We start from the raw sequence: 57671 nt of genomic DNA, 5'->3' as shown, positions 1-57671 counted from the left end.
GAACGCTGGCATCTCGCATTGCGCTCGGTGGCGAGCGGCGGCGAATCGCTCGGCGAGGAGTTGATCGGCTGGGGCCGCGCGGCGCTCGGCGTGACGATCAACGAGTTCTATGGGCAGACCGAATGCAACGTCGTGGTGTCGTCGTGCGCGGCGCTGTTCGAGCCGCGCTTCGGCGCGATCGGCCGCGCGGTGCCGGGGCATCACGTCGCGATCGTCGATGCGAACGGCGACGAACTGCCGCCGGGCGCAATCGGCGATATCGCGGTGGCCGCGCCCGATCCGGTGATGTTCCTCGGCTACTGGCGCAACGAAGCGGCGACGCACGAGAAATTCCGTGGCAGGTTTCTGCTGACCGGCGACCTCGGCACGCGCGACGAGGATGGCTTCATCCGTTTCGTGGGCCGTGGCGACGACGTGATTACGAGCCGGCGACCTCGGCACGCGCGACGAGGATGGCTTCATCCGTTTCGTGGGCCGTGGCGACGACGTGATTACGAGCGCCGGTTACCGGATCGGCCCGGCGTCGATCGAAGATTCGCTGCTGCGTCATCCTGCGGTGTCGATGGCGGCCGTGATCGGCGCACCGGATCGCGAGCGTACCGAGATCGTGATGGCGTTCGTGGTGCTGAAGCCGGGTTTCGTCGGCGATGCAGCGCTCGTGCGCGAGATTCAGCAGCACGTCAAGACGCGCCTCGCCGCGCATGAATATCCACGCGAAATCCGCTTCGTCGACAGCCTGCCGTTGACCGCAACCGGCAAGGTCATCCGCAAGGCGCTGCGTGCAGGACTCGCGCCGCAAGCGGACGACCCTACTGCAAAAACCTGAAACCCGATGACCACGAACGCACACCGACCCTCCACCCGAACCGCCAGAACATCAAGAACGTCCGCCCCAGAACCGTCCGCCGCCGCACTCGACGATACCGACCGCAAGCTGCTCGCGCTGCTCGCCGAAGACGCCACGCGCACTTACGCGGACCTCGGCAAGCTGCTGTTTTTGTCTGCGCCCGCGGTTCACGAACGCGCCCGGCGTCTGAAGCGCGAAGGCGTGATCAAGGCCACTGTCGCCGCACTCGACGCCGCGAAACTGAACCGCCCGTTGCTCGCGTTCGTGCACGTGGATACGACGAGCTGGGCCGTCACGCGGCAACTGCTCGCGCTGGAAGAGCTATCGGACGTCGAGGAGATTCATACGGTGACGGGCGAGAGCGCGATGCTGCTGAAAGTACGTACGCGCGACACTCAATCGCTCGAACAACTGCTCGCGCGCATTCACGCGATAGAAGGCTTCACCGGCACGCGCAGCTACATTGCGCTGACCACGTATCTGGAGCGCGGGCCGAGCCCGAACCTGTAGCGCGGTGACTGAAGCATGCCGCTCACGCATGCAGCGCAAGACCCTTGACCGCCTTGTCGACCGCCTTCTTCGGCCCCCGCACCGCGATTCCGACGAGATCAGGCGCGTCGGCGGGCTCGGCGCGAAACGCCTCGCGGTTCGCTTCGTCATGTCCGGTTGAGAACATCGCGCGCACATACACGGCGCGCGTCAACTCGCGTTCGATGCCCTGGCGAAACGCGCGCAGCAAACCTGCGTTGTCCGCCTGATAGACCATCATCGGCTGGCCGAGCAGCCGCGCATGCCGGAGGCCGGCCGCGTCCTCGTACGGCTCGCCGAGCGCCTCGGGCGCGGCGCCCGCGATGCCGGTGGCGAGAAACGCGGTCACATTGAGTTTTTGCCACACGGCGAGATCGTCTAGCACGATGATCGCGACTTTCGTATCGAATTCCATTGCGCACTACGCTCCATGTTCAAGAGAGATTCCACAGTCGAATCTTATGGAAAATCGCCGCGTGTGGGGATGAGCGCGCGGCAAAAAAAATGGGCTTCGACGAACTCGCGTTAGCGCGGCGCCGATGTCGGGTTTTGCCTGATGGGGTTCGGCGCAAGCCGGCTTGATCAACGTCGTGTGCTGCAACGCAGCCTGTCGTCGTACTGGACGCGGCCAAGCTGCGGATCAGTCCGGCGCGTGCGTGGTGCAGCGGCAGCATTGCCTGTTGAGTCTGAGTCTTGAGCGGTACAAAGCGCACGTTCGGGCACCGTATCGCCTCGCAGACTGCTTCGGCCTCTGCCGCATCGGTCTTATCGCTCTTTACGTAACGCCGCGCGATCTGCGGGGCGACCGATTCACCGGTGTGTTCGGGCTTTGCAAGCTTCTAGCCTCAGAAGCGGGAGTCGTCCATCACATCGGAACCGTCGTGAGAGCATTGAAATTTGACAATTATCGACAATCGAAGCTTTGCCCCCATGATACTTATGGGTTGTTCTGCCGCATCGTGCGAATTCTTGTGGAGGGGCAAGATGAGTCGTTGGTTGGTGGTGCTCGTATCGTCCATAGCGCTGTGGTCCAGCTCTGCAGTTGCTGCGACAGTGCCGGTTGTTGGCTATATCGCCGAGCCGAAGATCTTCTTCTCTGGGATCTCGGACGACGCAAGCAGCGGAATGTTGACGCTCAAAACCTCGACCGGTGTGATCTGTCGCGGGCAATGGATGTATAGCTCGCCAGTATCAGGTTATGCCCGAGCGACGTGTGGAGACGGTAGAAATGTCGAAGTTCGCTTCAATTCAATTGACTCTCCAAGCGGTACGAGTATCGGGAACGGGTCAACTTCTCTCGGTGAGCGAGTGATCTCTTATGCGGGCCACGATGCGGCTCAATACATGGCGAGTCAATCAAATACGCCGAAGGAAAAGCTGGTTGGTATCGGAAGCGGATTTTTTGTATCGGACGGCGGTGCGCTTCTGACAACCCATCATGTCGTAGCTGGATGCAATCGATTTGCCGTATGGAACGGTGAGCGAACATTCGACGCGGCCTATGTTGCGTCCGATACCAAAGTTGATCTTGCCGTATTGAAGGTGAATAGTTGGCGTGGATTTTCCGCATCGTTCGCTCCGGAATCAGAAGTTGGCGAGACCGTCTATTCCTTGGGATATTCATCAGGAGTTGGGCAACAAGCGCCGCTGGTTATTCAGCAAGGCGTGATTGCATCCATGTCCGGACTCGATGGAAAGAGATTTCTTTTACAACACTCAGCGGTGTTTAACCCTGGCAATAGCGGCGGCCCGCTACTAGATCCATCCGGGAACGTTGCGGGAGTCAACGACTTGACGTTAGGTGCAGGCGAACCAGTCAATCAGCAGTATTACGCGATCAAGCCGGATGTTGCGCGCCAATTTCTGTCGCGTAATGGCGTCAGTGCCTCTGCCGACCTGAAAGGTGGCCCAGCCTCAGCACAAATCGCCTACAAAACCGCAAAAGAATTTACCGTGCGTGTGGAATGCTACGCGCGAATGTAGAGAGAGCGGTTGTTCGTCAATAGGCAAATAGATTGATAAGTGTTATATGGGCAGAATGCTTTATAAAAAAGTCCAATATGGAGTAGTCCTGAATCGGCGAGGAAAAGCAATGGACGGCAAGAAGGCACCGACAAGTTGACGCCAGCTTCAGGCTGATGGCATGGACTCCCGCCCCCTTCGGGGCGACACTTACCTCACCAATTCCCGGGAGAACGTCAATGCCTGCACTTACCATTGGTCTGGATATCGCAAAGAACGTGTTTCAGGTTCATGGCGTCGATCGCCATGGCAAGACCGTTGTGCAGCGGAAACTTCGCCGAGCTGAGGTGTTGAAGTTCTTCGCAAAACTGGAATCCAGTCTGGTTGGTATCGAGGCCTGTCACGGCTCCCATTTCTGGGCCCGTGAGCTAACCGCGTTGGGACACACGGTCCGCCTGCTGCCGACACAATATGTGAAGCCGTTTCTGCTCGGTGGCAAGAACGACGCGAATGACGCGGCGGCGATTTGCGCGGCAGTGACGCGCTCAGGCATTCACTTCGTTGCGATCAAGAGCGCTGAACAGCAGTCGCTGCAGTCGGTTCATCGCATGCGCCAACGGCTCATCCAGGAGCGGACAGCGAAATCGAATCAGATCCGGAGCATGTTTGCTGAAGAGGGGGTGATCTTCGCGGTCGGGCTTCCGCAATTGAGAAAGGGAGTGGTTGAGCTCGTCAACAATCCCGATGCCCGCATTACCGCATTGCTCAGACGGCTTGGCTCGATGTACCTCGAGCAACTGAAGGCACTGCAGCAATGGCTCGACGAACTTGCTGCCGAGATAGCGGAGATCTTCAAGAGCAACGAAGCTTGCCAACGGCTCGCTACCGTTCCAGGAATCGGGCCAGTGATCGCGACCGCGCTCGTCAGCAGTGTCGGTGATCCGTCCCAGTTCAGGAACGGCCGGCAGTTTGCGGCCTGGCTGGGGCTGACGCCGAGGCAAAAATCCAGCGGAGGCAAAACCAGGTTAGGCGGTATCACAAAACGCGGCGACACCTATCTGAGAACCCTGCTTGTACAGGGCGCCCGCGCGGTCATGCACTTCGTGAACCGTCGCGACGATCGGCACAGTCGCTGGATCAAGGCTGTGATGCAACGCCGCCACGTGAGCATTGCTGCGATCGCCCTGGCGAACAAGACGGCGCGCATTGCCTGGGCAATATTGACAGGTAACGGCTGCTTCCGAGTTGCGTAACAGGCAACAGATATTGAGTATTGCTTTATTTCTTTCGCGATTGCGCAAGAAGCAGCAAGCATGGCGAACCGGTCGGACCGGCGCTTGCAGATCCTGATATATCCGGCGGCTGCAGTACGAAGCCAGAAGGCCGATGAGGAGCAAGCGCGCAAATTTCCATGATGGCTCGTGCAGCAGCAAGCACATCAGAAGCCGAATGTACGGACGCAGTCGTGACCCTCAAAATGCAAACCGATCTTGCTCATAGGCGAGAGTCCATGTATGGATATAGGCGGTTTCTACAGTGCTATACGCGGCGGTAATTGAGAGACCCATCAGCCCGTCCGACACAACTCGACGATTACACCTCCACAAGATCCGGAGCGGCTCAACGAGTGCCGCCGTGTTCAATTGGACAGCTGTGAATCCTCGTCTCCCATGGTTTTTAGCTATGCGGCGATCCAACTTTTCTAAAGTTGACATTTTTACCGGCGTAGCTGTGAGACATTTAATTCGGTCTACGAATACACACGCCAGATATCGCTGCCGCCTCGAAGCATTCGAAAGAAAAGTGTGACAGGCGACTGGATACCGGAAAATCTACGTACGTCGGATGTTGTATGTCATTGAAAATGGAAAAAGTAATATGCAGCCGCCGTTCGTTTGTTTCCTCGTGTTTAAGGGGGCGTGGAAGTGGTTAGAGCGTTGATTTTTTGTGCATCCGAAAAAAAAGAAAAAACAGGTATGGCGGAAAAAATTGAACGAGGTGATGTAATGAATAACGGCAACCCGTGCACAGAAGGGCATTCCGATATGACCGGTGGGCATTTCGGTACATTGCTGCGCTCCACGGTGTTGTGCTTGACATTGATATCTGCTGCAGCAGGCACTTATGCAGCGCAAGCCGAGCCGAGTTCTTCCCGGGGAGCATCGAGTCCAGCATCTTCGTCTATTCCGGATATGCAAAGCAACAAGCTGCAGCCAGACGCATCAAGACCTGAATTGACGGGTGTTGATACTCAGTCCGGTTCGACAGGGCAGTCGGCAGACGGGGCAGCACTAGGGCTTAATCAATCGGTTCGACTAGCGCTAAATCATTATCCATCTATTGCCGACGCGATCTCCCAGCTCTCGCAGGCAGGCGTCGGCATCGATGTAGCGCGTGCAGGTTACTTCCCCAAGGTGACGACGGGTTTGGGTGGCGGGAATAGCTCTCCTACGGGTAGGGCAAGCACCACATCGGTTGAGATTACCCAGATGATCTATGACTTCAATAAAGTCAAGAGCGCGGTTGGTCAAGCTAGTGCAACTGTGAAGCGCCAACGTGCGGAAGTCTTGAGGGAGATTCAATCGGTTGAAAGACAGACGGCCGAAGCATATGTCAACGTAAGTCGCTATCAAGCGCTTGTCCGCATCGCGGAGGATCAGGTTAGCGCAATGGAGCGAGTGTACGAGATGGCAGAGTTACGTGCGAGTGCCGGCGTTAGCACGCGTTCGGATCCAATCCAGGCTGGTGCGCGGCTTCATGGTGCGCGAGCCAGCTTGGGAGAAATGCGCGCACAAAGCCAGCGTGCTCGACAGCATTTGCATACGCTAATTGGTAGCGAGCTTTCGGCACAGGTCGCTCCCCTCTCCTTGGAACAGGCGTCCGGAAAGTCATTGAGTGTCGATCCGGATACGAATTTGATGCCCGACGTCATGGTTGCCCAGGCGGAGGCAGAAATCTCCCAGAAGCAGCTTGACGCGGCACGCGCAGATCGATTGCCGACGGTTTCCCTTGATTACACGCTAAACAAAAACCTGACGGGTATAAATCCCACCACCTTCGCACGTAATGGTTCGAACCATACCCTAATGGTTACGCTGACATGGAATGCTTTCCAGGGCGGTGCGCTAAACGCGCAAGTTAACGCGGCCAATTATGCGCTTGATGCCGCGCGTTCACGCATAGAGCGAGCTCAGTTAGACAGTATGGACGCGGCGCTCGATTCTCGCGAACAAGCGCTTGGAGCGAAGAATCGGGTAACTGATCTTGCTGCGAGAAAGGCAAGTCTGGAAAGCGCGCGCGATCTCTACCAGGAGCAATACAAGCTTGGTTCGCGGTCCATTCTCGATTTGCTCAGTACCGAGGAAGAGTTTTTTCAGGCCGCCTCGGATGAAACGCAGGTTCAGCACGATTACTGGATTGGCGTGGTTGATTACGTAGCTGCGACGGGCGCTGGAAACGAATTCTATGGTATCTGCGCGGATGCTGCACCAGGTTTGGAGGGGAATCGATGATGGACACTCGTCTATTACAGCAGCGATGGCTCGACGCCATGCTGGTTGTGGCAAGTCACTATCGACTGGGTGTTTCCGAAGAGACTGTTCGGATAGGCTTGGTGTGGCAGGAGGGAGCCGCAGAAGAAAATCTACTCGTTGGAATGGCTAGACGAGTCGGCCTCTCGCTCAGGTTCTTGCCAACGGAGCAAGCCAAACTGGATGCGTGGAATCTTCCCGCCGTGGTTGAGCTGAACGACGGCATGGTATGCGTTATGACGTCGATCGACGGTAGTGGGCGAGTGACGTCGACTGTCAGTGGCGAAGGAGGCGTTCGCACAATTTTGCATATCGACGCATTGAATGAAAAGGTGCGGCGCGTTGCTATTCTGCGACCTTTGCAGTCGGCGCCGGATATTCGCGTAGATGATTATGTGAAACCGTACCAGAAGAGCTGGTTTTGGGGAATCGCTCTCAAGGAGTGGCCGCGGTATGTTGACGTAATGGTCGCGTCGCTAGTTGCCAATCTCCTCGCGCTCGCCGGTGTCTTATTTTCGACGCAGGTGTACGACCGTGTGATTCCGGCTCAATCGGAAGCAACTCTATGGGTGCTTTTCAGTGGCGTTTTGTTGGCTATTGCATTTGAGTTTGTCTTGCGCCTGGCGCGCGCGCGCATCTCGGATTTGACGGGTAAGCGAGCAGATCTGAAGATCACGGATGTTGTGTTCGGGCACGCCTTGCGTATCCGTAACGAAGCTCGGCCACGTTCCACGGGTTCCTTCATTGCCCAACTACGTGAACTGGAGCAGGTACGCGAGTTGATGACCTCTACGACCGTCGGCGCAGCAGCCGATCTTCCTTTCTTTTTTCTGTTCCTGGTGGTTATGTGGTTAGTGGCGGGACAGTTGGTGTTTGTCACGCTGGCTGCAGTTCCACTGCTGGTTATACCCGGTCTGCTCGTTCAGCGTCCGTTAGCCAGACTCTCCAATGAGGGGACGCGTGAATCTGCATTGCGAAATGCAATGTTGGTGGAGACGGTCCAGGGAATTGAAGATATAAAGCTGCTCCGCGCGGAGGAAAAATTCCAAAGTCAATGGAATGAAGTGAACGCGGTCTCCGCTTCGGTGAGTATGAAGCAGAGATCCATCGTCAATTTGCTAATGACCTGGACGCAGGAGGTTCAGAGTATTGTCTATGCCGTCATGCTGCTGATCGGCAGTTTCATGGTTATGAAAGGCGATATGACGACAGGCACTCTCGTTGGGGCCTCTCTGTTGTCGTCGCGAATGATCTCTCCTCTTGCTCAACTTTCTGGTGTCTTCGCGCGTTGGCAGCAGGCAAAGGTGGCGCGTAAGGGGCTGGATGAACTGATGGAGCGGCCGGTGGATCAAGCGACGCATGAGCGCCTTGTTCATCGCCCGTCCATTGCTGGGAACTACACCCTCGATCGAGTGAGTTTCAAGTATGGAAAGGACGATCGTGCTCCGACCCTCACGGTGCCGCGCCTGGAAATTCGCGCAGGAGAGAAGATTGCCTTGCTGGGGCGCATGGGTGCGGGTAAGTCGACTCTCCTTCAAGTGCTCGCTGGCCTTCGGTCACCACAGGAAGGGGACGTCATTCTGGATGGTACGCAACTCAGGCTTATTGATCCTGCGGATGTGCGTCGTGATATGGCATTGCTTGGCCAACGAGCGCAACTCTTTTACGGAACCATACGTGAGAATTTAAAACTTGGAGCGCCAATGGCCTCGGATGAAATGGTCGCGGCTGCAATGCAGATGGTGGGCGTGTTGCCGTTTGTTCAGTCTCGTCCCAAGGGACTCGATGAGCTTATTCTTGAAGGTGGGGCGAGTCTTTCTGGTGGCCAGCGTCAATCACTTCTACTTGCGCGGACGCTGTTGTGCGACTCGCAAATCGTTTTACTGGATGAGCCAACCTCCAGCTTTGACGAAGGTAGTGAGCGCCATGTTATTCAATCGATGAAAAGTTGGCTTGGATCTCGAACGCTCGTGATTGCAACTCATCGGATGCCGGTTTTGGAACTGGTCGACAGAATCATTGTGCTCGATGGTGGTCGCGTAGTGATGGACGGTTCCAAAGACCAAGTTATTGGAGCGCTATCTCGATGAAATTAGATGACATTGATCTTGGTGCTGCCGAAAAGGCGGGTTCTGGTCGAAGAGGGGGAGTCGCCGGACCAGAGAAATTGCTCGAAGGATCTGTAAAGAGCGATTCGAAAACGTTTTTTAGCAGAACGCCAATTTCATCAACTCCGCCGCGGGAAAGCCGTATTACGTGGATCATTGCTCTGATGGTCGTTGTCTTTCTTGGGTGGGCGGCGATCTTCAGGTTGGACGAAGTCTCGAGTGGTGTCGGGAAGGTCATTCCGAGCTCGAAGGAGCAGGTCATCCAATCGCAGGAGGGTGGAATACTGGTGGAGTTGCACGTTAGAGAGGGAGATATCGTACAGGCGGGACAAGTCATTGCTCAACTCGATCGTACGCGCTACGAGGCGACGGTCGAAGAGAGTGCGTCGAAGCTACGGGCAGCCGCGGCAACCGCTGCGCGACTCACAGCCGAGGTCAACGGAACGGCCCTCGTTTTCCCGCCTGATGTTGCGCTGGATAAGGATCTGGTGCTCAGCGAAACTTCATTGTTCCAATCGCGGCAAAAGGCTTTGAATTCAACGCTGTCGGATTTGAGCCGGTCGATAGATCTGATCAGGCGTGAGCTTGATATGACTCTGCCTCTTGTTACTAAAGGGGCTGCTAGTGATGTAGAGGTACTTCGATTGAAGCGTCAGATTGCGGATCTGGAAGGCAAGCAAAACGATGCGCGCAACGACTACTACGTTAAGGCCCGTGAGGAATTGGCAAGGGCGAACGCCGAGGTCGATGCGCAGCGATCCGTTACTCGAGGCAGAGAGGATAGTCTTACGCATTTAACGTTCAAATCGCCTGTCAGGGGAGTGGTCAAGAATATCGCGGTGACCACTCATGGCGGTGTTGTCGCTCCTGGGGGTGAACTCATGACGATTGTTCCAATGGATGAGAAGCTTCTTGTCGAGGCGCGGATTTCTCCACGTGATGTGGCATTCATTCATCCCGGCCAGGAGGCAATGGTCAAGATAACGGCGTACGACTATTCAATCTACGGTGGTTTGCGCGGGAAGGTGACCGTCATTTCGCCGGATACGATTCAGGACGAGGTGAAGCGCGACGTCTATTACTACCGGGTCTATATACGGACCGACGCCGACCACCTGGTGAACCGGAAGGGAAAGATATTTCCCATCGTGCCTGGCATGGTGGCTACTGTAGACATACGTACAGGAAGCAAGACGGTGCTGGAGTACCTCATAAAGCCGTTGAATCGGGCGCGCGAGGCCCTTCGTGAGAGATAGGCTCTGGCCTGGGAGGCTGGCATTTTGGCCGAGAATATCTCCGAAAGTTTGTGGTGATGTCGCACGATGCGACTGAGCTGAATTCAGTCGGGTTCGGAAGCAGAGATTCTCTTCAGTGAATCAGACTAAATCTGCCCGTCAGTGGTTGATTTATCGTGCTGGCGGAGAGTGATGAAGAGGACGTCACCGTAGCGGTGGTGTCCTACCGTAATAGTAAGGAGTCCATTATGACTCAGGAAGAGAAGGTAATTCATGCCGACGTCGGTCGGTTCGGTCGAGCCGGCCCGACAGGTCGCGATGGCCACAGCCTAACGACATCGTCGGGCGGTTGCGCAAGTTCACGCCCAATGAGTTCTATCGCGTTACGTGCAGTGACCGATTAGGGCGTGAACCCTTATCGTTCAATCGACGTCCGTCGTGTCTTATTGGCAAGCGGAGCGAATTCTCGGATGAGGCGGAGTGTGGGAAGGCACTTTTAGAAGAATTGCGATTTAAGTGTGGCAGTGGTCCGTGCAGAATCGCCGGTAGTGCCTCAAATCTTATGCCGATAGCCGGTAGATCTGCGTTGTTGGTGCCCTGTTACCTTTAGGAAGGTGTGGAACATGTCTGAAAATATCACCATTGTTGACAAAAAGTCACATGCGCAAACGTATCTGACTACGTCCGATGTCAAGCTGGTTTCTCCGTCGGTAGTCGAACTGCCATTGCGGCGCGTCGAGATCAAGTCAATTGCGCGCAGCGGGGATGCTCTCGTCATCAACACCGTGTCTGGCGAAGTGATCGTAATTCACGGGTTTTTTAATACTGTTGGAAATGTTCATAGTGACCTCGTGCTGCAGAGTGACGATGGTCTGTGGCTGCTCGACGAATCGTCGTTGGGTGCAGCGCATCCTGAGGGCGTATTCTCGTCGATCGACACGGTAGAGCCGCTGTTGCTTCACGACGATTCGGGTCTGGGCGCGTTGGCGATGATTCTGGGTGGTCTGGGTATTGCGGGTGGGGCGATTGGCCTCGCTGCCAGTAGTGGTGGTGATTCAGACAAGCCGGCAAGCACCAAGGTAGATTCGCCGACGATGTCGCTCACACAGGGGCACGACGGTTCACTTGTGGCCACGGGTCATGCAATACCTGGTCATACGGTGACGGTCACTTGGCCTGATGGCAGCAAGTCGAATGCAGTGGCGGATGCCTCGGGCAACTACTCGGTGTCGACGGACGTGCCGCAGTCGAGCGGCACGGTGGAGGCGGTCGCGACCGATCCGGCGGGCCATGTGAGTGGTCCGACGGATGTGAACTACACGGACACGAACCCGCCGCAGGCGCCGGTGGTGAACGTGACGCCGAACGCCGATGGTGGCCTGACGGTGGGCGGTACGGCCGAGCCGGGCTCGACCGTGACGGTGACCTATCCGGACGGCAGCACGGTCTCGACCGTGGCGGACGGTTCGGGCAACTACTCGGTGTCGACGGACGAGCCGCAGACGAGCGGCACGGTGGAAGTGGTCGCAACCGATCCGGCGGGCAACGCGAGTGATCCGACGGACGTGAACTACACGGACACGAACCCGCCGCAGGCGCCGGTGGTGAATGTGACGCCGAACGCGGACGGTGGCCTGACGGTTGGGGGCACAGCCGAGCCGGGCTCGACCGTGACGGTGACGTATCCGGACGGCAGCACGGTCTCGACCGTGGCGGACGGCTCGGGTAACTATTCGGTGTCGACAGACGTGCCGCAGACGAGCGGCACGGTGGAAGTGGTCGCCACCGATCCGGCGGGCAACGCGAGTGATCCGACGGACGTGAACTACACGGACACGACCGCGCCGCAGGCGCCGGTGGTCAATGTGACGCCGAACGCCGATGGTGGCGTGACGGTGGGTGGCACGGCCGAGCCGGGCTCGACGGTGACGGTGACCTATCCGGATGGCAGCACGGGCTCGGCCGTGGCCGATGGCTCGGGCAATTACAGTGTGTCGACGGATGTGCCGCAGACGAGCGGCACGGTGGAAGCGGTCGCGACCGATCCGGCAGGCAACGCAAGCGCGCCGACCGATGTGAACTACACGGACACGACCGCGCCGCAGGCGCCGGTGGTGAACGTGACGCCGAACGCCGATGGTGGCGTGACGGTGGGTGGCACGGCCGAGCCGGGCTCGACCGTGACGGTGACCTATCCGGACGGCAGCACGGGCACGACCGTGGCCGATGGCTCGGGCAATTACAGTGTGTCGACGGATGTGCCGCAGACCAGCGGCACGGTGGAAGCGGTCGCGACCGATCCGGCAGGCAACGCAAGCGCGCCGACGGACGTGAACTACGCGGACACCACGGCGCCTGACGCGCCGCTGGTGAATCTCACGCCGAACGCGGAGGGTGGCCTGACGGTGTCGGGCACGGCCGAAGCTGGCTCGACGGTGACGGTGACCTACCCGGACGGCAGCACGGGCACGACCGTGGCCGATGCATCGGGTCACTACTCGGTGACGACGGATGTGCCACAGACGGAAGGCACGGTGGAAGCGGTGGCCACCGACAAGGCGGGCAATACCAGCGCACCGACCGATGTCGATTATGGTGATACGACGCCGCCGCAGGCGCCGGTGGTGAATGTCGCGCCGAACGCGGACGGTGGCCTGACGGTGTCGGGCACGGCCGAAGCTGGCTCGACCGTGACGGTGACGTATCCGGACGGCAGCACGGGCACGGCCGTGGCCGATGGCTCGGGCAATTACTCGGTGTCGACGGATGTGCCGCAGACCAGCGGCACGGTGGAAGCCGTGGCAACGGACCGCTCGGGCAATGAAAGTGCGCCGACGGACGTGGCCTACACGGACACGACCGCGCCGCAGGCGCCGGTGGTGAACGTGACGCCGAACGCCGATGGTGGCCTGACGGTGGGGGGCACGGCCGAGCCGGGCTCGACCGTGACGGTGACCTACCCGGACGGCAGCACGGGCACGGCCGTGGCCGATGGCTCGGGCAATTACTCGGTATCGACGGACGTGCCGCAGACGAGCGGCACGGTGGAAGCGGTCGCGACCGATCCGGCAGGCAACGCAAGCGCGCCGACCGATGTGAACTACACGGACACGACCGCGCCGCAGGCGCCGGTGGTGAACGTGACGCCGAACGCGGAGGGTGGCCTGACGGTGGGTGGCACGGCCGAGCCGGGCTCGACCGTGACGGTGACCTATCCGGATGGCAGCACGGGCACGACCGTGGCCGATGGCTCGGGCAATTACAGTGTGTCGACGGATGTGCCGCAGACGAGCGGCACGGTGGAGGCGGTCGCGACCGATCCGGCAGGCAACGCAAGCGCGCCGACGGACGTGAACTACGCGGACACGACCGCGCCGCAGGCGCCGGTGGTGAACGTGACGCCGAACGCGGACGGTGGCCTGACGGTGTCGGGCACGGCGGAAGCTGGCTCGACGGTGACGGTGACCTACCCGGACGGCAGCACGGGTTCGACCGTGGCGGACGCCTCGGGCAACTACTCGGTGTCGACGGATGTGCCACAGACGGAAGGCACGGTGGAAGCGGTGGCCACCGACAAGGCGGGCAATACCAGCGCACCGACCGATGTCGATTATGGTGATACGACGCCGCCGCAGGCGCCGGTGGTGAATGTCGCGCCGAACGCGGACGGTGGCCTGACGGTGGGTGGTACGGCCGAGCCGGGCTCGACGGTGACGGTGACCTACCCGGACGGCAGCACGGTCTCGACCGTGGCGGACGGCTCGGGCAACTATTCGGTGTCGACGGATGTGCCGCAGACGAGCGGCACGGTGGAAGCCGTGGCAACGGACCGCTCGGGCAATGAAAGTGCGCCGACGGACGTGGCCTACACGGACACGACCGCGCCGCAGGCGCCGGTGGTCAATGTGACGCCGAACGCCGATGGTGGCCTGACGGTGGGTGGCACGGCCGAGCCGGGCTCGACCGTGACGGTGACGTATCCGGACGGCAGCACGGGCACGACCGTGGCCGATGGCTCGGGCAATTACAGTGTGTCGACGGACGTGCCGCAGACGAGCGGCACGGTGGAAGCTGTGGCAACGGACCGCTCGGGCAATGAAAGTGCGCCGACCGATGTGAACTACACGGACACGACCGCGCCGCAGGCGCCGGTGGTGAACGTGACGCCGAACGCCGATGGTGGCCTGACGGTGGGTGGTACGGCCGAGCCGGGCTCGACCGTGACGGTGACGTATCCGGACGGCAGCACGGGCACGACCGTGGCCGATGGCTCGGGCAATTACAGTGTGTCGACGGATGTGCCGCAGACCAGCGGCACGGTGGAGGCGGTCGCGACCGATCCGGCAGGCAACGCAAGCGCGCCGACGGACGTGAACTACGCGGACACCACGGCGCCTGACGCGCCGCTGGTGAATCTCACGCCGAACGCGGAGGGTGGCCTGACGGTGTCGGGCACGGCGGAAGCTGGCTCGACGGTGACGGTGACCTATCCGGACGGCAGCACGGGTTCGACCGTGGCGGACGCCTCGGGCAACTACTCGGTGTCGACGGATGTGCCGCAGACGAGCGGCACGGTGGAAGCGGTCGCGACCGATCCGGCAGGCAACGCAAGCGCGCCGACCGATGTGAACTACACGGACACGACCGCGCCGCAGGCGCCGGTGGTGAACGTGACGCCGAACGCCGATGGTGGCGTGACGGTGGGTGGCACGGCCGAGCCGGGCTCGACCGTGACGGTGACCTATCCGGACGGCAGCACGGGCACGACCGTGGCCGATGGCTCGGGCAATTACAGTGTGTCGACGGATGTGCCGCAGACCAGCGGCACGGTGGAAGCGGTCGCGACCGATCCGGCAGGCAACGCAAGCGCGCCGACGGACGTGGCCTACACGGACACGACCGCGCCGCAGGCGCCGGTGGTGAACGTGACGCCGAACGCGGACGGTGGCCTGACGGTGGGTGGTACGGCCGAGCCGGGCTCGACGGTGACGGTGACCTACCCGGACGGCAGCACGGTCTCGACCGTGGCGGACGGCTCGGGCAACTATTCGGTGTCGACGGATGTGCCGCAGACGAGCGGCACGGTGGAAGCCGTGGCAACGGACCGCTCGGGCAATGAAAGTGCGCCGACGGACGTGGCCTACACGGACACGACCGCGCCGCAGGCGCCGGTGGTCAATGTGACGCCGAACGCCGATGGTGGCCTGACGGTGGGTGGCACGGCCGAGCCGGGCTCGACCGTGACGGTGACGTATCCGGACGGCAGCACGGGCACGACCGTGGCCGATGGCTCGGGCAATTACAGTGTGTCGACGGACGTGCCGCAGACGAGCGGCACGGTGGAGGCGGTCGCGACCGATCCGGCAGGCAACGCAAGCGCGCCGACCGATGTGAACTACACGGACACGACCGCGCCGCAGGCGCCGGTGGTGAACGTGACGCCGAACGCGGACGGTGGCCTGACGGTGGGTGGTACGGCCGAGCCGGGCTCGACGGTGACGGTGACCTATCCGGATGGCAGCACGGGCTCGACCGTGGCGGACGGCTCGGGCAACTATTCGGTGTCGACGGATGTGCCGCAGACGAGCGGCACGGTGGAGGCGGTCGCGACCGATCCGGCAGGCAACGCAAGCGCGCCGACGGACGTGAACTACGCGGACACCACGGCGCCTGACGCGCCGCTGGTGAATCTCACGCCGAACGCCGATGGTGGCCTGACGGTGTCGGGCACGGCGGAAGCTGGCTCGACGGTGACGGTGACCTATCCGGACGGCAGCACGGGTTCGACCGTGGCGGACGCCTCGGGCAACTACTCGGTGTCGACGGACGTGCCGCAGACGGAAGGCACGGTGGAAGCGGTGGCCACCGACAAGGCGGGCAATACCAGCGCACCGACCGATGTCGATTATGGTGATACGACGCCGCCGCAGGCGCCGGTGGTGAATGTCGCGCCGAACGCGGACGGTGGCCTGACGGTGTCGGGCACGGCCGAAGCTGGCTCGACCGTGACGGTGACGTATCCGGACGGCAGCACGGGCACGACCGTGGCCGATGGCTCGGGCAATTACAGTGTATCGACGGATGTGCCGCAGACGAGCGGCACGGTGGAAGCCGTGGCAACGGACCGCTCGGGCAATGAAAGTGCGCCGACGGACGTGGCCTACACGGACACGACCGCGCCGCAGGCGCCGGTGGTGAACGTGACGCCGAACGCCGATGGTGGCCTGACGGTGGGTGGCACGGCCGAGCCGGGCTCGACGGTGACGGTGACCTACCCGGACGGCAGCACGGTCTCGACCGTGGCGGACGGCTCGGGCAACTATTCGGTGTCGACGGATGTGCCGCAGACGAGCGGCACGGTGGAAGCGGTCGCGACCGATCCGGCAGGCAACGCAAGCGCGCCGACGGACGTGAACTACACGGACACGACCGCGCCGCAGGCGCCGGTGGTGAACGTGACGCCGAACGCCGATGGTGGCCTGACGGTGGGTGGCACGGCCGAGCCGGGCTCGACCGTGACGGTGACGTATCCGGACGGCAGCACGGGCTCGACCGTGGCCGATGGCTCGGGCAACTACTCGGTGTCGACGGACGTACCGCAGACGAGTGGCACGGTGGAAGCCGTGGCAAAGGACGCCGCGGGCAATACCAGCGCGCCGACCGATGTGAATTACACGGACACGACCGCGCCGCAGGCGCCGGTGGTCAATGTGACGCCGAACGCCGATGGTGGCCTGACGGTGGGTGGCACGGCCGAGCCGGGCTCGACCGTGACGGTGACCTATCCGGACGGCAGCACGGGCTCGACCGTGGCGGACGCTTCGGGCAACTACTCGGTGTCGACGGATGTGCCGCAGACGAGCGGCACGGTGGAGGCGGTCGCGACCGATCCGGCAGGCAACGCAAGCGCGCCGACGGACGTGAACTACGCGGACACCACGGCGCCTGACGCGCCGCTGGTGAATCTCACGCCGAACGCGGAGGGTGGCCTGACGGTGTCGGGCACGGCCGAAGCTGGCTCGACGGTGACGGTGACCTACCCGGACGGCAGCACGGGTTCGACCGTGGCGGACGCCTCGGGCAACTACTCGGTGTCGACGGATGTGCCGCAGACGGAAGGCACGGTGGAAGCGGTGGCCACCGACAAGGCGGGCAATACCAGCGCACCGACCGATGTCGATTATGGTGATACGACGCCGCCGCAGGCGCCGGTGGTGAATGTCGCGCCGAACGCGGACGGTGGCCTGACGGTGTCGGGCACGGCCGAAGCTGGCTCGACCGTGACGGTGACCTATCCGGACGGCAGCACGGGCACGACCGTGGCCGATGGCTCGGGCAATTACTCGGTGTCGACGGACGTTCCGCAGACGAGCGGCACGGTGGAAGCCGTGGCAACGGACCGCTCGGGCAATGAAAGTGCGCCGACGGACGTGGCCTACACGGACACGACCGCGCCGCAGGCGCCGGTGGTGAACGTGACGCCGAACGCCGATGGTGGCCTGACGGTGGGTGGCACGGCCGAGCCGGGCTCGACGGTGACGGTGACCTACCCGGACGGCAGCACGGTCTCGACCGTGGCGGACGGCTCGGGCAACTATTCGGTGTCGACGGATGTGCCGCAGACGAGCGGCACGGTGGAAGCGGTCGCGACCGATCCGGCAGGCAACGCAAGCGCGCCGACGGACGTGAACTACACGGACACGACCGCGCCGCAGGCGCCGGTGGTGAACGTGACGCCGAACGCCGATGGTGGCCTGACGGTGGGTGGCACGGCCGAGCCGGGCTCGACCGTGACGGTGACGTATCCGGACGGCAGCACGGGCTCGACCGTGGCCGATGGCTCGGGCAACTACTCGGTGTCGACGGACGTACCGCAGACGAGTGGCACGGTGGAAGCCGTGGCAAAGGACGCCGCGGGCAATACCAGCGCGCCGACCGATGTGAATTACACGGACACGACCGCGCCGCAGGCGCCGGTGGTCAATGTGACGCCGAACGCCGATGGTGGCCTGACGGTGGGTGGCACGGCCGAGCCGGGCTCGACCGTGACGGTGACCTATCCGGACGGCAGCACGGGCTCGACCGTGGCGGACGCTTCGGGCAACTACTCGGTGTCGACGGATGTGCCGCAGACGAGCGGCACGGTGGAGGCGGTCGCGACCGATCCGGCAGGCAACGCAAGCGCGCCGACGGACGTGAACTACGCGGACACCACGGCGCCTGACGCGCCGCTGGTGAATCTCACGCCGAACGCGGAGGGTGGCCTGACGGTGTCGGGCACGGCCGAAGCTGGCTCGACGGTGACGGTGACCTACCCGGACGGCAGCACGGGTTCGACCGTGGCGGACGCCTCGGGCAACTACTCGGTGTCGACGGATGTGCCGCAGACGGAAGGCACGGTGGAAGCGGTGGCCACCGACAAGGCGGGCAATACCAGCGCACCGACCGATGTCGATTATGGTGATACGACGCCGCCGCAGGCGCCGGTGGTGAATGTCGCGCCGAACGCGGACGGTGGCCTGACGGTGTCGGGCACGGCCGAAGCTGGCTCGACCGTGACGGTGACCTATCCGGACGGCAGCACGGGCACGACCGTGGCCGATGGCTCGGGCAATTACTCGGTGTCGACGGACGTTCCGCAGACGAGCGGCACGGTGGAAGCCGTGGCAACGGACCGCTCGGGCAATGAAAGTGCGCCGACGGACGTGGCCTACACGGACACGACCGCGCCGCAGGCGCCGGTGGTGAACGTGACGCCGAACGCGGACGGTGGCCTGACGGTGGGTGGCACGGCCGAGCCGGGCTCGACGGTGACGGTGACGTATCCGGATGGCAGCACGGGCACGACCGTGGCCGACGGCTCGGGCAATTACAGTGTGTCGACGGATGTGCCGCAGACCAGCGGCACGGTGGAGGCGGTCGCGACCGATCCGGCAGGCAACGCAAGCGCGCCGACGGACGTGAACTACGCGGACACCACTGCGCCTGACGCGCCGCTGGTGAATCTCACGCCGAACGCGGAGGGTGGCCTGACGGTGTCGGGCACGGCGGAAGCTGGCTCGACGGTGACGGTGACCTACCCGGACGGCAGCACGGGCTCGACCGTGGCGGACGCCTCGGGCAATTATTCGGTGTCGACGGATGTGCCGCAGACGAGCGGCACGGTGGAAGCGGTCGCGACCGATCCGGCAGGCAACGCAAGCGCGCCGACGGACGTGGCCTACACGGACACGACCGCGCCGCAGGCGCCGGTGGTGAACGTGACGCCGAACGCCGATGGTGGCCTGACGGTGGGTGGCACGGCCGAGCCGGGCTCGACGGTGACGGTGACCTACCCGGATGGCAGCACGGGCTCGACCGTGGCGGACGGCTCGGGCAACTATTCGGTGTCGACGGATGTGCCGCAGACGAGCGGCACGGTGGAGGCGGTCGCGACCGATCCGGCAGGCAACGCAAGCGCGCCGACGGACGTGAACTACGCGGACACCACTGCGCCTGACGCGCCGCTGGTGAATCTCACGCCGAACGCGGAGGGTGGCCCGACGGTGTCGGGCACGGCCGAAGCTGGCTCGACGGTGACGGTGACCTACCCGGACGGCAGCACGGGCTCGACCGTGGCCGATGGCTCGGGCAATTACAGTGTGTCGACGGATGTGCCGCAAACGAGCGGCACGGTGGAAGCGGTCGCGACCGATCCGGCAGGCAACGCAAGCGCGCCGACGGACGTGGCCTACACGGACACGACCGCGCCGCAGGCGCCGGTGGTGAATGTCGCGCCGAACGCGGATGGTGGCCTGACGGTGTCGGGCACGGCCGAAGCTGGCTCGACCGTGACGGTGACCTATCCGGACGGCAGCACGGGCACGACCGTGGCCGATGGCTCGGGCAATTACAGTGTGTCGACGGATGTGCCGCAGACGAGCGGCACGGTGGAAGCGGTCGCGACCGATCCGGCAGGCAACGCAAGCGCGCCGACGGACGTGAACTACGCGGACACCACGGCGCCTGACGCGCCGCTGGTGAATCTCACGCCGAACGCGGATGGTGGCCTGACGGTGTCGGGCACGGCCGAAGCTGGCTCGACCGTGACGGTGACGTATCCGGACGGCAGCACGGGCACGACCGTGGCCGATGGCTCGGGCAATTACAGTGTGTCGACGGATGTGCCGCAGACGAGCGGCACGGTGGAAGCGGTCGCGACCGATGCGGCAGGCAATTCCAGCCAGCCGACGGACGTGGACTACGCGGACACGACGCCGCCGACTTTCCAGACGTTCTCGATCGACCTGATCACAGCGAGCGACAACGGTGTGAGTTCTACCGACAACATTACGAGTGTTGTTACACCGACCTTTACCGGTACGGTGACGGGGTTGTCGGCTACGGATGCGACGCAGGCGGCCGCAGGGAAGATCACCGTCATGTTGTTTGACGACAAGAACAACGACGGTGTGTTTGATACGGGCGACGTTGCCTATGCGACCGACGTTGCGCTCACGATGAACGGCACCACGGGTACCTTCAACGTGACACTGCCGTCCATGTTCGACGGCACGTACAACATGAAGGCCGTACTGGTCGATGCGTCGGGCAATATGTCGGCCGTCGGTTTGCTGGATAACAATGCGAATGCCGCATTGGTGATCGATACAGTTGGTACGCCTTCTACCTCGGCCACTTTGCAGTCCAATGACGGCCTCGGTTATGCTGTATCGTCAGCGGGCGATGTCAACGGTGACGGCTACGAGGACTTCATTGTCTCGGCGCCACATTTGCAAATCGGTACTCACGCGACCTGGAGCTCGGACATTTACGTGCTGTACGGCAGTTCGAACGGCGTGCCGAGCCTGTCGTCGATCGACAATCTCACCGCAGACCAGGGAATGCATATTATCCTTACGTCAGCCAATGGGGGAACGACCTATGATCAGGGCGACCAGGGCTATACCGTCGTGAATCTCGGCGATATCAATGGCGACGGATACGATGACATTGGCCTCGCAAATACGCTTAACGACCGCGTCTATATCGTATTTGGACGTGGAGGCGATTCGACGGCTACCATCGATCTTGCTTCGTTTGAGACGAACGGGTCACCCGACGGCTTTTTCATCAAAAACGGCAACGACGGCGGATGGTTCGGCAACGCCATGTCCGGCGGCGACATTAATGGCGACGGTTACAGCGATGTGATCATCGGCTCGCTCGACGGCCTGGGCAACGGCAACTATTACGTCCTGTACGGTCATGCTGGAGATCCGGGCTCGTCGAGTTGGAGCAACCTGGTTGCGTACACCGATGGTCTGTATTTGGCCACCGGCCCCAACAGCAATGGCAAGGGTGCGGAGATAACCAACCAGACGATCGTGAACAGCACAGCACCGGGCTATGCCGATTCGGACCTGGGATCGGTGGTGGCCGTGATCGGCGACGTCAACGGCGATGGTTACAACGACTACATCGTTAGTCAACCGCTTGCCGATCCGGCGACGGGCGGTACGAACTCCGGGCAGGTCTGGCTGATGTTCGGTAGCGCAAATGGCCTCGGGACCGACTTCGATTTGAAGAACCTGACGCCTTCGCAAGGCATCCAGCTCACCGGTACCCAGGTTGGCGAATGGTTGGGCGGGTCTACCCGTTCGGGCGGCGCAGCTGGATGGTATGGCGACGCGTGGTATGGCCAGTCGCAGACGATGAACAGTGTTGGCGACATTAACGGCGATGGTATTGAAGACTTTGCGATCGGTTCGCCCGGTTGGAACGGGGCTGGCGCTGGATATAACGCCCCGGGTCGTGTGTACGTGATCTATGGCAAGGCTGACGGCGATACCTGGTCGAATGTGGACCTGAGCCAGCTGGATGGCTCGAATGGTTTCATTCTCTATAGCAGCAGCAATACCACGACGACCAACAACCAGATGGGCTTTAGCATCGCCTCGGCTGGCGACGTCAACGGCGACGGTATTGACGACTTCCTGATTGGCGCACCGGGCGCGGATAGTCCCGGGGCGACGAACAGCGGAGCCGTGTATCTCGTGTACGGTGAGGCTGGTGGGGCAGGCTTTCTGGCGAACACCGATATCGACGCCCTGGTCGCGAGCGGTCAGGCGGTCAAATACACGGGAGCGAACGCGAACGACTTTGCAGGTACGGGCGTGGCAGGTGGTGACTGGAACGGTGACGGTATTTCCGACTATGCCTACGGGATTTGGGAAAGCGATACCGGCGCAGTGAATGGCGGTGCGTACAACGTCTATACCGGCTCGATTGCCAAGCTGACGCAAAGCTTCACGGTAGGCGACGACGAACTGTACGCAGGTAACACTAGTCCGAATGCGGCCGCGATCGTGAACGGCGTGGACATCATCAGCGGCGGCCAGGGTAACGATGTGATTCACGGCATCGGCACCGACACGACAGGCACGACCGCGCTGAATGTCCAGCACGACGTGGCCATGGGCGGAGCAGGTAACGACACGATCGGTATCGTCGGCACCAACTTCACCCGTGTCGATGGCGGTCTCGGCATCGATACGATGAAGTTCGAGGCGTCCGGTCTGTCGCTTAACCTGGCCGACTACGGTACGCGGGTCAAGGGTATCGAGAACTTCGACCTGGGTAACTCCGGGCAAGGTACGGGTGGCAATGCGCTCAGCCTGAAGCTCACGGACGTATTGAACATGCCCGATTCGCTCAGCTCGACGGTGCACATGACGATCAGCGGCGATAGCAGCTCGTCGGTGACGCTGGCTGAAGGTACTGGTACGGGTTCGGCGCAATGGCAGGTTACTGGCACGACGACGGTGAACAATGTCGCCTACGACGTGTATCACAATACCTCCATGGGCTCGAACACCGTGGCTGACCTGCTGATCCAGCACGGCATCCAGGTGCACTGACGCCAGGCGCGGACAGTCGGATGGGCGAGAGCCCTGACGACTGTCCATAGTCTGGAAAATCAAGGCGATGCAGCGTTCGCGCGCATCGCCTTTTTCACATTTGAGTCGACGTACCCTGGAAATTCGAAAAGCTGTGGGGAGAAATATGATGCTCTACCATCACCTGGACGCCTCGATCGATACGCTTCGGGTCGCGGTGGTGACGCCAACACGAAATCGCGAGTTACTTATCGGGCAGACAATCCGGTATTTTCATGCGCAGAGAAATCCGTTTCGAGCGCTGCGCTGGTTTGTACTTGATGATAGTGATGAAGCCAGCCGCCACGAATACTTTTGTACAGGTGATAGAGACGTAAGTTATTCATGGGTGAGTAACGTCCAACCGTTGGGTGCCAAACGCAATTGGCTCAACGATTCGGCAAAAGAGTGGGGTGCGGATATCATCTGTAGCATGGATGACGATGACTGGTACGGCCCGGACTACCTTTATGACATGGCTACCTTGCTATTGCAGAATGAAGCCTGTTTTGCGGGCTCAGGAGCGGACTGGTATTTCGAACCACGTGGACAACGCGTGTTGTTCGTACCGGCAGTGCGTGAGCATATGAGCTGCAACGCGGTCCTTTGCTACAAGGCGCATGTGCTCGATTCGCGACGTTACGACGAGCACGCACGTTTCGGTGAGGAGCCTGCATTTATTTGCCAGGATCGTATTCTTCAGCACCCTGACATTAAAAATGTACACCTTGCTTTGATGGGGCCGCACAACACGGTGACCAAGCGAGGTTATTTGAAGGCCCCCGACCTCCACACCTCGTTCAGTTTGGAAGACTTTCCAATGGAAGAACAGGATCGCAATTTTTATCGTTCGTTGATGCACAAAAGTGCGTCAAGTTCGCTGCGTCCAGAATAGTTTCCGTTTTGGCGTAGGCCGACGTGTGACATTGCCGGAGGCGAGCAGCTCTGTGATCGGGATACCCTCGTCGATGACATGGGCGGGTACCGGCGCCTGCATCAGTGTTCGCAGTTCTTACCTCTCGTTGGCCACGTGATACGCCGCTCTACCATAAGCCCGGCGTGCAGTCCCGGCCGATCATCCCACAATGCGGGATGATCGGCCGCCTGCTCCTCTCGCACCGTAGGGCAGCTTCTGCCGACATCGCCCTCTACGGCGCGCCTTAACATTCATCTCAAAATACTGTATAAATATACAGTAGCGTCGATTGCCTTATGCCTTGCTCAATGCCGGGCAGGGCGGAGCATTCCCTATTCAAAGAGCGTGTCTATGGCAGCAGCGATTCAGCTTGCGACGACCACGCTGTCGTCGCAATTGCGGCGTCAGGTGTGGCAGGGCAACGAGCTTGCCGAATCGGCCTCGCGCGTGATTTCCAGCGGCTATGCCACCCTGGATCGGTTGTTGCCGGGACAAGGCTGGTCGGCAGGGGGGCTGACGGAATTACTGATCGAGCATTGTGGTGTAGGAGAAATACGCTTGCTGGCCCATTCACTTCGCCAGCTTACGATGCAGACCGAACGGCATGTCCTGTTCGTGTCGCCTCCCTATCAGCCGTGTGCCGGGGCATTGAGGGCTTGGGGTATCGATGTCGGGCGCGTCTTATGGGTACGCTCGAATGAAGATCAGGCGCTGTGGGCCGCCACTCAGGCATTGAAGCAGGACGGCATCGGCGCGGTTCTGGTGTGGCTGCCGAATGCGCGTGCCGATAAGGTCCGGCGCCTGCAAGTGGCGGCTCAGGAGTCCACATCGCTGGCATTTTTGGTCCGGCCTGTCGAGGCGGCCGCGCAATCTTCACCCGCGCCATTGCGAATGATCTGCGCGCCGCTCCTGCCGGCCAATGCGCAGACGATCAACCGTCGCCAATGGCTGCAGGAGATTGGCCTGTCGATCGATATCTTCAAGCGTCGCGGACCTCCGCTAGCCGAACCTCTCCGTCTCGTTCTGCCTTTACAAAGCGCCTTGTTGCCGGAAAAAGGAATCGGCCGCCCTCAAGGAGCAGAGGTCAAATATGTTATGGATCGCAGTCACATTGCCACTCTTGTCGCTGGAAGCGGTGAAGCCTCTCGCGCCGCTTCCGGATGGTTTTCCCGCGAAACCGAATCGGTGTGAACCGTGCGACGGCGAGGCAAGCCAGCCGCAAGCCGCGGCAGGTGTCGCCGAGCGCCGCTGTTATGCATTGGCCGATCACGCGCACGTTCTGATGCCGGACCTGGATGCATTGCGTGCCGGGGTGCATGCGGGCCATTCGCGCTCGTACGCATTGGCGCTGGCGCCAGGACTCAAGCTGCTGGCCGTCGACGCTACCCGCGAAACTCAGGCATTCGAAGCCATGGCACTTGCGTTGCTGACCTACACGCCGAAAGTATCGCTCGCCGACGCGCACACGCTGTTGCTGGAAGTCGGTTCCGGCTTGAGGTTGTTCGGCGGCTTGCGCACGTTGTTGTCGCGCGTGCTGGCCACGGTGAAGGAGTTCGGCTATACGGCGCGCATCGCCTGTGCGCCGACCGCGTGGGGCGCGTGGCTATTGGCGCAGGCACGTTGCGCCCGGCAGGGGCGTCGCTGGCATGTGATCAAGGAGACGTCGCTCGCGCATGTGCTCGATGGTTTGTCCGTGTCGCTGCTGCCGGTGGCGCCGGCGCATCGCGATGCGTTCGCGCACGTCGGCTGCGCGACGCTGGCCGATTTGCGTCGTTTGCCGCGCTCGGGCGTCGTGCGGCGTTTCGGCAGCGGGATTTTAGACCTGCTCGCGCAGGCGTACGGCACGCGCGCCGACCCGCGTGAAGCGTTTCGTGCGCCGGCGTCGTTTCATGCACAACTGGAGTTGCCGTCGCGAGTCGATAACGCCGATGCGTTGTTATTCGCCGCGCGTCGACTGATCGTGCAATTGGCCGGCTGGTTGAGCGCGCATCATGCGGCGCTCAGCGGTTACACGTTGCTGCTCGAGCATGAATTGGCCTCCCGTCATGCCCCGAAGACATCGAGTCTGAAGGTCGCGTGGGCGATTCCGTCGCGCGATGCCGAGCATCTGATCTGGCTGTTGCGGGAAAAATTGAATCAGACCGTTCTGGTGGCGCCCGTCATCGAGTTGAAGCTGGTCGCTGATCAGATCGGCGAATATGCCGGGAAGTCGGACACGTTATTCCCCATGCCCGAATCGGATGGCGATTCGATTGCGCGTCTGCTCGAGCGCTTGAGCGCGAGGTTGGGACCGGAGAACGTGTTGCAGATGTCGGTGCAGGACGACCATCGCCCTGAGCGGGCAATGCGCGTCGATGCGTACGAGGCGCAGGCGTTTTCACGCAAGAAGCGCTCGCCCGTGAAGGGACGGACAAAAGTCAAAGCGGATAAGACCTGGCTAACCGATGAGTTGCGGCACGCTGCCGGAGAGGCGGGGCGCGCAGACGGTGAAGCGTCGGGGCAAGCAACCCAGGCAACCCCAGGCACATCCGAATCGAAGCATCCTGAAATCGCGCTTTCATCCATGGGCCAACCAGACGACGCTCAGTCATCGCTCGATCTGCCCGATAGCGCGTTGCCTGCGCAGCCTCGTCCGCTCTGGATGCTCGACAAGCCGCTACGCCTGATGATGCGCGACCAGCGGCCGATCTATCGCCGGCCGCTGACAATGCTCACACGTACCGAGAGGATTGAAGCGGGGTGGTGGGACGGCAATATCGTCGAGCGTGATTACTACGTCGCGGCCGACGATCGTGGCCAGATGTTCTGGGTGTATCGCGAGCGGATCAAGGGCGAGTGGTATTTGCAGGGTTTGTTCGGCTGAGCATCATGACCCCTTCCGAGCTCCAGCCATCCTGCCTTGCGCAGCAGGCCTCCGCGGCCCACTTGCCGGCGTATGCAGAGTTGCACTGCCTGACCAATTTCTCCTTCCTGCGTGGCGCCTCGCATCCGCAGGAACTCGTCGAGCAGGCCATGTCGCGCGGCTACAGCGCACTCGCTATCACCGACGAATGCTCGCTCGCGGGCGTCGTGCGTGCCCACACGAGGCTGAGGGAAATCAGACAGGAACGGGAGCGCCAGCAGACGGAGCGTGAGGAGAAGGCCCGGGCGGCGCAAGCGGAAGCACCTTCAGACGACGCGGCAACGGCCTCGGCCTCGCCAGAGAAACCCCCAGAAAACGAGCCATTAAAACCCATTCCCCACCTGATCATCGGCAGCGAACTCAACCTGAGCGACGATACCGGCGAGCCTTTCTGTACGCTGGTCGCACTAGCCATCGACCGCAACGGTTACGGCAACCTGTCCGAACTGATCACGTTGGCGCGCTCGCGCGCGGACAAAGGCAGCTACCGCCTCGGTCCTTCCGACTTCACCGATTCGTTGCCTCATCTGACGCATCTGAAGGGTCTGCCCGATTGCGTGCTGATACTCGTGCCGCAGCGGAGGGCGACGCTGTCGCACACACTGCGTTGCGCGCACTGGCTCGCATCGTTCGCGGCTGATCGCGCGTGGATCGCACTCGAACTGTGGCAAACCGGCAGCGACGACCTTCAGATCGACGCGTTGCGAATGATTTCAAAGGCGAGCGGCTTGCCACTGGTCGCGGCAGGTGGCGTGCTGATGCATACCCGCTCGCGCAAGCCGCTCCAGGACACGATGACCGCCATCGGCCTCGTCAAACCGCTCTCGGCCTGCGGCCACGCGCTCGAGGCGAATGCGGAGCGGCACATGCGCACGCGCCAGCGGCTCGGCAAACTGTATCCGCGCGATACGCTCGAAGAAACGCTGCATATCGCCGCGCTATGCCATTTTTCGCTCGACGATCTCGCCTACGAGTACCCTCAGGAACTGGTTCCCGCCGGCGAGTTGCCGTCGAGCCATCTGCGCAAGCTGGTAATGGCCGGTGCAATGGAGCGCTGGCCGGGCGGCATGGACCTGAAGCGCATCCAGCAGATCGAGACCGAGCTGGCATTGATCGCCGATCTGAAATACGAGAAGTATTTTCTGACGGTGCACGATATCGTGAGTTTTGCCCGCTCCCGAAACATCCTATGCCAGGGGCGAGGGTCGGCGGCGAACTCGATCGTCTGCTACTGCCTGCATGTGACCGAGATCGATCCGGTGCGGATGAACATGCTGATCGAGCGATTCATCTCGCGCGCCCGCAAGGAGCCGCCCGATATCGACGTCGACTTCGAGCATCAGCGCCGCGAAGAGGTGATTCAATATATCTACACGAAATACGGACGTCATCGGGCCGCGCTGACGGCATCGCTGATCACGTATCACGCGCGCAGCGCATTGAAGGACGTCGGCAAGGCGCTGGGTCTCGAGGTGTCGTTGATCGAGCGGATCAGCAAGTCGCAGCAATGGTGGGACGGTCCGGATGCGGTCGCCCGATATCTGGCCGAAGCGGGCTTCGACGCCCACTCGCACATCACGCAGCGTCTGATTCAACTGACTCAGGAGTTGCGCAGTTTTCCGCGTCACCTGTCGCAACATGTCGGCGGCTTCGTGATCGCGAAAGACAAGCTGTCGCGGCTCGTGCCGATCGAAAACGCGACGATGAAAGACCGCAGCGTGATCGAATGGGACAAGGACGATATCGATGCGCTCAAGCTGCTGAAAGTCGACGTGCTCGCGCTCGGCATGTTGTCGGCGATTCGGCGCGCGCTGGAATTCGTCGCGTTAAGACGCGGCTTTCCGACATTCAGGGTGCAAGATATTCCGCGCGAGGATCGCGCCGTCTACGAGATGTGCGGCCATGCCGACACGATCGGCGTGTTCCAGATCGAATCGCGCGCTCAGCAAAGCATGCTGCCGCGCCTGAAACCGGACAAGTACTACGATCTCGTGATCGAAGTGGCGATCGTGCGGCCGGGGCCGATTCAGGGCGGCATGGTGCATCCTTATCTGCGTCGCAAGCAGGGCCTCGAACCGATCGACTACGCGAAGGACGAGTTGCGGCCCGTGCTCGAACGCACGCTCGGCGTGCCGATTTTCCAGGAACAGGTCATGCACCTGGCGATGGTTGCGGCGGAATACACCGGTGAGCAGGCCGATCAGTTGCGGCGCGCGATGGCCGCATGGCGGCGCAGCGGCAACCTCGCGAAGTATCAGAAGGATTTGAGCGACCGCATGCTCAAGCGCGGCTACGAGCAGGAATTTATCGAGCGCATCTGCAACCAGATCGAAGGTTTCGGCGAGTATGGTTTTCCGGAGAGTCATGCGGCGAGCTTCGCGTTGCTCGTCTATCTCAGCGCGTGGTTGAAGCGCTATGAGCCGGCTGCTTTCCTGGCCGGTTTGCTGAACAGCCAGCCGTTGGGATTTTATTCGCCGTCGCAACTCGTGCAGGATGCGAAGCGCCACGGCGTCAAGGTATTGCCGCCCGACGTGACGCTGAGCGACTGGGAGTCGACCTTCGAGCGGCCCGATGAGCAAGGGCGGCGGATTTCCCCGGACGAGACCTGCTTGCATCGTCAGTACGCCGTACTGTCCGGGCAGCAGTTGCGCGATCTGTCTTTGCGGCGCCTGACGGTGAGCCGGACGATCCGGCGCGCGGCAAAGCGCTTGACCGCTCGCGTGTTTCAACCGTCGAACACATATGGCGCGCGCGGCCCGGCGGTGCGCATCGGCATGCAGCTGATCAAGGGACTCGCGCAAGGGGCCGCCGAGCGCATCATGGCCGCCCGCCACGACGCGCCGTTTACCGACGTCGACGATCTGGCGCGGCGCGCGGCCTTGACGCGGCGCGATCTCGAAGCGCTGGCGGCGGCCAATGCGCTCGTCAGTATCGCGGGCCATCGGCGCGAAGCGTGGTGGGCCGTGACCGCGCAGCACACGGTACCGAAGCTGCTGCGCGATGCGCCGATCGCCGAAGCGCCGCTGGCGTTGCCGCGCGCAACGGAAAGCCGCGAGATCGTCGACGATTACGGGAGCCTCGGACTCACGCTCAATCGTCATCCGCTCGCGCTGCTGCGTGCGCGCCTCGCGCAGCAGCGCTTTCGCACGGCGGCCGAACTTGCCGCATGCCGGCACGGCACGCTGGCGCGAGCGTGCGGCATCGTCACCGTGCGGCAGCGGCCGGGCACGGCAAACGGCACGGTGTTCGTTTCTCTCGAAGACGAGACCGGTTCGATCAACGTGATCGTCTGGCCGTCGCTGGTGGAAAAGCAGCGCAAGGCGTTGCTGGGCTCATCGCTGCTGGCGGTCTACGGCGTCTTGCAACGCGACGACGGCGTCCTCACGGGCGGGGCCAATGCCGCCAACGTGGGCAGTGATGGCAATGTGATGAGCGCCAACCGCACCGGACAGGCGAAAAAGAACAACCGCGGAGAAGTGGTCCATCTCGTCGCCCATCGTCTGGAGGATTACAGCGAGTGGCTTGGCGAGCTGGCCACGACGAGCCGCGATTTTCATTGAGGGCCGTGGTCAGGGCGCCCATATCCGCCCGCATCCTGACTTGCGTGTTGACCCGATATCAGACGAGTGCCTCGCCGCGCCAAGGAAACGCGGCCAGCACATGCCGAATCGCCGTATCGAACGGGGTGCGGCGGCCGATCCCGAGCGCCTCCAGGCGGTCCGACGCCAGATGGCAATTATGCGGACGAGGCGTCGCATCGGTCGGGGTGGATTGCGGCGTCAGGTGCGCATCGAGCCGCAATGCTTCGGCGAGGCGCACGGCGATCTCATACTTGGTCATCGGTTCGTCGCCCGACCATTGCACGATGCCATTGATCGCTGCGCCGTGCGCATATCGTTCGAGCATTTGCCGGATCACGTACGCGACGTCCGGCGTGAAGGTGGGATAGCGGATCGCCCACGCGTCCATCATGGCGGGCTTGTCGTCCGATGCCGCCGATGCGGCAATCGCCGGCACGAGACTCGTCACCGCCGATTCCGCCCAGCTGACGATCGGGCCATACAGCAGCGGCAAACGCAGCACGCAGCCGAGGTCGGTGGTCTCGGTCAGCGCGCGCTCGCCTTCGAGCTTGCTCCATCCGTACGCGTTGAGCGGCGCGGGCGCGGAGTCGTGCCGATAGGGCGGATGGGTGCCGTCGAACACGTAGTCGGTGGAGATCGACAGGGTCCACGCGCCGCGCCGGTGCGCCGCCGCGGCCAGCGTGCGCACCGCATCGACATTCAGCGCGCGCGCGAGCGCCGGATTGTGCTCGCACACATCCGGCCGGCGCTCGGCCGCGGCTATCACGAGCGCGTCCGGGGCTTCGTGCTCGACGAACTGCTCGACCGCCTGTGCGTCGCGAATATCCAGTGCGACGGTATTCGGAGCCGGCCGGCTGAACGCCGTGGCAACGACCTGCCAGCCGGCTTGCTGCGCCAGTTCGTCGACGAGCGCGCGGCCAACCAGCCCGGAGGCGCCAATAACGGCAACTTTGAACATGATGTGAATCCGCCTAGCGGGCTGCGCCGCCGGTTGCCGTCACGGTCGAGACGGCGGTGACCGTGTAGCCGGCTTCGTCGATGGCGGCCTTCATCGCGTCGACCGGTTGCGCCGAGTCGACCACCACGCGGCCGGACGCCAGATCCACCTGAACCTGCGCGGCTGCATCGTGTGCACGAATGGCGTTCGTGACCGCCGTGACGCAGTGCTGGCAGCTCATGCCTTCTACCTTGAATTCGATTGTCATCGGGATTGCCTCGGGAAAAATCAAATAGGAGTAACTGGATTATGCCTGCCGATTCGTACTCGAGTGGCTGGACCTTCCCATTATGGGAAGGTGTACGATCGACTCATACCTTGGAGAAAACGGTCATGAATATCGGTGAAGCCGCCCGCACGTCGGGCGTCACGGCGAAGATGATTCGCTATTACGAAAGCGTGGGCTTGTTGACGGCGAAGTCGCGCACGAGCGCCGGTTATCGCGTATATGGTCCGCAGGAAGTTCATTCGCTGCGCTTCATCCGCCAGGCGCGGCGCCTCGGCTTTCTGGTTGAAGACATTCGCCGGCTGCTGGCGCTGTGGCACGATCGCTCGCGCGCCAGCGCCGAAGTGAAGCAGATCGCGCTGGAGCACGTCGCGGAACTCGACCGCCGGATCGCCGAACTCACCGATATGAGAGACACCCTCGCGCATCTCGCCGACCATTGCCACGGCGACGAACGGCCCGACTGTCCCATCATCGAACGCCTTGCCGACACCGATCTGGTGTCGGGGAAAGGATGTCACCCGATCTAAGGCAGTTGATGCAAGCGGTGCAACCCGGGACGCAAAATTGTCGCAACCGGAGGCCACTTGCACTACGCTGGTGCTTTAAAATGTGGGGCGGCATCCAATCTAATTCGAAATTCGCGCTGAATCGAACTAAATCAACAGTTTAGCTGCACCGCAAGCGTGCACCATTCCAAAACGGAATGCACGTCATGCGGGCATTTCACTAGCGCGGTTGCACCATCCGGCTATAATTCGGGTTAACCCTTTTACGGGAAATCCCTGATGTCAAACTTCACCGGGGATTCAATCTGATCCTTGGAGAACATCATGTTTGCATACATTCTTGAAAAGCTGAGCACCTGGTTTGAAACCGCCGAACGCAACCGTCGCGAAGCCTACCTGGCATCATCGTCGGACATCGTTCAGCTCGAACAGCGTATCCGTTCGCTCGAAACCAGCGGCTATTCGCTGTAAGTTTCATCCGCTTCGAGTTGGACCCGCCGGCGCACATTGCGCGGCGATTGCAGCACAACGTTGAGCCCCGTCGATTCGGGGCTTTGTCACATCTGGGCCTGAGAATTTCCTCGCGGCAGGCGTTTGCGCACTATGCGTGGCGAATAACAACTAGCTTCACGACTGCCACCGAGGTAAGGTAAAGCGTGCTCCGCGCAATCCGGCATTCCCAAACCAAACCGGTCCGCCCATGTCTTCTCTCCGCTCGCTTCAGTCCATCCTGTCCGTCGCCGCCGCGGCTTTGCTGACGACGATTTGCGCCGTGTCGAACGCATTCGCCACGCCGGACAGCGCGCGCAGGCCCGTCATCCTCGACTCGCAGGGCGGCATCAACGACGGGCAGAGCGGCACGGTGATGCGCACCGGACCGGCATCGTGGCAGCCGATCGTTGGCGCGCAGCCAATGGCCACGCCGGCCGAATTGGCGCCGCCGGATCCGTCCACACCGATCATCGTCGCGCCGTATATTCAATTGCCTGCGGGCGGCGGCTCGCGGCCGCCGCTGCCTCGTCCGGTGCCGCGTCCGCAATAGGCGTCTTCGGCGCGTTTTCTTCCTGCGCTTGCGTCTCATCCCGTTGATGTTTTCACGCCCGGTAAACGCTTTGCCGGGCTCTCGCGCATCCACGCGTAGCAGGCTCGCCGGGGTGCGCATGCGCGGCGATTGGCGTGCGGCGCGGCATTGGGGTTTGGGCGCATGGCGTGCGCCACACGGTCCGACGACAATCGTTTCGCAGTGTCTGGCCGCGGCCCTGGCGATGTGTATCGCGCAGCGACCCTGCTTTGAACGCAACAGAACGAGGAGACATCAAATGACCACTCACTGGCTTCGCCGTGGCGCGAGCGCCTGCGTGACGTTGCTCGCGCTTGCCGTGCCGCCGGGCGTCGCGTTCGCCAAAGACACGCCTGAAATGCCCGCGCTGACGATGGCCGTCGGCGGTTTACCCGGCCTTTACTATCTGCCGGTGCTTGCCGCACGTCAGTTGGGGTACTTCAAGGACGAAGGCCTCGATGTCACGCTCGAGGATTTTGCGGGTGGATCGAAAGCTCTGGAGGCAGTGGTGGGCGGCAGCGCCGACGTGGGCGCGGGGGCGTTCGAGCACACGCTGTTCATGCAGGCCAAGGGACAGCACTACCGGGCATTCGTGCTGATGGGCCGCGCCCCGCAGATCGTCGTCGCGGTGGTGAAGTCGAAGGCTAATCAGCTCAAGTCGCTGGCGGACTTCAAGGGCGCGAAAGTCGGCGTGAGCGCGCCGGGTTCATCGACGGATCTCGTGCTGACCGTGGCGTTGCGCAAAGCCGGCGTGAAACGCAGCGACATTTCAGCGATCGGAGTGGGCAGCGGCGCCACGGTGCTGGCGGCGGTCAGCGGCGGCCAGATCGATGCGCTCTCGAACGTCGATCCGATGATGACCAAGCTGACGCGCAGCGGGGCGATCAAGGTGCTGGTCGATACGCGCACCGTGAAGGGTACGCAAGAGGTGTTCGGCGGGACGATGCCCGCGGCCACGCTCTATGCATCGGAGAGTTTCATCCAGAAGAATCCGAAGACGACCCAGGCGCTCACCAACGCGATCGTGCGAGCAAACCACTGGTTGCAGACCGCGAGCGACGCCGATCTGCTGAAGATGGTGCCGCCGGCTTATCTGCTCAACGACCCGGCGCTATATGTCGAAGCCTTTCACAACGTGCGCGACGCGTATTCGCCGGATGGCTTGATGCCGGCCGACGGCCCGGCGACCTCGCTGCGCGCGCTGGCGTCGTTCGATGACCGGCTGGATCCGAAGAAGATCGATCTGAGCGCTACCTATACGAACGACTTCGCGCGTAGGGCAGCGGCACAATTGAAGTAAGTGCGAATCGGGATGCGCGTGCCGGTTGCCCGGAGGCCGTGCGCGACAAACCTCAATCGCCGCGATACTCGACCTTGAACCCGGCAGCCTTGTCCTCGCCGAGCGCCTCGACGAGCCAGGGCATCTGGTCCTTCAGCATTTTCGCCAGCGTATACGGCGGGTTCAGAATGAACATGCCGCTGCCGAAAAGTCCAAAGCCGTCCTCGGGCGGATTGCTGACCGTCAGGCTGACGTGGAGCCAGTTGCGCTCCTGCAGCTTCTTCAACTGATCGGGAAAGCGCTGCGATTCCGGGCGCCTTACCTGCGGATACCAGAGCGCATAGGTGCCGGTCGGAAAGCGCTTCAGGCTCTCTTCGACACAGCGCAGCGTGCGCGTGTAGTCGCGCTTGTCCTCGTACGACGGATCGAGCAGCACCAGCGCGCGGCGCGGCGCCGGCGGCAGCAACGCGAGAATGCCGTCGAAGCCGTCGCCCGCGTAGAGCATCGCCCGGCGGCCCGCATCCCGGAAATTGTGGCGCAGCACGTCGATCTCGGTGGTGTGCAGTTCGAACAGACGCATGCGGTCCTGTTCGCGCAACTGCCGCCACGCGATATACGGCGAGCCCGGATAGAAGCGCAACTGCCCATCAGGATTGAGCGCGCTGACTTCTTCGACGTAGTCGGCGAAGAGCGGCGGCAGATCGTTGCGCTCCCACAGCCTGGCGATGCCGGTCTGGAATTCGCCGGTCTTGGTCGCGTAGCCTTCCTTCAGCGAATAGACACCGGCGCCCGCATGCGTGTCGATATACCAGTAGGCTTTGTCCTTCTGGCCGAGGTAGCGCAATAGCTGCAACACGACGGCATGTTTCAGAACGTCGGCGTGATTGCCTGCATGAAAGGCGTGGCGGTAGCTGAGCATGATGAGGAAACGCTGAAAGAGGGCATGCCGGTCGAGGGCGGATTCGGCGGTGCGGGGTGCAATGCGGCGGCACAGCGGGCAAACGGCGCCGGTGTGCAGGGCGGTCGCGTATTGTACGCGACGCCGCGCTGCGGGCCGGGTAAGTTCCGCGTGGCATGGCCCCGCTGCCGCCGGGCCACGTCACGCGCTTCGGCGAGAATCCGTTCAGTCGTAGGCGTCGCCGACGATTTCCTCGATCCGCTGCCTGAGTTCCGGCGTGATTCGCGCGGCCACCTCGGCGGACTTCATGTTCTCGCCGATCTGTTCGACCCGCGACGCGCCCGTGATTACCGTGCTGACGTTCGGATTCTTCAGAATCCAGGCAATCGCGAGTTGCCCGATCGTGCAGTCCAACTCGTCGGCCACCGCGCCGAGTTTGCCGACCACGGAGTTCTTGCCCGCGTCGGTGACCTGTTTGCGCAGCCAGTCGTAGCCTTGCAGCTGCGCGCGGCTATCCGGCGGGACGCCGTCGCGGTACTTGCCGGTGAGCAGGCCGGACGCGAGCGGGCTCCAGGTGGTCAGTCCGAGGCCGATATCCTCGTAAAGCCGCTTGTACTCCTGCTCGACGCGTTTGCGGTGGAACAGGTTGTACTGCGGCTGCTCCATGACCGGCTTGTGCAAATGGTGCCGCTCCGCGATCTCGTAAGCGGCGCGGATCTCGTCGGCGCTCCATTCGGAGGTGCCCCAGTACAGCGCCTTGCCGCGCGTGATCATGTCGCTCATCGCCCAGACGGTTTCCTCGATGGGCGTGTTCGGATCGGGGCGATGGCAGAACACCAGATCCACATAGTCGAGTTGCAGACGCTTGAGCGACGCGTCGACCGCGTTCAGCAGATATTTACGGTTCAGCGTGTGGTACTGGTTCGGTGCTTCCGTGAGCCCCCAGAAGAATTTCGTGGACACCACATAGCTCACGCGCGGCCATGCCAGTTCCTTGAGCGCCTGGCCCATGATTTCCTCGGATTGGCCGCCCGCGTAGACCTCGGCATTATCGAAGAAGTTGACTCCCGCGTCGCGCGCGGCCGCCAGCGATTCGCGCGCCGCGCGATGATCCACCTGGTTGCCGTAAGTGACCCATGAGCCAATGGACAGCTCGCTGACTTGCAGGCCGGAGCGGCCCAGACGTCGATAATTCATGCATGCCTCCTCGTGGGTGATGCTGCCAGAACTGCGCCGAAAACATCCAGTTTAAAGAGATACAGCGCGATGTGCGTTTTACCTATGGAGTTCACAGGTTCATGCACAATAGCAGCATTGGCCGCAATGCAGCATTCGGCCGAACGGCCTATGTCGTTCGGCTGACTGCACGCCGCTTGCGGCTTGTGGTCTCATTGCTCATCAACTGCATGGAGGTTCTGGATGTCGTCTCTGAACACGAATCTGAACGGCAAGGTCGCCGTGGTTACTGGCGCGGCAAGCGGCATCGGCAAGCAGATCGCGCTGACTCTTTCCGCGGCGGGCGCGGCCGTCGCGATCGCCGACCTGAACCAGGATGGCGCAAACGCCGTCGCGGAAGAAATCACGAAAGGCGGTGGTAAGGCAGTCGGCGTGGCGATGGACGTCACGAGCGAGGAGGCCGTCAATCAGGGCATCGACAAGATCGCGGCGGAACTCGGCTCGATCGACATTCTCATTTCCAACGCCGGCATTCAGATCGTCAATCCGATCGAAAACTATTCGTTCTCGGACTGGAAGAAGATGCAGGCGATTCACGTGGACGGCGCCTTCCTTACCACGAAGGCCGCGCTCAAACACATGTACAAGGACGATCGCGGCGGCATCGTGATCTACATGGGGTCGGTCCACTCGCATGAAGCGTCGCCGCTGAAATCCGCCTATGTGACAGCCAAGCATGCGCTGCTGGGGCTCGCGCGCGTGCTGGCCAAGGAAGGCGCGAAGCACAATGTGCGCTCGCACGTGGTGTGTCCGGGTTTCGTGCGCACGCCGCTCGTCGACAAGCAGATTCCCGAGCAGTCCAAGGAACTCGGCATCAGCGAGGAAGAAGTCGTCAAGCGCGTGATGCTGGGCGGCACGGTCGACGGCATCTTCACCACGGTGGAAGACGTCGCGCAGACAGTGCTGTTCCTGTCCACCTTCCCGACGGCGGCGCTGACCGGCCAGTCCTTTATTGTGAGCCACGGCTGGTATATGCAATAAGGAGGCGCCCATGGCGCAACGCAATCTCAAGCGGGCGCGCGTGGGTGCGCCCGGCGACGGGGAGGGCGACGGCGCCGGTTCGGCCGCCGCAGCCCACCCCGACCGACGCATCCATTTGCCCAACTACGAAACCGTCGCGCTGATGCTGCAGGGCGGTGGCGCGTTGGGCGCGTATCAGGCAGGTGTCTTTCAGGGGCTTGACGAGGCCGGCATCGAACCCAACTGGCTGGCGGGCATTTCGATTGGCGCGTTGAATACGGCCATCATTGCCGGCAATCCGCGGGAGAAGCGGGTCGAGCGGCTGTTGCAGTTCTGGGAAACCATCTGCCAACCGGCGTTCGGGCCGCCATTGCCGGCTTTCATCGAGCGTGCGCTCTTCAATTCGAGCGAGGCGGTGCGCAAGGCCTTTACGGCGACCCAGGCGCTAGGCGCGCTCGTCGAAGGGCAAAAGGGCTTTTTCGTGCCGCGGTTTCCGCCGCCGTTGCCCACGGTGTCCGGGCCGCCGCAAACGGCCAGCTACTACGATACCGCACCGTTGAAGGCGACACTCGAGGCGCTCTGCGATTTCGACCGGATCAATTCGCGCGAAATGCGCGTGTCGGTGGGCGCGGTCAATTGCGGCACGGGCAACTTCGCGTACTTCGACAACACGCACACCACACTGCGGCCCGAGCATTTCATGGCGTCAGGCGCATTGCCGCCGGGCTTCGCGGCGGTCGAAATCGACGGCCAGTTTTACTGGGACGGCGGCCTGATGTCGAATACGCCGCTCTACGAAGTGATCCAGACCACGCCGCGTCGCGACACGCTCGCGTTCCAGGTCGATCTGTGGAGCGCGATCGGACCGGTGCCGGATAACCTCACGGATGTTCAGGGGCGCATGAAAGACATCCAGTATTCGAGCCGTACGCGTCTCGTGACCGACATGCTGCAGCGCTCGCAGCGTTTCCGGCACGTGCTGCGCGAGGTGCTGGAGCGCGTGCCGTCCGGGCAGCGTGACGACCCGTGGTGCAAGCTGGCCGAAGAGCTCGCGTGCTCGAAGCGCTACAACGTGATCCATCTCATCTACCGGCACAAGGAATACGAGGGGCACTACAAGGACTTCCAGTTCGGCCTCTCGACCATGCGCGAGCACTGGCAAAGCGGTCTGGACGACATTCGCCATTCGCTCGAGCATCCCGACTGGCTCGACATGCCGGATAACGACGCGGGTTTCGTCACGCACGATATCCATCGTGATTCGCGTTGACAGGACTACAACGAAACGTTCAGGCAATAAAAAACGGCGCCCTTTCAGAAAGGGCGCCGTTTCTCTCAGCAGTTCCAGCAGTGCGCGCGACCAGGACGCGCGCTTCGGCTTACTTTACTTCAACACATGAGCAATCGCGTTGGCCACCGCGTCGAGGTTGCGCGTGTTCAGCGCAGCCACGCAGATGCGGCCCGTGCTCACCGCGTAGATGCCGAACTCTTCGCGCAGACGGTCCACTTGCGGCGCCGTCAGACCCGAGTACGAGAACATGCCGCGCTGTGCGTTCACGAAGCTGAAGTCGCGATCCACGCCGCTTGCCTTCAGGCGTTCGACCAGACCGTTGCGCATCGCGCGAATACGGTCGCGCATTTCTGCCAGTTCCGTTTCCCACGTGGCGCGCAGTTCGGGCGAGGCGAGCACTGCCGCGACCACCGAGCCGCCGTGCGTCGGCGGGTTCGAGTAGTTCGTGCGGATCACGCGCTTCAGTTGCGACAGCACGCGTGCTGACTCTTCCTTGCTTGCCGTGATGATCGACAGCGCGCCGATACGCTCGCCGTACAGCGAGAACGACTTCGAGAACGACGACGACACGAACACGTTCAGTTCCGAGGCCGCGAACAGACGCACCGCTGAGGCGTCCGCTTCGATGTTGTCGCCGAAACCCTGGTAGGCGATGTCGAGGAACGGCACCAGATTGCGCGCCTTCACGACTTCGACCACCTGCTTCCATTGATCGACGGTGAGGTCGACGCCGGTCGGGTTGTGGCAGCAGGCGTGCAGCACGACGACGGTGCCCGCGGCATAGCTGTTCAGCGCGCTCAGCATGCCCTCGAAGTTCACGCCATGCGTGTGCGCGTCATAGTACGGATACGACATGACTTCGAAGCCTGCGCCTTCGAACAGCGCACGGTGGTTTTCCCAGCTCGGATCGCTGATTGCGACCTTGGCTGCAGGGTTCACGCGCTTCAGGAAGTCCGCGCCGATCTTCAGCGCGCCCGTGCCGCCCAGTGCCTGCGCCGTGACGACGCGGCCCGCCGCGATCAGCGACGAGTCGTTGCCGAGCAGCAGCTTCTGCACGGCCGCATCGTAAGCCGCGATGCCTTCGATCGGCAGGTAGCCGCGCGGCAGCGCCGCGTCGACGCGGGCTTTTTCGGCCTCGCGCACGGCGCGCAGCAGCGGAATCTTGCCTTCTTCGTTGAAGTACACGCCCACGCCAAGGTTGACCTTGGTGGCACGCGTATCGGCGTTGAAGGCTTCGTTCAGGCCCAGAATCGGGTCGCGGGGAGCAAGTTCGACGGCGGAGAACAGAGACATGATGGGTGGGCAGCAGTAGTGAAAAGAGGGCGGCTCTGAGCGCGAACGGCCCGACCTGAGGCGTCTGATGCAAAACGCGAACAGGCGGCGGACAGCGGCAAGCGAGCGCAACTTCGCATTGTAACGAATCCGCGCGCGTTTTTCGGGCGACCAGGCTGGCGGGAGGGAATTATTTGCTTGAAAAACAGGCACTCCGGCGCCATGTGACATCAACGGATCTGCCGGAGTGCCGCCCGGCGAGGGCCGCTAGGCGGCCATCCGCTCACGGCGCGAACCCTCTTCATAGCCGCCCACATGTGACTGGAAGGCGACGAATCTTTCAGGTGGAGGATCGTCACATGAGGTACCGCCGAAGGTACCGCCGAACGCCCGCAAACCCGCCCGCGGCGTTCCGAACCCTACGCAGACCCGCTCGATCCGCGTTTCCCGCAACCCGTTAGAATGGTCCTTTGCCCAAGGCCCGGTGCCGTCCCCATGTCCGAACAACATCTGACTGAAGCCGAAGATACGCTCGACGAATCCAAATTCGTCACGTTCGAGGGCTCGCCGTTTCAGCTCTACCAGCCGTACCCGCCCGCCGGCGACCAGCCCACGGCGATCGACACGCTCGTCGAAGGCGTCGAGGACGGCCTCGCGTTCCAGACGCTGCTCGGCGTGACCGGCTCCGGCAAAACCTTCACGATGGCCAACACGATCGCGCGGCTCGGCCGCCCGGCGATCGTGTTTGCGCCGAACAAGACGCTCGCCGCGCAGCTTTACTCGGAGTTCCGCGAGTTCTTTCCGCGCAATGCGGTCGAGTACTTCGTCTCGTACTACGACTACTACCAGCCCGAAGCGTACGTGCCGCAGCGCGACCTGTTCATCGAGAAAGACTCCTCGATCAACGAGCACATCGAGCAGATGCGGCTGTCGGCTACCAAGAGCCTGATGGAGCGGCGCGACGTGGTGATCGTCGGCACGGTGTCGGCCATTTACGGTATCGGCAATCCGTCCGAATATCACAAGATGATTCTGACGCTGCGCACGGGCGACAAGCTCGGCCAGCGCGACATCATCGCGCGGCTGATCGCGATGCAGTACAACCGCAACGAAGCCGATTTCCAGCGCGGCTCGTTCCGCGTGCGCGGCGACACGATCGATATCTTCCCGGCCGAACATGCCGAAATGGCGGTGCGCATCGAATTGTTCGACGACGAAATCGAAACGCTGCAACTGTTCGATCCGCTCACCGGCCGCGTGCGGCAGAAGATTCCTCGCTTCACCGTGTATCCGTCGTCGCACTATGTGACGCCGCGCGACACTGTCGTGCGTGCGGTCGAAACGATCAAGAGCGAATTGCGCGAGCGGCTCGAATTCTTCTATAGCGACGGCAAGCTCGTCGAAGCGCAGCGGCTCGAACAGCGCACCCGCTTCGATCTGGAAATGTTGCAGGAACTGGGTTTCTGCAAGGGCATCGAGAACTACTCGCGGCACTTTTCCGGCGCCGCACCGGGCGAGCCGCCGCCAACCCTGGTCGATTACCTGCCGCCGGACGCCATCATGATGCTCGACGAGTCGCACGTGCTGATCGGGCAGTTGAACGGCATGTACAACGGCGACCGGGCGCGCAAGGAAAATCTGGTCGACTACGGTTTCCGCCTGCCCTCGGCGCTGGATAACCGGCCGCTCAAGTTCAACGAGTTCGAGCGCAAGATGCGCCAGGTCGTGTTCGTGTCGGCCACGCCGGCGGATTACGAGAAGAAAACGGCCGGACAGGTCGCCGAGCAGCTGGTGCGTCCGACCGGCCTCGTCGATCCGGAAATCGAGGTGCGTCCGGCGCGCAGCCAGGTCGACGACGTGCTCGGCGAGATCAACGAGCGCGTCAAGGTGGGCGACCGGGTGCTGGTCACGGTGCTGACCAAGCGGATGGCCGAGCAGTTGACCGAGTTTCTGGCCGACCACGGCGTCAAGGTGCGCTATCTGCATAGTGACATCGACACGGTGGAGCGGGTCGAGATCATTCGCGATCTGCGGCTGGGCACCTTCGACGTGCTGGTCGGGATCAACCTGCTGCGCGAAGGGCTGGATATTCCGGAGGTGTCGCTCGTCGCGATTCTCGACGCTGACAAGGAAGGTTTTCTGCGCGCCGAGCGCTCGCTGATCCAGACCATCGGCCGGGCAGCGCGCAATGTGAACGGCAAGGCGATCCTGTACGCGGACAAGGTGACGGACTCGATGCGCCGCGCGATCGACGAAACCGAGCGGCGGCGCGCCAAGCAGATTGCCTTCAACCTCGCGAACGGCATTACGCCGCGCGGGGTGGTCAAGCGTATTCGCGACATCATCGACGGTGTGTACAACGTCGACGACGCGCGCGCCGAACTGAAGGAGCAGCAAACGCGCGCGAAATTCGAGGACATGTCCGAGAAGCAACTCGCCAAGGAACTGAAGCGTCTCGAAAAACAGATGATGGAGCACGCCAAGAACCTCGAGTTCGAAAAGGCCGCGCAGACTCGCGACCAGTTGGCGCTGTTGCGCCAGCGTGTGTTCGGCGCGAATGTCGGCGATCACGTCTCGGGCGTCGAATAAGGCCTCTTTCCACCTTAGGGCGCGGCAACCTGTCGCGCCCTGTCAAGTTGCAGCGACCCACCCCTCCCAGCTCACTGCGCCGTTCCCCGCTACGCGCTTTCTTAAAGCAGCCTTAAGGCCCTTTTGCGACAAGGCTTTGCGAACGTCGATATTTGTTCTCCCTGGCGATCAATGATAAACTCGCCCAATATTGAGAATGGTTCGCATTTAATGTTTTTGTAGGCGATTGCACTGGCCGGTCGATCGCCTGCCGAAAGGCGAGGGCCATCGCATCAGGCTCGCCGACGCGCTGTTCCAATGGATTCGATTCCAGTCTGATAAAAACAAGGAGTTTCAATGCGGATTTGTTCATTTGTGCGCGGCGGCGCAGCCGCGGTCGCCGCAGTGGCGGCTTTGTCGGCGACGGCTGCGGAATACCCGATCGGCAAGCAACAGATTCAGGGTGGCATGGAAATCGGCGCGGTGTACCTGCAGCCAATCACCATGGAACCGGAAGGCATGATGCGCAAGGCGTCGGATTCGGACATCCACCTCGAAGCGGATGTCCACGCCGTCAAGAACAATCCGACCGGTTTCGCCGAAGGCGACTGGATGCCGTATCTGCAAATTCGCTACGAGCTGACGAAAGCCGGTTCGAATCAGACGCAGAAGGGCGACCTGATGGCGATGGTCGCCAACGACGGCCCGCACTACGGCGACAACGTCAAGCTGCAAGGCCCGGGCAAGTATCACCTGAAGCTGATCGTCGAACCGCCGATGCAGACTGGCCACATGGCTTTCGGCCGCCACGTCGACAAGGAAACCGGCGTGGGCCCGTGGTTCAAGCCGTTCACGCTCGACTATGACTTCACCTTCGCCGGTATCGGCAAGAAGGGCGGTTACTGATCCGCCGATCGTGGTGGATTGCCCGCCGGTCACGCCGTCAGGCCCCGCTCGAGCGCATGGCCGGGCGGCGACGATTGGGCGAATGAGTGAATGCAGCACAGACGGGGCGCCGATGATCGACGTCGGCGCGCCGCGATTTCTGGAAAGGCTAATGAGAATCGACCGAAAGATCGCGCTGCTCGCCGCTACGGCGTTGCTCGCGGGCGCGGCCCACGCAGCCGACCTGCCGACCTTCAAGCTGGAAATGAACGACGGCAAGCTCACCCCGGCGCGCATCGAAGTGCCGGCGGGGCAGCGCATCAAGATCGAAGTGCGCAACACCGGCAAAGGCGCTGCCGAATTCGAAAGCGTGCAGTTGCGTAAAGAGAAGGTGTTGGCGCCGGGCGCGGATTCGTTCGTCGTGATTGCTCCGCTGGAGCCGGGCGAATACAAGTTTTTCGACGATTTCCACCAGCAGGCGCAGGGTGTGATCGTCGCGAAGTAATGGCCTGGAATGCAGGCGCGCGACTACGGGGCGCCGCATTCTTTTTCAGGCAGTGAGCGGTAGAAGGAACGAAGGGAGAGCTTGGATGGGGCAGATTCTGTTCATCGTATGGCGGGAAAGCGTCGAGGCCTTGCTGGTCGTCGGCATCCTGTACGCGTGGTTGAAAAACGGCGACGACGATGCGCGCCGCGGCTTGCCGTACCTGTGGGGTGGCGTCGCGGCCGGTGTGATCGCGGCGGTCGCCCTCGGCGCGGCGCTGGTGGGCTTCACCGAAGTGCTCTCGGGTGACGCGCAGGATTATTTTCAGACCGCGATGGTGCTGGTCGCCTGCGTGCTGATCGTGCAGATGGTGCTGTGGATGAAGCAGCACGGCCGGACCTTGAAGCGCGACATGGAACAGTCGCTGCAAAAGAGTCAGCGCGATTCGAACTGGTGGGGTGTCGCGTTGCTGGTCGCACTGGCGATCGCGCGTGAAGGCAGCGAAACGGTGATCTTCCTGTACGGCCTCGGCTTCGGCCAGTCGGGCCACGTGGACGGCAGCCAGATGCTCGCGGTCGTGATCGGCCTCGGTCTCGCGTTCCTCACGTTCTACCTGCTGCAGCTGGGCGGCAAGATCTTCTCGTGGCGGCTCTTTTTCCGCGTCACCGAAATCATGCTGCTGTTCCTTGGCGCCGGTCTGTTCCAGACCGGTGTCGACAAGCTGATCGACAAGGAAATCCTGCCGACGCTCGTCAACCAGATGTGGAATTCCTCGGCGATCCTCGACGACTCGAGCACCTTCGGTTCGCTGGTTTCGACGCTGACTGGCTATCGCGCTCATCCGGCGCTGATGAATCTGCTGGCGTACGCGGTGTACTGGGCGGTCGTCTATCTGCTGCTGCGCCGGGCGAATCGCAAGCCGGTGCAGCGGACAGCGGGACGCGCGGCATGAGCACCGTCATGACCCGCCCCGGGCGCCTCGCGGCGGCGGGACAATGGATGCAGCGTCACGGCGCAGTCATCCGCGGCATTCAGTGGATCGTGGTGGCGCTCTACGCGTTCCTGATCATCGTGCCGGCGGTGATGCCGCTGCCGGACGACACTGCGCATCTCTGGAACAACCTGACGCTTGCCGCGCAGTTCGTGTTCTGGGGCATCTGGTGGCCGTTCGTGTTGCTGTCGATGGTGATGCTCGGCCGGGTCTGGTGCGGCGTGCTCTGTCCGGAAGGCGCGCTCGCCGAATTCGCCAGCAAGTTCGGCCGCGGCTGGGCCATTCCGCGCTGGATGCGCTGGGGCGGCTGGCCATTCGTCGCGTTCGGCATCACGACCATCTACGGTCAGATGGTGAGCGTGTACCAGTATCCGAAGGCCGTGCTGCTGGTGCTCGGCGGCTCGACCTTCGCGGCGATCATCATCGGCTTGCTATACGGGCGGGAGAAGCGTGTCTGGTGCAAGTATCTGTGCCCCGTCAACGGGGTTTTCTCCCTTCTGGCGCGCCTCGCGCCGTTCCACTACAAGGTCGACGAAGACGCGTGGCGCCGTTCTTACAAGAACGGCGAGCATGGCCATCGCGTGATTCCGATCAATTGCGCACCGCTCGTGCCGTTGCGCAATATGAAGGGCGCGTCGGACTGTCATATGTGCGGCCGGTGCAGCGGACACCGTGACGCGATTGCGCTGACGTGGCGCGCGCCGTCGTCGGAAGTCGTGCAACTCGGCGACAAGCAGGCGAACCCGTGGGACACCGCGTTGATCCTGTACGGCCTGCTCGGCATCGCGATCGGCGCATTCCACTGGACCGCCTCGCGCTGGTTCATCGACCTGAAGATGTTCTTCGCGACGTGGCTGATCGATCACGACATCACCTGGCCGCTCGACACCAACGCGCCGTGGTTCCTGTTCACGCATTACCCCGAGCAGAACGACGTGTTTTCGTGGCTCGACGGCACGATGGTGATCGGTTACATCCTTGCGACGGCGCTGGTGTACGGCACCGCGCTGCTGCTGTTGCTAACGGGCGCGACGCGCATGCTCGGACGCTTCAGCGCGGTGCGTCTGCATCATCTGACGCAGGCGCTGATTCCGATCGCCGGCGCGGGCGTGTTTCTTGGGCTGTCGGCTACCACGCTGTCGCTGCTGCGCGCGGAGCATGTGTCGCTGTGGTGGGCGTCGGATCTGCGCATCACGATTCTGGCGATCGCCAATCTGTGGAGCGCATGGCTTGCCTGGCTCGTCACGCGCCGCTATAGCGAGCGCTTCGTGCAGCGCGGCCTCGCGATGCTGTGGTTCGTCGCGGCGCTGGCCGTGGTCGATAGCGCGTGGTGGCTGATGTTCTGGGGCTGGGCTTCGAAGTAGGCTGGAACAACGTCGGGTTCCGGGCTGCCGCAAGGCCGCGGTTGCAGGAACACCGCCGCCGCGGCACGAACAAAAAGCCGTGGGATGACATTCATCCCACGGCTTTTTCATTTTCTGCTGAGCGACACACGGCGTTTTCGTGCATCCGCGCTGGGCGAGAACCAAAAAAGCGGCCTGGCTGGCTGCGACGGCTGGCTTGGTGTCTGCACGAAGGGGTCTAGTTCTCACGTGCAAGCCGTCGTGGCTGGCTAATGCCCAACACCTCTCGAGGAGGTGGTCCCCACAATACCCGGTACTTACCTCTGTTTCGTTCCTACTTGGTCAGGATCAGCTTGCCTAAGCGCGTGGCACGCAGCTGGTAGGTTTCGCCGTTATGCACGATGCTGATGTGACTATGTCCCTGCAGCAATGCGTCGCTGCGCACGACCCGTTCCGATGTCTCGCTCGAGCCGTTTGCACGCTCCGCAGCAGGCTTGGCGGCGCAAGTGCTCGCCGTCGACGATTTCGGGCGGCTGGTCAGCGCGGCCGCCGGGCGGCGCAGGCTGAGCGTGGAAGGGCGGTTGAGATCGTTCATTCGTTTTGGCTTGTTCGTCGATTCGATGGATTTATTCTAAATGATAACTATTCCTATTTACAAGCGAGAGAAATTCATCGGATTTTCGTTTTGATAGCCACGTGAACGAGCAGAGAAAAGGGGCGAGAGGCCGCCTTCAGCGGGCGGCTCGCAAGACAAGCGCGGCGGCGGCCCGGGCAGGCGCCCGCGCGCAATTCAATGCAGCGAACCGGGCTCCTGCTTGGTCTGCACATACTGACGGATCAGCCGTACGGTATCGATGTCGTTCTCCCGATACGCCGATTTCACGATTTCCTGCGTCTGCACGGCGTCCTGGTCGGTGGAGACGGGCAGCGTGGTCGCGTACTCGAAACGCAGGAACAGTTGCAGTTCGTCCGGCTGTTCGATGGTCATCGTCAGCGAGCCGCCTACGTAGTCTTTAGTCGGCAGGATGTCGTAGCGCACGCTCTGGCTCGCCTGCAGCGTGACGCGATCGCGCACGGTGGCCTGGCCGTAATGCAATTCCCGTTCGAGGACATTCCCTTCGCGCGACAGAATCGTACAGCTGTCGAGCCCAATCACGAATAGTTGCGGCTGCTCGGCGCGCAGCACGAGCCCCTCCCACAACTGCTCGCGGGTCATCGAGTCGACAAAGGGATTCAACGGATCGTTGATCTGGATAAGGTGTTCGAAATTCAAGTCGACAGCTTCCTATGAAAGCGCTGCGTTGCGTCAGATTGCATGCTGCCCTGTCAGTGCGGGGTGCCTTTCGGACCACCACCGCGTTACGCGACGGCGAGCCCCGAGCGGATCGTGATCGAATGCGTAAGGATTTTGTGGACTGGGCACGCATTGGCGATTTGCAAGAGCCGTTCCCGCTGCTCCTCGGACAGATCGCCTTCGAGCACGATCTTACGGTCGATGGCCGTGCCCGCGTCGCCGGTTTCGAGCGACAGGGTCACGCGCACATCCGTCAGCGGCCACTCCTTGCGCTGAGCGTACATCTTCAGCGTGATCGACGTGCAGGCGCCGAGGCTCGATAGCAGTAGCGAAACGGGCGTCGGCCCGCGATCGCCGCCGCCGAGCGACTCGGGTTCGTCGGCGAGCCACGTGTGCTTGCCGTCGTCGAAAATGACCTGGAAATTCGTCGAACCGATATGGGCGGTGACGGTAGGCTCTGCCATGCGTGCGGCTCCTGAACAGGACGGAAAATCGCCGCGCGCCGAGCCTCATTCGATGAAGCGCCGTGGCGCGCAGCATGAGACGCTATTGTGACCGAAATTGCCCGCCTTCGCGCCTTGGGATGAGGTGTGTGCGGGGCGGATGCAACCGGCGCGGGGCCGCGCGGGAGGCTTTCCGCGCCGCGCTCGTGTTGCTGGTGGCAGCACTCATCGCTAGGGCGGCGGCAAGCTATGGCCGCCACGTGATCGCTGCGGGCCGCCGCCGCCGCCCACTCAGTGCGTGATCTCGCCCATGCGTCCGGCCTGATAGTCGATGACGGCCTGGCGGATCTCGTCCTCGGTATTCATGACGAACGGGCCATAGCGCACCACCGGCTCCTTCAGCGGGACGCCACCCAGCAGCAGCACTTCAAGCGGCTCTTCGCCGGCGCTCAGCGTGACCGTGTCGCCATCGTTCTGGAACACGACCATCTGCTGGGCGTCGATCAACTGGCGTGCTTCACCCTCGCCATAGAAGCCCTTGCCGGACAAGCCATACGCGAACACGCGATAATCGGCTGGCACCGGTTGCCGGATCGTCGCGCCGGGCTGCAGAGAGAAATGCTGATACAGGATCGGCGTGCGAGTTTCGATTGCGGCCTTCATGCCGAGCGCTTCACCGGCGATCACCTTGACGCGCACCTTGCCGTCCGCGGACGTCGCGACCGGAATGCTCGCCGACGGTATTTCCTGGTAGCGCGGCGCGATCATCTTGTCGCGACGCGGCAGATTCACCCACAGCTGCAGGCCGTGCACGCGGCCGCCCGTGCGCACGAACGACGGGTCCGGCATCTCGCTGTGCACGACGCCCGCGCCGGCGGTCATCCATTGCACGTCGCCGGCATGCAACGTGCCCGAATGTCCCGCCGAATCCTTGTGGCCGAACTGCCCCTCCAGCACGTAAGTGACCGTTTCGAAGCCGCGGTGCGGATGATCGGGTGCGCCTTTGGCCTCGCCCGGCGCGTAGTCGATCGGACCCATTTCATCGAGCAGCAGGAACGGATCGAAGTCCATCAGCAAGCGAGTGGGAAACGGGCGGTGGACGATAAAGCCGCCGCCCTCGGTCGTGCGAACGGCGGGAAACGTGCGTTCGATCGTGCGTGTCGTGCTCATCAATATCACCTCTAAAAATGGGGAATAGCGTCATTTTTGAAACATGGGGCTATTATAGGGACCGTTTTCAGAGGTGCCAGCCACCATCGCACAATGGATTGTTCTATTACTGGAACGATGAGATGAAGATCGATTCACACAACCTGAATGACCTGATGTACTTTTCGCAGGTCGTCGAACATGGCGGTTTTTCCGCCGCCGAGCGGGTGCTGGGGATCTCGAAGTCGCGCCTGTCGCGCCGTTTGACGGAACTCGAAGCGTCGTTGGGGGTACGCCTGCTGCAGCGTTCCACCCGCAAGCTCGCGCTGACCGAGGCCGGTCACCTGTTTTATCAGCACTGTCAGGCGATGCTGAGCGAGGCGGCGGCGGCGGTCAACGTCGTACAGCAACTGCGCTCGTCGCCGCGCGGCACCGTGCGTGTCAGCGTGCCGGTCACGGTCTCGCAGACGATCCTGTCGACGATCCTGCCGGAATTCATGCACCGCTATCCCGAAGTGAAAGTGGTGATGCGGGTGACGAACCGCGTGGTCGACCTGTTCGAGGACTCGATCGACGTCGCGCTGCGTGTGCGTTCCGATCCGCCGGAAAACGCCAACATCGTGGTGCGGCCACTGTGGCGCACCCAGCAGATGCTGGTCGGTGCACCGAGTCTGCTGCAGCAGAATGCGCCGCCGCTCACGCCCACCGAACTGAACCGCTTCGAAACGCTAGACGTGCCGACCGGCGACGGCCGCCACGTCTACAACCTGATCTCGCCCGACGGCACGCGTCACGCGCACGAACATGAGCCGCGTCTCGTGACCGCCGATCTGATGACGATTCGTGAAGCAGCACTCGCCGGCGTCGGCATCGCCGCGCTGCCGGAGATGATGTATGGCGCAGCATTGCGCGCGGGGCAGTTGTCGCCAGTGATGCCGGGCTGGACCTTTCCGACGCCGCAGTTGTACGCCGTATTCGTGTCACGCCAGGGGATGGTGCCGGCCGTGCGCGCATTCGTCGATTATCTGGTCGAAATGCTCGACCCGGACGACGGCAAGCACATCATGGGCGAGTGTCCTGTACGCGAAGAGACGGCCACGGCGCAGGCATCGCTCGCGGTCGTGTCGTAGGGCGTTGCGATATCGCTTTTAGCATTTAAGCGTGGGCTGTCATGAGTACTTTCAATGGCCGTTTGCTTGAATGCGCGCGCTCGCAGGCCTATAGTGAAATCCCTTCGCTAAGGAGTCTCTTATGCGGAAACTCATGGCCGCTATCATAGCGAGCCTGATAGGGCTGAGCGCGCTGTCCGTGTCGATCACGGCTGTCGCATGCGGTGACCCAGGAAGCCGTCAATCTGCGACCGACGGCAAATGAGCCCGCCGCCCGAAGGCGCCGAGTGCGCACAAAAAAAGGCCTTCATCTGACGATGAGGGCCTTTTACTTTTTGGCCCCTGTTTCAGGGGCTTTTGCGCGTTTTTTTGCAGTTGCCGCGTAACGCGCCGCGGGTTTCAGGGCAGCGTTACTTACCAGGTTTATCTGGCTTTGGGCTGCGTGACGAAACCGATCTTCGTGAGGCCGCCGGACTGAGCCGCCGACATCACCTGTGCCACTTTCTCGTACGGGACCTTGCGGTCCGCGTCCAGATGCAGTTCCGGTTGCGGGCTTGCCTGCGCGGCCTCTGCAATCTTCGCGCTCAAGGCTGCTTCGTCGACCTTCTGGTCGTTCCACAGGACGTTGCCGTGCGCGTCGATCGCGACCGTCACCTGCGCGGGCTTGGTATCTTCTTTCTGACTGCTTGCATGCGGCAGATCGATTTTGACCGCGTGACGAATCACCGGAATCGTCACCATGAAGACGATCAGGAGAACCAACATCACGTCGACGAGCGGCGTCATGTTGATCTCGTTCATCAGGCCGTCGTCATCGTCGCCGGCGAAGGGGCTCATTGCCATGGGAGTGCCTCGTCGATCAGTTCGCGCGGGTCGCGAGACGCAGGCCATCGCCGCGCTTGGACGACGACAGGCGTGCGCCCGTCACGAAGAACGCGTGCAAGCCATGCGCAAAGCGGCTCAGTTTGGCGACGATGGCCTTGTTGGCGCGCGTCAGTGCGTTGTAGCCGAGCACAGCGGGAATCGCGACGAACAGGCCGAACGCGGTCATGATCAGCGCTTCGCCGACCGGGCCGGCGACCTGGTCGATCGACGACTGGCCGCTCGCACCGATAGCCAGCAGCGCGTGGTAGATGCCCCACACGGTGCCGAACAGACCGACGAACGGCGCCGTGCTGCCGATCGACGCGAGAATCGCGAGACCGCTCTGCATGCGCGCGACGCTTTCATCCATCGTGTCCTTGAGGCAACGCGTGACCCAGTCCGACACGTCCATGCGATCGTGCAGATGCGGCTGCGTTTGATGATGGTGATCGGCCGCTTCCTGGCCCGACAGCGCCAGCGCGAGGAACGGGTTGTCCTGCGGTGTCGACGAACCGGCGCCGAGTTTCTTCACGCCGTCGGCGAGATCGTCCGAATGCCAGAAGGCTTGTTCGGCATTCTTCGTGAGGCGATTCAGGCGCATCACATTCCAGCCTTTGATGACGATCACGCTCCACGACATCACCGACATGATCAGCAGCGCGAGCGCGATGCCGCGCGTCACGAAATCCCCTTGCGCCCACACGTGCGCCAAACCGTAGTTTTGCATTGCAATTCCTTTTTTAAAATCTGCTTCAATCGTTCAGATTGAAGTCGTAAGGCTGGGTGTACGCGGCTCGAATCGGCTGACCGTTCTCAAGATACGGTTTGCAGGCGCTCGCGCGCACGGCGGCGAGCGCAGCATCGTCGAGACGGCTGAAGCCGCTGCTCTTCTTCAACTCGATGTTTTCGAGCCTGCCCGTCAGGCCGACCACGAACTTCACATACGCGGTGCCGGTTTCGCCGCGCCGCTTCGAGAGCGTCGGGTACTCCGGTTTGGCGATGCTGCAGTCGAGGTGCGAGACGTTCTTGGGCGCGCTGATTTCCATCGTCTGACGGCCGATTGCCGGTGCGGCCTCAGCCGGAGGCGTCGCCGGTGCGGCGGGCGCGGGCGGCGTCGGATCGGGCGCCGCGACAGGCGTCGGGGACGGTGCGGCTGCCTGAGGCAAGGGCGTCGGCGTCGGTTTGGGCGTCGGAGTCGGCTTCGGCTGCACCTTGGGCTTCGTACGAACCGGTGGCGCCGGCTTCGGCGGTGGCGGCGCGACGGATTCCATCGCGACCGGCGCGGCGAGCGGCGCGGGCGGCAACAACTGCGCGGTCATCACGTGCGATTCGAGCGTGGGCTGCACGGGCTCGTGACGCAGCGTCATGATCACAGCAAGCAAGCTAACGTGGATCACCGCCACGACGGCGGTCGCAGTCAACGCACGGGAGTTCATACGAGCGGACGAAGCCGGCTTCGCGCCGGCTGGGACAGTAGGCAAGACCTGCATGTTAGCGCGGCAGCGCGCTGTGGGAGCAACACGTCAGACAAGACATCGTCATATTCGGAAGATCAGCAGCGAAATAAATAAAGTAGTCACGAAACCAATCAGCAATTCCACCTCGAACTCCTTTTGATGGGTGAGCGGGTAGCTGGCTGGTACGAATACGGATACTGGCTTGCTGACGGCAGTGGGGATAACGCGTGATGCAGCGCTTGAAACGGCGCCTGAAACGGCGGGATGCCGGGCGTTCCTTGGGCAACGGTTCGCGCCGCGCCCGAAAGCAGCCTTCAGGCGGCTTTGCGTTCGTAAAATGTCAGCGGGACAGCCTGCGGATGAAGCTCGGTGCCGACGCCGCAGCGGCTGGCGCACACGCCGCTTTGCAGCATGACGTCGCGCACGGACGCTTCGCATTTGCCGCAGCAGGAAGCGACGCCCAGCTCGAACTGAAGCTCGTCGAACGAGTCGACGCCATCCGCGATCGAGGAACGGATGGTGCGGTCAGAAACGGATTTGCAGACACAGACAATCATGGCAGGACGTCATAGCTAACGTTAATGCGAATTATTATCATTTTGTTTGGGCCGTTTGGCAAGAGCCCTGCCTGATTTTTTGTAACAAAACCAGACTCTTAGAAGGGTTTCATCTATGGGTTGACGGTGGACGACTATCGGCGGATAGGGCCCAAAAAATGCCCGAAACGTGTGCAGTAACGCCTCGGGTGGACGTCATAACGCACTGGCCATGCGGTTTTCACGCGGCTTGGGAGTCCGGCGCCGCCGTACGGCGCGAAGGAATCTGCACCTGTTCAACCGCTGCGTCGATATGCAGGAGGGTGGCCGCGAGCTGCTGCTGATGCGTGCCGTCGCCGGTCGAATAAAAACGGGGCAGCGCGGCGCCTGCCTTTTCCGTGGCGGCGCGCAGACCGTGTTGGTCCAGCACGCGTGCCAGTTGACGCGCGATGGCGACGCTCGTGTCGATCAGCGTGAGCCGATCGCCAACGATGTCACGAATCGCCGCATCCAGAAACGGGTAATGGGTGCAGCCGAGCACCAGGGTGTCGGCGCCGGCATCGAGCATCGGCTGAAGATAGCCGCGCAGCAGCGTGCGCAACTCGGCCGAGCCGACGTCGCAGCGCTCGACTGCCTGCACGAGTCCATGGCCCGGTTGGCACAGGAAACGGCAGTCGGCGGCATAGCGCTCGAGCAGTCCCTGAAAGCGGACGCTGCGCAAGGTTACCTGGGTGGCGAGCACGCCGGCGACGCGGGTTCTGGACTGCAGCGCAGCCGGCTTGATGCCGGGTTCGACGCCCACTAGTGGAATGGGCAGTTTTTCGCGCACCAGGGCGATGGATTGCGCGGTCGCCGTGTTGCAGGCGACCACCAGCGCTTTCGCACCTTGCTTGACCAGCCATTCGCCGATCGCGAGCGTGCGGTCGGCGATGAAGTCGTCGTCGCGCTCGCCATACGGCGCGTAGAACGAATCGGCGACATACAGGATGGCTTCGTCAGGCAGTTGCGCCCGAACCGCCCTCAACACCGACAAACCGCCGAGGCCCGAATCGAAAATGCCGACCGGCGCGCTCGAAGCAGCGCCCGAGGTAAATGTCGGGACAGTCGGGGACGGCGATTGTGCAGGCATAGGCGAAGAGCGCGCGCATGGCGCGACGGTCAAGGGATGGTCGGAAAAACGGGAAGGTGCGCAAGTATATCGCCCGCGCGGACCCGGTCATGGCGAATGCCGGGACAAGTGACTTGGCTCATGAGCTGGCCCTGAGTCGCGCGGGCTGTTTTCAGCGCGGGTCGATCAGGATTCGACCGTGCCCATTGCGCTTTGCTGGTAGTTCTGGATGCCGACCTTGTCGATCAGATCGAGTTGGGTTTCGAGCCAGTCGATGTGTTCTTCCGTGTCGTCGAGAATCTTCGTGAAGATTTCGCGCGAGATGAAATCGCGGACGGATTCGCAATACACGATTGCTTCCTTGCAGGTGCTCTGCGAAATCTGTTCGAGCTTCAGATCGCATTCGAGGATTTCTTTGGTTTCCTCACCGATCAGCAGCTTATGGAGATCCTGCAGATTCGGCAGACCGTCGAGCATGAAAATGCGTTCGATGAGCCAGTCGGCGTGCTTCATCTCACCGATCGACTCGTCGTATTCGTGCTTGCCGAGTTTTTCCAGACCCCAGTGACGATACATGCGTGCATGCAGGAAGTACTGGTTGATGGCGGTCAGCTCGTTTTTCAATTGAGCGTTGAGATATTCGATGACCTTCTTATCGCCTTGCATGATGTGTCCTTAATGGGGTTCAATTTCCCAGAACGATAAACGCCGACGCCCGAAAAGCCAAGGCCAAAATTCAGTTTTACGCTTGATTTTGAAGGTTTTTCGCGTGTTGCTTATTGTTCTCATCGGGTTGTAAAAAAAAACCGAGACACGAGGCCCCGGTTTCTGGTTTTGTCAATTGATCCTGGTCTCGATCAAACCGTCGCAACCGGAATCTTGCCGATCTTCGCCTGCCATTCCTTCGGCCCGGTCTGATGGACCGATGTGCCGTTCGAATCGACTGCGACCGTCACCGGCATGTCCTGCACGTCGAACTCGTAGATCGCTTCCATACCCAGGTCTTCGAACGCAAGCACCTTTGCGCTGCGAATCGCTTTCGACACGAGATACGCCGCGCCGCCCACGGCCATCAGATACGCGGCCTTGTGCTTCTTGATCGCCTCGATCGCAACCGGTCCGCGCTCGGCCTTGCCGATCATCGAAATGAGGCCCGTTTGCGAGAGCATCGTTTCGGTGAACTTGTCCATGCGCGTGGCCGTGGTCGGGCCTGCCGGGCCGACTGCTTCGTCGCGCACCGGATCGACCGGGCCGACGTAGTAGATCACGCGGTTCGTGAAATCGACCGGCAGCTTTTCGCCCTTCGCCAGCATGTCGGCGATGCGCTTGTGCGCGGCATCGCGGCCCGTCAACATCTTGCCTGACAGCAGCAGCGTTTGGCCCGGCGTCCAACCGGCAACTTCTTCCGGCGTCAGCGTATTCAGGTCGACACGCTTACTGGTTTCCGTGTTCGGTTCCCACTGCACTTTCGGCCATGCGTCGAGCGACGGCGCTTCGAGCTTCGCGACGCCGGAGCCGTCGAGCGTGAAGTGTGCGTGTCGCGTGGCGGCGCAGTTCGGGATGATCGCGATCGGCTTGGACGCGGCGTGCGTCGGCGCGGCCATGATCTTCACATCGAGCACGGTGGCGAGGCCACCAAGTCCCTGTGCACCGATACCGAGCGCATTGACCTTCTCATGCAGTTCCACGCGCAGCTCTTCGATCCAGTCCTTCGGGCCGCGTGCGATCACGTCCTGAATGTCGATCGGGTCCATCAGCGATTCCTTGGCCATCACCATCGCTTTTTCAGCCGTACCGCCGATGCCGATGCCGAGCATGCCCGGCGGGCACCAGCCCGCGCCCATGGTCGGCACGGTCTTGAGAATCCAGTCGACGATCGAATCCGACGGATTGAGCATCGCGAACTTCGACTTGTTTTCCGAACCGCCGCCCTTGGCCGCGACCTGCACGTCGACGGTGTTGCCCGGCACGATCTCGTAGTGGATCACGGCCGGCGTGTTGTCCTTCGTGTTCTTGCGTGCGCCTTCGGGCGGACTCACGATCGACGCGCGCAGCACGTTGTCCGGGTTCAGATAACCACGGCGCACGCCTTCGTTGATCATGTCGGTGACGCCCATCGTCGCGCCGTCCCAACGCACGTCCATGCCGACCTTCACGAACACCGTGACGATACCGGTGTCCTGACAGATCGGGCGCTTGCCTTCCGCGCACATACGGCTGTTGGTGAGAATCTGCGCGATGGCGTCTTTCGCCGCCGGACTCTGTTCGAGCTCGTAAGCGCGGCCCAAGGCCTGGATGTAGTCGAGCGGGTGGTAATAGCTGATGTACTGAAGCGAATCAGCAATGCTCTGAATCAGATCTTCCTGTTTGATGACGGTCATGGCTTGGCTCAGTGGGGACAACGGCGCTTGTTTTCCGATCGCAGCGCGGTGCGGTCAGTCGTGCGCCTTCAGGGGAGTGGAACCTTTTGCGGAACCCACGGCATGCAGCACCGCGGGCTCTTCGAAATGCTTGGGATGCGTATGCGTGGTGAGGCGGTCGACCAGCGCCATCACCAGCGCGGACACGAGGAACGCCACGTGGATGATGACCTGCCACATGATCGTGTGAGTCGTGTTCTGGTCGGGGCTGATGAAGGTCTTCAGCAGATGGATCGACGAGATGCTGATCAGCGCCATCGACAATTTGACTTTGAGCACGCCGGCGTTCACGTGGTCGAGCCATTCCGGTTCGTCCGGATGACCCTCGACGCCCAGGCGCGAGACGAAGGTTTCATACCCGCCGATGATCACCATGATCAGCAGGTTCGAGATCATCACCACATCGATCAGGCCGAGCACGACCAGCATGATGTTGGTTTCGTCGAGCGTCATCGATGCCGTGACCAGATGCCAGACTTCCTTGAGGAACAGCACCACGTAGACAGCTTGCGCGATGATCAGGCCCAGGTAGAGCGGCACCTGCAGCCAGCGGCTCATGAAGATGATGACGGGCAGCGGACGCATCGGGCGGCGCTGACGGGCGGAGGCGGGTCGCGTAGCGGACATAGGCAAGAGTCAGATGAAACGCAGGTGACGGAACACGGACCAAATGCGCGGACCCGGTGTGCGATGACGCACGTGGATCGGACACGCAAACCATGCGCAGACGGCGCGGCGCACGGCGTGAGAGCGCCGGGTAAGCTTG

Annotated in this window: 42 protein-coding genes and 1 pseudogene (1 of these 43 running past the window's edge); 24 read left to right on the top strand and 19 right to left on the bottom strand. The window is 62.1% G+C overall.

Translation table 11 applies throughout. The annotated features are described in order from the left end of the window. Together B0G69_RS00210 and B0G69_RS00205 are read left to right on the top strand one after the other, a co-directional pair. Positions 1-826: pseudogene (locus tag B0G69_RS00210) on the top strand (acyl-CoA synthetase) (it extends 909 nt beyond the left edge of the window). 6 nt (positions 827-832) lie between these two features. After that, positions 833-1357, top strand: coding sequence for an Lrp/AsnC family transcriptional regulator (locus B0G69_RS00205; protein ID WP_121315141.1), 525 nt, complete (start codon positions 833-835; stop codon positions 1355-1357). Between the two features lie 22 nt (positions 1358-1379). Here the strand turns inward: B0G69_RS00205 and B0G69_RS00200 are convergent, their stop codons facing one another. Then, positions 1380-1790, bottom strand: a complete 411-nt coding sequence (locus B0G69_RS00200) for a DUF2000 domain-containing protein (protein WP_121315140.1) — start codon at positions 1788-1790, stop codon at positions 1380-1382. 569 nt (positions 1791-2359) lie between these two features. Between B0G69_RS00200 and B0G69_RS00195 the strand changes: the two genes are divergently transcribed. The 10 genes from B0G69_RS00195 (at position 2360) to B0G69_RS00150 (ending at position 30505) form a co-directional block, all read left to right on the top strand. Beyond that, positions 2360-3358: a serine protease gene (locus B0G69_RS00195; RefSeq protein WP_158608913.1), complete on the top strand. Its 999-nt coding sequence runs from the start codon at positions 2360-2362 to the stop codon at positions 3356-3358. A gap of 218 nt (positions 3359-3576) precedes the next feature. Beyond that, positions 3577-4590: an IS110 family transposase gene (locus tag B0G69_RS00190; RefSeq protein WP_121315138.1), complete on the top strand. Its 1014-nt coding sequence runs from the start codon at positions 3577-3579 to the stop codon at positions 4588-4590. Between the two features lie 666 nt (positions 4591-5256). After that, entirely contained in the window at positions 5257-6849 is a 1593-nt protein-coding gene (locus tag B0G69_RS00185; RefSeq protein ID WP_147440677.1) for a TolC family outer membrane protein, read from the top strand. Next, positions 6846-8957: a type I secretion system permease/ATPase gene (locus tag B0G69_RS00180; RefSeq protein WP_241991240.1), complete on the top strand. Its 2112-nt coding sequence runs from the start codon at positions 6846-6848 to the stop codon at positions 8955-8957. Before B0G69_RS00185 ends, B0G69_RS00180 begins: the two co-directional genes overlap by 4 nt. Then, positions 8954-10231: an HlyD family type I secretion periplasmic adaptor subunit gene (locus B0G69_RS00175; protein WP_121315136.1), complete on the top strand. Its 1278-nt coding sequence runs from the start codon at positions 8954-8956 to the stop codon at positions 10229-10231. Before B0G69_RS00180 ends, B0G69_RS00175 begins: the two co-directional genes overlap by 4 nt. Positions 10232-10833: 602 nt before the next feature. Next, positions 10834-23109, top strand: coding sequence for an Ig-like domain-containing protein (locus B0G69_RS00170; RefSeq protein WP_121315135.1), 12276 nt, complete (start codon positions 10834-10836; stop codon positions 23107-23109). A 145-nt stretch (positions 23110-23254) separates the two neighbouring features. Further along, positions 23255-24022 (top strand): glycosyltransferase family A protein, encoded by a 768-nt coding sequence (locus tag B0G69_RS00165; protein WP_158608912.1) that lies wholly within the window; start codon positions 23255-23257, stop codon positions 24020-24022. 372 nt (positions 24023-24394) lie between these two features. Further along, on the top strand, positions 24395-25234 hold the full coding sequence (gene imuA / locus B0G69_RS00160; RefSeq protein WP_121315133.1) for a translesion DNA synthesis-associated protein ImuA: 840 nt from the start codon (positions 24395-24397) through the stop codon (positions 25232-25234). Further along, complete coding sequence (locus tag B0G69_RS00155) at positions 25134-26906, top strand: DNA polymerase Y family protein (RefSeq protein WP_121315132.1); 1773 nt, start codon at positions 25134-25136, stop codon at positions 26904-26906. The genes imuA and B0G69_RS00155 overlap by 101 nt, the downstream gene beginning before the upstream one ends. A 5-nt stretch (positions 26907-26911) precedes the next feature. Next, a complete protein-coding gene (locus B0G69_RS00150; protein ID WP_121315131.1) occupies positions 26912-30505 on the top strand; it encodes an error-prone DNA polymerase in 3594 nt (1197 codons plus the stop codon). Positions 30506-30563: 58 nt separating this feature from the next. Here the strand turns inward: B0G69_RS00150 and B0G69_RS00145 are convergent, their stop codons facing one another. After that, positions 30564-31484, bottom strand: a complete 921-nt coding sequence (locus B0G69_RS00145; RefSeq protein ID WP_121315130.1) for an SDR family oxidoreductase — start codon at positions 31482-31484, stop codon at positions 30564-30566. Positions 31485-31497: 13 nt separating this feature from the next. After that, a complete protein-coding gene (locus tag B0G69_RS00140; RefSeq protein ID WP_121315129.1) occupies positions 31498-31731 on the bottom strand; it encodes a cation transporter in 234 nt (77 codons plus the stop codon). 125 nt (positions 31732-31856) lie between these two features. Here B0G69_RS00140 and cueR point away from each other — a divergent pair, with 125 nt between their 5' ends. The 4 genes from cueR to B0G69_RS00120 all read left to right on the top strand — a co-directional run bounded on the left by cueR (position 31857) and on the right by B0G69_RS00120 (position 34618). After that, entirely contained in the window at positions 31857-32279 is a 423-nt protein-coding gene (gene cueR, locus B0G69_RS00135) for a Cu(I)-responsive transcriptional regulator (protein ID WP_121315128.1), read from the top strand. Between the two features lie 303 nt (positions 32280-32582). Further along, a complete protein-coding gene (locus tag B0G69_RS00130) occupies positions 32583-32729 on the top strand; it encodes a DUF3563 family protein (RefSeq protein WP_121315127.1) in 147 nt (48 codons plus the stop codon). Positions 32730-32958: 229 nt separating this feature from the next. Then, the gene (locus tag B0G69_RS00125; protein WP_121315126.1) at positions 32959-33300 is read left to right on the top strand and encodes a hypothetical protein; all 342 of its coding nucleotides are present in this window, start codon (positions 32959-32961) and stop codon (positions 33298-33300) included. Positions 33301-33577: 277 nt separating this feature from the next. Then, positions 33578-34618, top strand: a complete 1041-nt coding sequence (locus B0G69_RS00120) for an ABC transporter substrate-binding protein (protein ID WP_121315125.1) — start codon at positions 33578-33580, stop codon at positions 34616-34618. A 52-nt stretch (positions 34619-34670) separates the two neighbouring features. Here B0G69_RS00120 and rlmJ read toward each other — a convergent pair whose 3' ends face one another. Together rlmJ and B0G69_RS00110 are read right to left on the bottom strand one after the other, a co-directional pair. Further along, entirely contained in the window at positions 34671-35516 is an 846-nt protein-coding gene (gene rlmJ, locus B0G69_RS00115) for a 23S rRNA (adenine(2030)-N(6))-methyltransferase RlmJ (RefSeq protein ID WP_121315124.1), read from the bottom strand. Between the two features lie 204 nt (positions 35517-35720). Next, complete coding sequence (locus B0G69_RS00110) at positions 35721-36692, bottom strand: aldo/keto reductase (RefSeq protein WP_121315123.1); 972 nt, start codon at positions 36690-36692, stop codon at positions 35721-35723. 222 nt (positions 36693-36914) lie between these two features. Here B0G69_RS00110 and B0G69_RS00105 point away from each other — a divergent pair, with 222 nt between their 5' ends. After that, positions 36915-37712 carry a 3-hydroxybutyrate dehydrogenase gene (locus tag B0G69_RS00105; protein WP_121315122.1) on the top strand — a complete coding sequence of 266 codons (798 nt, stop codon included), beginning with the start codon at positions 36915-36917 and terminating at the stop codon, positions 37710-37712. Positions 37713-37722: 10 nt separating this feature from the next. Further along, positions 37723-38961 carry a patatin-like phospholipase family protein gene (locus tag B0G69_RS00100; RefSeq protein ID WP_121315121.1) on the top strand — a complete coding sequence of 413 codons (1239 nt, stop codon included), beginning with the start codon at positions 37723-37725 and terminating at the stop codon, positions 38959-38961. 114 nt (positions 38962-39075) lie between these two features. On the opposite strand, the gene B0G69_RS00095 is transcribed toward B0G69_RS00100, so the two are convergent. Next, positions 39076-40275 carry an amino acid aminotransferase gene (locus B0G69_RS00095; protein ID WP_121315120.1) on the bottom strand — a complete coding sequence of 400 codons (1200 nt, stop codon included), beginning with the start codon at positions 40273-40275 and terminating at the stop codon, positions 39076-39078. Between the two features lie 474 nt (positions 40276-40749). On the opposite strand from B0G69_RS00095, the gene uvrB reads away from it, so the two are divergent. After that, positions 40750-42843 (top strand): excinuclease ABC subunit UvrB, encoded by a 2094-nt coding sequence (gene uvrB / locus B0G69_RS00090; RefSeq protein ID WP_121315119.1) that lies wholly within the window; start codon positions 40750-40752, stop codon positions 42841-42843. Between the two features lie 112 nt (positions 42844-42955). Here uvrB and B0G69_RS40530 read toward each other — a convergent pair whose 3' ends face one another. Further along, a complete protein-coding gene (locus B0G69_RS40530; protein ID WP_147440676.1) occupies positions 42956-43195 on the bottom strand; it encodes a hypothetical protein in 240 nt (79 codons plus the stop codon). Here B0G69_RS40530 and B0G69_RS00085 point away from each other — a divergent pair. The 4 genes from B0G69_RS00085 to B0G69_RS00070 all read left to right on the top strand — a co-directional run bounded on the left by B0G69_RS00085 (position 43180) and on the right by B0G69_RS00070 (position 46546). Beyond that, positions 43180-43728 (top strand): iron transporter, encoded by a 549-nt coding sequence (locus B0G69_RS00085; RefSeq protein WP_121315118.1) that lies wholly within the window; start codon positions 43180-43182, stop codon positions 43726-43728. The two genes, B0G69_RS40530 and B0G69_RS00085, sit on opposite strands and share 16 nt — an antisense overlap. A gap of 151 nt (positions 43729-43879) precedes the next feature. Further along, positions 43880-44212 carry a cupredoxin domain-containing protein gene (locus tag B0G69_RS00080; protein WP_121318964.1) on the top strand — a complete coding sequence of 111 codons (333 nt, stop codon included), beginning with the start codon at positions 43880-43882 and terminating at the stop codon, positions 44210-44212. 85 nt (positions 44213-44297) lie between these two features. After that, positions 44298-45143 carry an FTR1 family protein gene (locus B0G69_RS00075; protein ID WP_121315117.1) on the top strand — a complete coding sequence of 282 codons (846 nt, stop codon included), beginning with the start codon at positions 44298-44300 and terminating at the stop codon, positions 45141-45143. Next, positions 45140-46546, top strand: coding sequence for a 4Fe-4S binding protein (locus B0G69_RS00070; protein WP_121315116.1), 1407 nt, complete (start codon positions 45140-45142; stop codon positions 46544-46546). Before B0G69_RS00075 ends, B0G69_RS00070 begins: the two co-directional genes overlap by 4 nt. A 313-nt stretch (positions 46547-46859) precedes the next feature. Here B0G69_RS00070 and B0G69_RS00065 read toward each other — a convergent pair whose 3' ends face one another. From B0G69_RS00065 to B0G69_RS00050, 4 genes are all read right to left on the bottom strand, one after another. After that, a complete protein-coding gene (locus tag B0G69_RS00065) occupies positions 46860-47120 on the bottom strand; it encodes a hemin uptake protein HemP (RefSeq protein WP_121315115.1) in 261 nt (86 codons plus the stop codon). Between the two features lie 195 nt (positions 47121-47315). Beyond that, positions 47316-47798: an SRPBCC family protein gene (locus B0G69_RS00060; RefSeq protein ID WP_121315114.1), complete on the bottom strand. Its 483-nt coding sequence runs from the start codon at positions 47796-47798 to the stop codon at positions 47316-47318. Between the two features lie 86 nt (positions 47799-47884). Then, on the bottom strand, positions 47885-48283 hold the full coding sequence (locus tag B0G69_RS00055; RefSeq protein WP_121315113.1) for an OsmC family protein: 399 nt from the start codon (positions 48281-48283) through the stop codon (positions 47885-47887). A gap of 270 nt (positions 48284-48553) precedes the next feature. After that, the gene (locus B0G69_RS00050) at positions 48554-49432 is read right to left on the bottom strand and encodes a pirin family protein (protein ID WP_121315112.1); all 879 of its coding nucleotides are present in this window, start codon (positions 49430-49432) and stop codon (positions 48554-48556) included. 122 nt (positions 49433-49554) lie between these two features. Between B0G69_RS00050 and B0G69_RS00045 the strand changes: the two genes are divergently transcribed. After that, complete coding sequence (locus B0G69_RS00045) at positions 49555-50541, top strand: LysR family transcriptional regulator (RefSeq protein WP_121315111.1); 987 nt, start codon at positions 49555-49557, stop codon at positions 50539-50541. A 402-nt stretch (positions 50542-50943) separates the two neighbouring features. Here B0G69_RS00045 and B0G69_RS00040 read toward each other — a convergent pair whose 3' ends face one another. The 8 genes from B0G69_RS00040 to B0G69_RS00005 all read right to left on the bottom strand — a co-directional run bounded on the left by B0G69_RS00040 (position 50944) and on the right by B0G69_RS00005 (position 57532). Continuing rightward, complete coding sequence (locus B0G69_RS00040; protein ID WP_121315110.1) at positions 50944-51363, bottom strand: biopolymer transporter ExbD; 420 nt, start codon at positions 51361-51363, stop codon at positions 50944-50946. Between the two features lie 16 nt (positions 51364-51379). Then, positions 51380-52111, bottom strand: coding sequence for a MotA/TolQ/ExbB proton channel family protein (locus tag B0G69_RS00035; protein ID WP_121315109.1), 732 nt, complete (start codon positions 52109-52111; stop codon positions 51380-51382). A gap of 25 nt (positions 52112-52136) precedes the next feature. Continuing rightward, entirely contained in the window at positions 52137-52874 is a 738-nt protein-coding gene (locus B0G69_RS00030; protein WP_121315108.1) for an energy transducer TonB, read from the bottom strand. A gap of 281 nt (positions 52875-53155) precedes the next feature. Then, positions 53156-53398, bottom strand: coding sequence for a (2Fe-2S)-binding protein (locus B0G69_RS00025; RefSeq protein ID WP_121315107.1), 243 nt, complete (start codon positions 53396-53398; stop codon positions 53156-53158). A 220-nt stretch (positions 53399-53618) separates the two neighbouring features. Continuing rightward, positions 53619-54506, bottom strand: coding sequence for a glutamate racemase (gene murI / locus B0G69_RS00020; protein ID WP_121315106.1), 888 nt, complete (start codon positions 54504-54506; stop codon positions 53619-53621). Between the two features lie 165 nt (positions 54507-54671). Continuing rightward, entirely contained in the window at positions 54672-55151 is a 480-nt protein-coding gene (bfr, locus tag B0G69_RS00015; RefSeq protein ID WP_121315105.1) for a bacterioferritin, read from the bottom strand. 191 nt (positions 55152-55342) lie between these two features. After that, positions 55343-56866: a fumarate hydratase gene (locus tag B0G69_RS00010; protein ID WP_121315104.1), complete on the bottom strand. Its 1524-nt coding sequence runs from the start codon at positions 56864-56866 to the stop codon at positions 55343-55345. A gap of 54 nt (positions 56867-56920) precedes the next feature. Next, a complete protein-coding gene (locus B0G69_RS00005) occupies positions 56921-57532 on the bottom strand; it encodes a TIGR00645 family protein (RefSeq protein ID WP_121315103.1) in 612 nt (203 codons plus the stop codon). Positions 57533-57671 lie beyond the last annotated feature (139 nt).

It is taken from the genome of Paraburkholderia sp. RAU2J (assembly GCF_003634845.1).
GTDB lineage: Bacteria > Pseudomonadota > Gammaproteobacteria > Burkholderiales > Burkholderiaceae > Paraburkholderia > Paraburkholderia fynbosensis.
Note: the sequence above shows the minus strand (reverse complement) of the source record. Positions and strands in the feature narration are given on the sequence as shown.

Bases quoted from the DNA above. Each gene is read 5' to 3' on its own strand.
- B0G69_RS40530 (WP_147440676.1), bottom strand. From the start codon at position 43,195: ATGAACAAATCCGCATTGAAACTCCTTGTTTTTATCAGACTGGAATCG.
- B0G69_RS00035 (WP_121315109.1), bottom strand. From the start codon at position 52,111: ATGCAAAACTACGGTTTGGCGCACGTGTGGGCGCAAGGGGATTTCGTG.
- B0G69_RS00130 (WP_121315127.1), top strand. From the start codon at position 32,583: ATGTTTGCATACATTCTTGAAAAGCTGAGCACCTGGTTTGAAACCGCC.
- B0G69_RS00190 (WP_121315138.1), top strand. From the start codon at position 3,577: ATGCCTGCACTTACCATTGGTCTGGATATCGCAAAGAACGTGTTTCAG.
- B0G69_RS00105 (WP_121315122.1), top strand. From the start codon at position 36,915: ATGTCGTCTCTGAACACGAATCTGAACGGCAAGGTCGCCGTGGTTACT.
- murI (WP_121315106.1), bottom strand. From the start codon at position 54,506: ATGCCTGCACAATCGCCGTCCCCGACTGTCCCGACATTTACCTCGGGC.
- B0G69_RS00070 (WP_121315116.1), top strand. From the start codon at position 45,140: ATGAGCACCGTCATGACCCGCCCCGGGCGCCTCGCGGCGGCGGGACAA.
- B0G69_RS00095 (WP_121315120.1), bottom strand. From the start codon at position 40,275: ATGTCTCTGTTCTCCGCCGTCGAACTTGCTCCCCGCGACCCGATTCTG.
- B0G69_RS00025 (WP_121315107.1), bottom strand. From the start codon at position 53,398: ATGATTGTCTGTGTCTGCAAATCCGTTTCTGACCGCACCATCCGTTCC.
- B0G69_RS00140 (WP_121315129.1), bottom strand. From the start codon at position 31,731: ATGACAATCGAATTCAAGGTAGAAGGCATGAGCTGCCAGCACTGCGTC.
- B0G69_RS00155 (WP_121315132.1), top strand. From the start codon at position 25,134: ATGTTATGGATCGCAGTCACATTGCCACTCTTGTCGCTGGAAGCGGTG.
- B0G69_RS00100 (WP_121315121.1), top strand. From the start codon at position 37,723: ATGGCGCAACGCAATCTCAAGCGGGCGCGCGTGGGTGCGCCCGGCGAC.
- B0G69_RS00180 (WP_241991240.1), top strand. From the start codon at position 6,846: ATGATGGACACTCGTCTATTACAGCAGCGATGGCTCGACGCCATGCTG.
- B0G69_RS00050 (WP_121315112.1), bottom strand. From the start codon at position 49,432: ATGAGCACGACACGCACGATCGAACGCACGTTTCCCGCCGTTCGCACG.
- B0G69_RS00005 (WP_121315103.1), bottom strand. From the start codon at position 57,532: ATGTCCGCTACGCGACCCGCCTCCGCCCGTCAGCGCCGCCCGATGCGT.
- rlmJ (WP_121315124.1), bottom strand. From the start codon at position 35,516: ATGCTCAGCTACCGCCACGCCTTTCATGCAGGCAATCACGCCGACGTT.
- B0G69_RS00065 (WP_121315115.1), bottom strand. From the start codon at position 47,120: ATGAACGATCTCAACCGCCCTTCCACGCTCAGCCTGCGCCGCCCGGCG.
- B0G69_RS00200 (WP_121315140.1), bottom strand. From the start codon at position 1,790: ATGGAATTCGATACGAAAGTCGCGATCATCGTGCTAGACGATCTCGCC.
- B0G69_RS00150 (WP_121315131.1), top strand. From the start codon at position 26,912: ATGACCCCTTCCGAGCTCCAGCCATCCTGCCTTGCGCAGCAGGCCTCC.
- cueR (WP_121315128.1), top strand. From the start codon at position 31,857: ATGAATATCGGTGAAGCCGCCCGCACGTCGGGCGTCACGGCGAAGATG.
- B0G69_RS00040 (WP_121315110.1), bottom strand. From the start codon at position 51,363: ATGGCAATGAGCCCCTTCGCCGGCGACGATGACGACGGCCTGATGAAC.
- B0G69_RS00080 (WP_121318964.1), top strand. From the start codon at position 43,880: ATGAGAATCGACCGAAAGATCGCGCTGCTCGCCGCTACGGCGTTGCTC.
- B0G69_RS00030 (WP_121315108.1), bottom strand. From the start codon at position 52,874: ATGCAGGTCTTGCCTACTGTCCCAGCCGGCGCGAAGCCGGCTTCGTCC.
- imuA (WP_121315133.1), top strand. From the start codon at position 24,395: ATGGCAGCAGCGATTCAGCTTGCGACGACCACGCTGTCGTCGCAATTG.
- B0G69_RS00045 (WP_121315111.1), top strand. From the start codon at position 49,555: ATGAAGATCGATTCACACAACCTGAATGACCTGATGTACTTTTCGCAG.
- uvrB (WP_121315119.1), top strand. From the start codon at position 40,750: ATGTCCGAACAACATCTGACTGAAGCCGAAGATACGCTCGACGAATCC.
- B0G69_RS00120 (WP_121315125.1), top strand. From the start codon at position 33,578: ATGACCACTCACTGGCTTCGCCGTGGCGCGAGCGCCTGCGTGACGTTG.
- B0G69_RS00075 (WP_121315117.1), top strand. From the start codon at position 44,298: ATGGGGCAGATTCTGTTCATCGTATGGCGGGAAAGCGTCGAGGCCTTG.
- B0G69_RS00125 (WP_121315126.1), top strand. From the start codon at position 32,959: ATGTCTTCTCTCCGCTCGCTTCAGTCCATCCTGTCCGTCGCCGCCGCG.
- B0G69_RS00170 (WP_121315135.1), top strand. From the start codon at position 10,834: ATGTCTGAAAATATCACCATTGTTGACAAAAAGTCACATGCGCAAACG.
- B0G69_RS00205 (WP_121315141.1), top strand. From the start codon at position 833: ATGACCACGAACGCACACCGACCCTCCACCCGAACCGCCAGAACATCA.
- B0G69_RS00010 (WP_121315104.1), bottom strand. From the start codon at position 56,866: ATGACCGTCATCAAACAGGAAGATCTGATTCAGAGCATTGCTGATTCG.
- B0G69_RS00110 (WP_121315123.1), bottom strand. From the start codon at position 36,692: ATGAATTATCGACGTCTGGGCCGCTCCGGCCTGCAAGTCAGCGAGCTG.
- B0G69_RS00195 (WP_158608913.1), top strand. From the start codon at position 2,360: ATGAGTCGTTGGTTGGTGGTGCTCGTATCGTCCATAGCGCTGTGGTCC.
- B0G69_RS00165 (WP_158608912.1), top strand. From the start codon at position 23,255: ATGATGCTCTACCATCACCTGGACGCCTCGATCGATACGCTTCGGGTC.
- B0G69_RS00085 (WP_121315118.1), top strand. From the start codon at position 43,180: ATGCGGATTTGTTCATTTGTGCGCGGCGGCGCAGCCGCGGTCGCCGCA.
- bfr (WP_121315105.1), bottom strand. From the start codon at position 55,151: ATGCAAGGCGATAAGAAGGTCATCGAATATCTCAACGCTCAATTGAAA.
- B0G69_RS00055 (WP_121315113.1), bottom strand. From the start codon at position 48,283: ATGGCAGAGCCTACCGTCACCGCCCATATCGGTTCGACGAATTTCCAG.
- B0G69_RS00145 (WP_121315130.1), bottom strand. From the start codon at position 31,484: ATGTTCAAAGTTGCCGTTATTGGCGCCTCCGGGCTGGTTGGCCGCGCG.
- B0G69_RS00175 (WP_121315136.1), top strand. From the start codon at position 8,954: ATGAAATTAGATGACATTGATCTTGGTGCTGCCGAAAAGGCGGGTTCT.